Source organism: Candidatus Protochlamydia amoebophila UWE25 (assembly GCF_000011565.2).
GTDB lineage: Bacteria > Chlamydiota > Chlamydiia > Chlamydiales > Parachlamydiaceae > Protochlamydia > Protochlamydia amoebophila.
Genome location: NC_005861.2, coordinates 2,364,531 through 2,422,201, shown reverse-complemented (window position 1 = coordinate 2,422,201; position 57,671 = coordinate 2,364,531). Strand labels below are relative to the sequence as shown.

The 57,671-nt window shown below is 33.7% G+C and carries 48 protein-coding genes, 1 tRNA gene and 1 pseudogene (1 of these 50 only partly in view); 35 read left to right on the top strand and 15 right to left on the bottom strand.

The features are described 5' to 3' along the window. The first annotated feature begins 464 nt into the window (after positions 1 to 464). Positions 465 to 1,682 (top strand): coiled-coil domain-containing protein, encoded by a 1,218-nt coding sequence (locus PC_RS09680; RefSeq protein WP_011176560.1) that lies wholly within the window; start codon positions 465 to 467, stop codon positions 1,680 to 1,682. A gap of 192 nt (positions 1,683 to 1,874) precedes the next feature. Here PC_RS09680 and PC_RS11890 read toward each other — a convergent pair whose 3' ends face one another. Further along, positions 1,875 to 2,210 carry a Fic family protein gene (locus PC_RS11890; protein WP_269474226.1) on the bottom strand — a complete coding sequence of 112 codons (336 nt, stop codon included), beginning with the start codon at positions 2,208 to 2,210 and terminating at the stop codon, positions 1,875 to 1,877. A gap of 593 nt (positions 2,211 to 2,803) precedes the next feature. Between PC_RS11890 and thrS the strand changes: the two genes are divergently transcribed. The 15 genes from thrS (at position 2,804) to PC_RS09595 (ending at position 14,420) form a co-directional block, all read left to right on the top strand. Then, positions 2,804 to 4,735 (top strand): threonine--tRNA ligase, encoded by a 1,932-nt coding sequence (gene thrS, locus PC_RS09670; RefSeq protein ID WP_044045293.1) that lies wholly within the window; start codon positions 2,804 to 2,806, stop codon positions 4,733 to 4,735. A gap of 3 nt (positions 4,736 to 4,738) precedes the next feature. Further along, on the top strand, positions 4,739 to 5,491 hold the full coding sequence (locus PC_RS09665) for a ParA family protein (protein ID WP_011176557.1): 753 nt from the start codon (positions 4,739 to 4,741) through the stop codon (positions 5,489 to 5,491). A 65-nt stretch (positions 5,492 to 5,556) separates the two neighbouring features. Continuing rightward, complete coding sequence (locus PC_RS09660) at positions 5,557 to 6,294, top strand: CT583 family protein (RefSeq protein WP_011176556.1); 738 nt, start codon at positions 5,557 to 5,559, stop codon at positions 6,292 to 6,294. Further along, positions 6,294 to 7,004: a uracil-DNA glycosylase gene (gene ung / locus PC_RS09655; RefSeq protein ID WP_011176555.1), complete on the top strand. Its 711-nt coding sequence runs from the start codon at positions 6,294 to 6,296 to the stop codon at positions 7,002 to 7,004. The genes PC_RS09660 and ung overlap by 1 nt, the downstream gene beginning before the upstream one ends. A 114-nt stretch (positions 7,005 to 7,118) precedes the next feature. Then, the gene (locus PC_RS09650) at positions 7,119 to 7,439 is read left to right on the top strand and encodes a hypothetical protein (RefSeq protein WP_039360988.1); all 321 of its coding nucleotides are present in this window, start codon (positions 7,119 to 7,121) and stop codon (positions 7,437 to 7,439) included. A 248-nt stretch (positions 7,440 to 7,687) separates the two neighbouring features. After that, positions 7,688 to 8,092 carry a hypothetical protein gene (locus PC_RS09645; protein ID WP_044045292.1) on the top strand — a complete coding sequence of 135 codons (405 nt, stop codon included), beginning with the start codon at positions 7,688 to 7,690 and terminating at the stop codon, positions 8,090 to 8,092. Between the two features lie 1,174 nt (positions 8,093 to 9,266). Next, positions 9,267 to 9,866: a hypothetical protein gene (locus PC_RS09640; protein WP_011176552.1), complete on the top strand. Its 600-nt coding sequence runs from the start codon at positions 9,267 to 9,269 to the stop codon at positions 9,864 to 9,866. A gap of 49 nt (positions 9,867 to 9,915) precedes the next feature. Continuing rightward, entirely contained in the window at positions 9,916 to 10,164 is a 249-nt protein-coding gene (locus tag PC_RS09635; RefSeq protein WP_011176551.1) for a hypothetical protein, read from the top strand. Between the two features lie 8 nt (positions 10,165 to 10,172). Next, positions 10,173 to 10,247 (top strand) — tRNA-Pro (locus tag PC_RS09630). A gap of 156 nt (positions 10,248 to 10,403) precedes the next feature. Next, positions 10,404 to 10,706, top strand: coding sequence for a hypothetical protein (locus PC_RS09625; RefSeq protein WP_011176550.1), 303 nt, complete (start codon positions 10,404 to 10,406; stop codon positions 10,704 to 10,706). Between the two features lie 38 nt (positions 10,707 to 10,744). After that, a complete protein-coding gene (locus PC_RS09620) occupies positions 10,745 to 11,317 on the top strand; it encodes a DUF6829 domain-containing protein (RefSeq protein ID WP_338140396.1) in 573 nt (190 codons plus the stop codon). Positions 11,318 to 11,533: 216 nt separating this feature from the next. Beyond that, a complete protein-coding gene (locus PC_RS09610) occupies positions 11,534 to 12,319 on the top strand; it encodes an HAD family hydrolase (RefSeq protein ID WP_011176547.1) in 786 nt (261 codons plus the stop codon). Between the two features lie 31 nt (positions 12,320 to 12,350). Next, positions 12,351 to 12,914, top strand: coding sequence for a hypothetical protein (locus PC_RS09605; protein WP_011176546.1), 564 nt, complete (start codon positions 12,351 to 12,353; stop codon positions 12,912 to 12,914). A 55-nt stretch (positions 12,915 to 12,969) separates the two neighbouring features. Continuing rightward, positions 12,970 to 13,563, top strand: a complete 594-nt coding sequence (locus PC_RS09600) for a type IV toxin-antitoxin system AbiEi family antitoxin domain-containing protein (protein WP_011176545.1) — start codon at positions 12,970 to 12,972, stop codon at positions 13,561 to 13,563. After that, the gene (locus PC_RS09595) at positions 13,560 to 14,420 is read left to right on the top strand and encodes a nucleotidyl transferase AbiEii/AbiGii toxin family protein (protein WP_052278702.1); all 861 of its coding nucleotides are present in this window, start codon (positions 13,560 to 13,562) and stop codon (positions 14,418 to 14,420) included. Before PC_RS09600 ends, PC_RS09595 begins: the two co-directional genes overlap by 4 nt. Before the next feature lie 294 nt (positions 14,421 to 14,714). Here PC_RS09595 and PC_RS11620 read toward each other — a convergent pair whose 3' ends face one another. From PC_RS11620 to PC_RS09585, 4 genes are all read right to left on the bottom strand, one after another. Continuing rightward, positions 14,715 to 14,858: an AlbA family DNA-binding domain-containing protein gene (locus tag PC_RS11620; RefSeq protein WP_181679122.1), complete on the bottom strand. Its 144-nt coding sequence runs from the start codon at positions 14,856 to 14,858 to the stop codon at positions 14,715 to 14,717. 268 nt (positions 14,859 to 15,126) lie between these two features. Then, the gene (locus PC_RS11885) at positions 15,127 to 15,285 is read right to left on the bottom strand and encodes a hypothetical protein (protein ID WP_181679121.1); all 159 of its coding nucleotides are present in this window, start codon (positions 15,283 to 15,285) and stop codon (positions 15,127 to 15,129) included. 384 nt (positions 15,286 to 15,669) lie between these two features. Further along, complete coding sequence (locus PC_RS09590; protein WP_011176542.1) at positions 15,670 to 16,359, bottom strand: MgtC/SapB family protein; 690 nt, start codon at positions 16,357 to 16,359, stop codon at positions 15,670 to 15,672. A 118-nt stretch (positions 16,360 to 16,477) separates the two neighbouring features. Continuing rightward, a complete protein-coding gene (locus tag PC_RS09585) occupies positions 16,478 to 17,629 on the bottom strand; it encodes a class I SAM-dependent RNA methyltransferase family protein (RefSeq protein ID WP_011176541.1) in 1,152 nt (383 codons plus the stop codon). A gap of 404 nt (positions 17,630 to 18,033) precedes the next feature. On the opposite strand from PC_RS09585, the gene PC_RS09580 reads away from it, so the two are divergent. Next, entirely contained in the window at positions 18,034 to 18,714 is a 681-nt protein-coding gene (locus PC_RS09580; protein WP_011176540.1) for an acyltransferase, read from the top strand. 173 nt (positions 18,715 to 18,887) lie between these two features. After that, positions 18,888 to 19,784 (top strand): polyprenyl synthetase family protein, encoded by an 897-nt coding sequence (locus PC_RS09575; protein ID WP_044045290.1) that lies wholly within the window; start codon positions 18,888 to 18,890, stop codon positions 19,782 to 19,784. Between the two features lie 153 nt (positions 19,785 to 19,937). Here PC_RS09575 and recA read toward each other — a convergent pair whose 3' ends face one another. The 5 genes and pseudogenes from recA to PC_RS09540 form a co-directional block, all read right to left on the bottom strand. Further along, positions 19,938 to 21,023, bottom strand: a complete 1,086-nt coding sequence (gene recA / locus PC_RS09570; protein ID WP_011176538.1) for a recombinase RecA — start codon at positions 21,021 to 21,023, stop codon at positions 19,938 to 19,940. Positions 21,024 to 21,795: 772 nt separating this feature from the next. Then, a pseudogene (locus PC_RS09555) lies at positions 21,796 to 23,804 on the bottom strand (leucine-rich repeat domain-containing protein). Continuing rightward, positions 23,785 to 25,086 carry a toxin-antitoxin system YwqK family antitoxin gene (locus PC_RS09550; RefSeq protein ID WP_181679120.1) on the bottom strand — a complete coding sequence of 434 codons (1,302 nt, stop codon included), beginning with the start codon at positions 25,084 to 25,086 and terminating at the stop codon, positions 23,785 to 23,787. Before PC_RS09550 ends, PC_RS09555 begins: the two are co-directional and overlap by 20 nt. Then, positions 25,083 to 25,706, bottom strand: a complete 624-nt coding sequence (locus PC_RS09545) for a hypothetical protein (protein ID WP_011176533.1) — start codon at positions 25,704 to 25,706, stop codon at positions 25,083 to 25,085. Before PC_RS09545 ends, PC_RS09550 begins: the two co-directional genes overlap by 4 nt. Before the next feature lie 2 nt (positions 25,707 to 25,708). After that, entirely contained in the window at positions 25,709 to 27,286 is a 1,578-nt protein-coding gene (locus PC_RS09540; RefSeq protein WP_011176532.1) for a type IV pilus biogenesis protein PilM, read from the bottom strand. A gap of 219 nt (positions 27,287 to 27,505) precedes the next feature. Here PC_RS09540 and PC_RS09535 point away from each other — a divergent pair, with 219 nt between their 5' ends. The 7 genes from PC_RS09535 (at position 27,506) to PC_RS09505 (ending at position 36,157) form a co-directional block, all read left to right on the top strand. Next, positions 27,506 to 27,772 (top strand): YggT family protein, encoded by a 267-nt coding sequence (locus PC_RS09535; protein WP_181679119.1) that lies wholly within the window; start codon positions 27,506 to 27,508, stop codon positions 27,770 to 27,772. After that, positions 27,772 to 28,806, top strand: coding sequence for a tRNA dihydrouridine synthase DusB (dusB, locus tag PC_RS09530; RefSeq protein WP_039360936.1), 1,035 nt, complete (start codon positions 27,772 to 27,774; stop codon positions 28,804 to 28,806). The genes PC_RS09535 and dusB overlap by 1 nt, the downstream gene beginning before the upstream one ends. A 152-nt stretch (positions 28,807 to 28,958) precedes the next feature. After that, positions 28,959 to 29,687, top strand: a complete 729-nt coding sequence (locus tag PC_RS09525; protein ID WP_044045289.1) for a DUF2071 domain-containing protein — start codon at positions 28,959 to 28,961, stop codon at positions 29,685 to 29,687. A 157-nt stretch (positions 29,688 to 29,844) separates the two neighbouring features. Further along, complete coding sequence (locus PC_RS11610; protein WP_011176528.1) at positions 29,845 to 31,449, top strand: hypothetical protein; 1,605 nt, start codon at positions 29,845 to 29,847, stop codon at positions 31,447 to 31,449. 274 nt (positions 31,450 to 31,723) lie between these two features. Further along, positions 31,724 to 34,078: a glycosyltransferase gene (locus tag PC_RS09515; RefSeq protein WP_011176527.1), complete on the top strand. Its 2,355-nt coding sequence runs from the start codon at positions 31,724 to 31,726 to the stop codon at positions 34,076 to 34,078. 238 nt (positions 34,079 to 34,316) lie between these two features. Continuing rightward, entirely contained in the window at positions 34,317 to 34,976 is a 660-nt protein-coding gene (locus PC_RS09510; protein WP_011176526.1) for a transaldolase family protein, read from the top strand. A gap of 8 nt (positions 34,977 to 34,984) precedes the next feature. Further along, on the top strand, positions 34,985 to 36,157 hold the full coding sequence (locus PC_RS09505) for a class I SAM-dependent methyltransferase (protein ID WP_044045288.1): 1,173 nt from the start codon (positions 34,985 to 34,987) through the stop codon (positions 36,155 to 36,157). Positions 36,158 to 36,229: 72 nt separating this feature from the next. On the opposite strand, the gene PC_RS09500 is transcribed toward PC_RS09505, so the two are convergent. Then, positions 36,230 to 36,835: an HD domain-containing protein gene (locus PC_RS09500; RefSeq protein WP_039360921.1), complete on the bottom strand. Its 606-nt coding sequence runs from the start codon at positions 36,833 to 36,835 to the stop codon at positions 36,230 to 36,232. Between the two features lie 789 nt (positions 36,836 to 37,624). Here PC_RS09500 and PC_RS10745 point away from each other — a divergent pair. From PC_RS10745 to PC_RS09465, 7 genes are all read left to right on the top strand, one after another. Then, complete coding sequence (locus PC_RS10745) at positions 37,625 to 37,768, top strand: cbb3-type cytochrome oxidase assembly protein (RefSeq protein WP_079890451.1); 144 nt, start codon at positions 37,625 to 37,627, stop codon at positions 37,766 to 37,768. Positions 37,769 to 37,904: 136 nt separating this feature from the next. After that, positions 37,905 to 38,123: a hypothetical protein gene (locus PC_RS09495; protein ID WP_039360919.1), complete on the top strand. Its 219-nt coding sequence runs from the start codon at positions 37,905 to 37,907 to the stop codon at positions 38,121 to 38,123. Between the two features lie 205 nt (positions 38,124 to 38,328). Continuing rightward, complete coding sequence (locus PC_RS09490; RefSeq protein WP_011176521.1) at positions 38,329 to 39,744, top strand: cbb3-type cytochrome c oxidase subunit I; 1,416 nt, start codon at positions 38,329 to 38,331, stop codon at positions 39,742 to 39,744. After that, complete coding sequence (locus PC_RS09485; RefSeq protein WP_052278701.1) at positions 39,741 to 41,051, top strand: cbb3-type cytochrome c oxidase subunit II; 1,311 nt, start codon at positions 39,741 to 39,743, stop codon at positions 41,049 to 41,051. The genes PC_RS09490 and PC_RS09485 overlap by 4 nt, the downstream gene beginning before the upstream one ends. Before the next feature lie 192 nt (positions 41,052 to 41,243). Continuing rightward, the gene (locus PC_RS09475; protein ID WP_011176519.1) at positions 41,244 to 41,537 is read left to right on the top strand and encodes a hypothetical protein; all 294 of its coding nucleotides are present in this window, start codon (positions 41,244 to 41,246) and stop codon (positions 41,535 to 41,537) included. Between the two features lie 777 nt (positions 41,538 to 42,314). Beyond that, the gene (gene hemF, locus PC_RS09470; RefSeq protein ID WP_011176518.1) at positions 42,315 to 43,115 is read left to right on the top strand and encodes an oxygen-dependent coproporphyrinogen oxidase; all 801 of its coding nucleotides are present in this window, start codon (positions 42,315 to 42,317) and stop codon (positions 43,113 to 43,115) included. A 39-nt stretch (positions 43,116 to 43,154) separates the two neighbouring features. Continuing rightward, entirely contained in the window at positions 43,155 to 43,841 is a 687-nt protein-coding gene (locus PC_RS09465) for an outer membrane beta-barrel protein (protein WP_011176517.1), read from the top strand. A gap of 335 nt (positions 43,842 to 44,176) precedes the next feature. On the opposite strand, the gene PC_RS09460 is transcribed toward PC_RS09465, so the two are convergent. After that, positions 44,177 to 46,243, bottom strand: coding sequence for an F-box/WD repeat-containing protein (locus PC_RS09460; protein WP_044045287.1), 2,067 nt, complete (start codon positions 46,241 to 46,243; stop codon positions 44,177 to 44,179). Positions 46,244 to 46,348: 105 nt separating this feature from the next. Here PC_RS09460 and PC_RS09455 point away from each other — a divergent pair, with 105 nt between their 5' ends. Beyond that, the gene (locus tag PC_RS09455; RefSeq protein ID WP_011176514.1) at positions 46,349 to 47,020 is read left to right on the top strand and encodes a hypothetical protein; all 672 of its coding nucleotides are present in this window, start codon (positions 46,349 to 46,351) and stop codon (positions 47,018 to 47,020) included. Between the two features lie 648 nt (positions 47,021 to 47,668). On the opposite strand, the gene PC_RS09450 is transcribed toward PC_RS09455, so the two are convergent. Both PC_RS09450 and PC_RS09440 read right to left on the bottom strand, forming a co-directional pair. Continuing rightward, positions 47,669 to 48,970 (bottom strand): alpha/beta hydrolase, encoded by a 1,302-nt coding sequence (locus PC_RS09450; RefSeq protein WP_011176513.1) that lies wholly within the window; start codon positions 48,968 to 48,970, stop codon positions 47,669 to 47,671. Positions 48,971 to 50,058: 1,088 nt separating this feature from the next. Continuing rightward, on the bottom strand, positions 50,059 to 51,306 hold the full coding sequence (locus tag PC_RS09440; protein WP_232086079.1) for an alpha/beta hydrolase: 1,248 nt from the start codon (positions 51,304 to 51,306) through the stop codon (positions 50,059 to 50,061). 501 nt (positions 51,307 to 51,807) lie between these two features. Here PC_RS09440 and PC_RS09435 point away from each other — a divergent pair. Next, positions 51,808 to 55,632, top strand: a complete 3,825-nt coding sequence (locus PC_RS09435; protein WP_044045285.1) for an AAA family ATPase — start codon at positions 51,808 to 51,810, stop codon at positions 55,630 to 55,632. A 449-nt stretch (positions 55,633 to 56,081) separates the two neighbouring features. After that, positions 56,082 to 57,062 (top strand): M4 family metallopeptidase, encoded by a 981-nt coding sequence (locus tag PC_RS09430; RefSeq protein WP_011176508.1) that lies wholly within the window; start codon positions 56,082 to 56,084, stop codon positions 57,060 to 57,062. A gap of 538 nt (positions 57,063 to 57,600) precedes the next feature. Here the strand turns inward: PC_RS09430 and PC_RS11605 are convergent. Beyond that, positions 57,601 to 57,671, bottom strand: a protein-coding gene (locus PC_RS11605) for an IS3-like element ISCpr2 family transposase (protein ID WP_181679061.1) (it continues 1,134 nt past the right edge of the window). Within the gene, positions 57,601 to 57,671 belong to an annotated coding region that runs on past the window's edge; the region does not span the whole gene.

Here is a 57,671-nt window from a genome sequence, read left to right as displayed (position 1 = left end):
ACAGCTGCTAAAAAAGCCAGCTTAGCTACAGCCATTTGCTAGCAAACCTACTTTAAAAGTGACATACGTCTAGTCATTTATTGATTCTTTGCGGAATAAATCTGTTGATCGATAAATGCTTCTTATTTCTCTTTTTATTTAATAAATAAAAAATCTCTTATATCACTTAATAATATAATAACCATTTAAATTTTATCGATATGAAAAGCAATATCCTTATTGATTTAGCCTTATTTCAGTGTCGAAAATATAAAAATAAATTATTGAATTAAAGATTAGAAAATAAGTTACTTAAATATATGAACATAGATAGATGAATAATTTAAAGAACAAAATTAGTTGATTAAAAAGGTTAAAAATATTTTATATGGATTATATCAATACCTTTTAACATAAAAATAGTAAGATATTTATAAAATATAAATTTTTTAATTTGAATTCAAACATTTTCAAGAGGTGATATTATGGAAATCCAATCTTTTGATGTTTTTTCAATAGAAGAAATAAGAAGTTTAGTTAAAGAAGCTGTAGCAGTTAGTACCCATGCAGCAGAAGCAAAAAATAAAGAATTAATAAAAAGAGTCGAAACCGTTTCTAAGGAAATTTTAATAGTTACTGACCAGGTCCGTAGTCTACAGCAAGATAATATTGAACTTAAAAAAAATAATGTTGATCTTACTCAAAGAATCACGGTTCTTAATCAGGATAATGTTAAATTTAAAGAGACAATGCTTAACCAAGAGCAGCAAATAAGTCTGCTTCAAAAAGAATTTCAAACAGTTCAAAGAAATTTGAAAAATACTCAAGAAACGTTAAATGAAAAAGTCAAGCAAATAGCAGAAATTCAAGAAACGCTTGAAAAATATGAAAAAGAAAAACAAGAACTTTCTGAAAAAAATACAAGACTTATCAATGAAAATGCCGAACTTGTTAATGAAAGAAAGAGTTTAAATACGACATTAGAAGATTTACACAAAGAAAAAACTGAACTTGAAAATCAAAAGAAAACACAGCAAGAAGAAATAGAAAAACTCAAAAAAGATTTAAGTGAAGCACAAAGTCGCTATTCTGAGTTGGAAAGAAGTAGTAATTCAGAGATTTCTGAAAAAACAAGAATAATTGCTAATGAAAAGCTTAAATGTGAAAATCTTACTCAGGAAGGTATTTTAATTAGAAAAGATCGCGATCAAGCAAAACAAAGATTGGCTGAAAAAGAAGTAGCATGTGCTCAAATAGCACAAAGATTAGACCAAACTCGACATGAGCTAAATCAATCCCAGCAAACAATAGCAAGACAAAAAACAGCTTACCAAGACCTTGGAAATAAATTAAGAAAAAATGACAGTAAACTTATATTTCGAGAAGAATTACAAAAATTGAGCGACAGGATTCAATTCACAATTAAATCCAAAGAAGAAATTAAAAAGTTTACTACGGAACTTAGCCTAATAAATTTAAATGCTTTAAATGAACTTGAACTTCAAAATTGGGTTAAAGACTATAAAACAGTGCTTGAGTTGAATGAGGACGAACGGCGTAATTTAGAAAGTAATTTACTAGATCTAATGAATCATATTTCTAGATGTCTGGACATGGCAAGATTTGTTTTTGGGAAAGATTCGATCGATTATTTGCCCTCGTTATGCATTGTGTTATATAAGATGCATTGTGATAGAAGCTAATTAAATAGCTTTTTTTGACTAATACACAGGTTAAAAAAAATTTAACCTGTGTATAACATTTATTATATCTTTTTATACCATAGAGCATACTATTTCACCTTCTTAATCTATTGAAAATAAGCAAGTTAACACTTCCCTTCAAACACTTGTTGATCGTATGCAAGAAGAACTAGACCATCCTTTTCGGACGTATTATTCACTAATAGTAAAAAGTTTCTTGAAGTCGTAACCCGATCGATAGAGACATAGCGTAGACAATATCCGAGGTGTTCGGCCATTTCCATCTAAAAACGGGTGTATATGAACGAGTTGAAACTGTGCAATCCCTGCTAAAAGTACTGGAGGGATGGTTTGTTCATTTTGTAGCCAGTCCACCAATTCGGCCATAAACATGAGGACTTCATAAGCTGCCGGTGGTGTGTAAATAATTTCTTTTGTTTTAGAATTAGCAACATAATTTTGAATGACTCTATATTGCCCTGGCTGAGCGCTATTTCTTCTTACGTCTTCGACAAGACGTCTATGAATCTCTCTAATTAGACCTTCTGTTATAAGTCCTTGTGAAAAGACATAATCTGCGACGAAATCGAAGGCTTTTCTATAATTTAGCAGTTCTTTGACATCCTCAAAGTCAACATCTGATATTTTTTCGCCGGTTATAAGTCTTTCGGACTGGTCAAGGCTTAAATGTGTACCCTTGTACCCTTTATATGGGTGGTGTGATGTGCTTCTAAAAATCTTCTTGTTCGTCCAATGGCCGTAAGTGTAGATGCAATAGAAATAGTGAATTTTTGTTTTTACGACACTTTTACGACAAAATTTTGCCAGGGGTATTTAAGAGTCAACTTCTTTTAAGATTTCAATGATTTGTTCTTCTGTAAATCTTTTCTTCATGTTGTTTTCCTTTTTTTAGAAGATAGCCTGATTTTCTACTTTCTGTTGGACATTTTTTGGAGGGGTAATGTCAATGGTTGTTTACAAACTTCATTTTTTTTCCTTCTTCATGTAAACTCCTTTTTATACGAAATACCGAAATAAACTTGTAAATAAGAAGTCATCAGAAAGTTAAAAATTGATTTCTGAAATTTGGTAAAATCAAAGTGATAAGGAATAACAAATCCATGTTTATTAAATTGAAAGATCAATCATCTTATGAAATGCCCTCTGGAAGCACCGCTAAAGATCTAGCAGATAAATTGAATTTGAAAGGGCCACATGAAGCTTTAGGAGCTTCTATCAATGGAAAAACAGTTGATCTTTCTTATCCTTTACAAGAAGGGGATCAGGTTATTTTATGGGGTTTTAACGATCCTGAAGGAAAAGAAATTTTTTGGCACACTTCTGCTCATGTTCTCGCACAAGCTATTTTACGTTTATGGCCAGATGCACAGCCAACTATTGGACCCCCTATTGAAAATGGTTTTTACTACGATTTTGCCAATTTGACCATTTCTGATGCCGATTTTGAAAAAATTGAAAAAGAAATGCAGGCTATTATTTCTGAAAATTTTCAAATCAAACGAGAAGTTATTTCAACAAAATCCGATGCATTAAAACAATTTCAGAATAATCCTTATAAGTGTGAATTGATTAACAGTTTTGAAGACGAAAGCACATTAACAGGTTATCGGCAAGGCGAGTTTTATGATCTTTGTCGAGGCCCCCATCTCTTTAATTTAGGAAAAATAAAAGCTCTAAAATTAATGAAAACAGCTGGAGCTTATTGGAGAGGAGATTCTAATAAAGAAATGCTTACGCGCATTTACGCCATTTCTTTTCCGGATCGAAAACTTTTAAAAGATTATTTACATCAATTAGAAGAAGCTAAAAAACGTGATCACAAATTATTAGGGGCGAAATTAGATTTATTTTCCTTAAAAGAAGAGGCTCCTGGAATGCCTTTTATCCACCCTAAAGGTTTAATTGTTTGGAATCAATTGGTTGCTTACATTAGAGAATGTCTCAGCCGCCACGATTATATTGAGATCAAAACACCAACAATGATGACAAAAGAGTTGTGGGAAATTTCTGGTCATTGGGGTAATTATCGTCAAAATATGTTTATCTCACAAATTGAAGATCGTGATTTTGCCATTAAACCAATGAATTGTCCAGGTTGTATGCTTTATTATAAAAGCCATACGCATAGTTATCGTGAACTACCTTTAAGGATAGCTGAAATCGGAAATGTTCATCGCTATGAACCCTCAGGATCTTTATCAGGATTATTTAGAGTACGTAGCTTTCACCAAGATGATGCTCACATTTTTATGAAACCGTCCGATATCCAACAAGAAATTTTAGGAGTACTGGCTCTTGCAGATGAAATCTATTCTACATTTGGTCTTTCTTATCGCTTAGAATTATCGACTCGTCCTGAAAAAAACACTATTGGTACTGATCATGAATGGGAAGTAGCGACAGCAGGGCTAAAAGGCGCTCTAGATGAAATGGGAAAAGAATATCGCATTAATGAAGGAGATGGGGCCTTTTATGGACCTAAAATTGACTTTCATATTCGTGACGCAATCAATCGTAGTTGGCAATGTGGAACTATTCAGCTAGATATGGCTCTACCTGAAAAATTTGAACTCGAATACACTTTTTCGGATGGAACTCGCCAGCGCCCTGTTATGATTCACCGCGCAATATTTGGCTCAATCGAACGTTTTTTTGGTATTTTAATCGAACATTATGTAGGTAAATTTCCTCTTTGGTTAAGCCCTTCACAAATCCGATTCATTACGGTCGCTGATCGCCACGAACCTTATGCAAGAGAACTTGCTAAACGTTTTAAAAATGCAGGTTTTCATGTTGACGTGGATAGCACCCAAGAATCTGTCAGCAAAAAAGTTCGTAATGCGCAACTGGCTCAATTTAACTATATTTTAACGATCGGGGACCAAGAAGTTGAACACAAAACGGCTAATTTAAGAACTCGGGATAATGTCGTCCATGGTGAAATTCAAATTGATGAATTTATACAAAAGTTAGAAATTGAAAAACAACAACGTCAATCCCATTCTCCTTACGCTTCAGCAGAAAGGAATTAAAAAATGAAGACAATTGCGATTAGCAGTTTTAAAGGAGGAACGGCCAAAACATCGACAGCTTTACACATAGGGGCTGCTTTGGCAAAGTTTCATAAGAAAAAAGTATTACTTATTGACTTTGATGCTCAAGCTAATTTATCGACAGGCTTAGGATTTGATCCTGATGAAAATGATAGTTTAGCTCCAGTTTTACTAGGTAATAAAACAATTTCAGAAGTCATTAGAAAAACTCTTTTCCCAAATTTAGACTTAATTCCTGCTGACACATGGCTAGAAAGAGTTGAAGTAACAGGGCAACTAGCTTCTGATCGTTATTCTCACGAAAAATTGCGAGACCTTATTGCTCCTCTTAAATATGATTACATTATTATTGATACTCCACCTTCACTTTGCTGGTTGACCGAATCTGCTCTCATTGCTGCTCAACACACACTCGTTTGCATTACACCAGAGTTTTATAGTGTCAAAGGCCTTGAACGATTAAGTCAATTTATGGACAGTATTAGTCAACGCCATCCTCTAAACATTTTAGGGGTAATTTTATCATTTTGGAACGCAAGAGGAAAAAGTAATCAGGCCTTTTTAGAAGTAATAGAACGCGCTTTTCCTAAAAAGATACTACAAAATAAAATTAGACGAGATATCTCTGTTTCAGAAGCATCTATTTTTGGTAAACCTGTTTTTGAAACCGACCCTGAAGGTCGAGCTGCTGAAGATTATCTAGCTGTTACGAAAGAAATTTTAAAAAGGCTTTAAATTATTTTCTCATGTAAATCGGCTTTACATAAGAATTTTTATCATTTAATCATAAGGTTGTCATAATGGCCAATGTCAATTCCATTCTCTCTGAACGAGCAAAAAAATCTTCTCATAGTTCGAAAATGGCAGAAATGGCCAAACAATCTGCAACAGGAAATTTAACGAGCTTTTCAGGAATCTTTAGTGTGACTGAATTAAGTGATAAAGAAAAAATAAGTTTGGAGTTGTTATTAAAATCTTATGCCACAGAAAGCGACGATATTAATAATGATTTACAAACATTAATCTCTCTTACTTCAGAAGTCAAAGCTATCAACAATCAAGCTGCTATTTTACATGGAGAGAGAATTAAAAAAGCGCATCAAGTACTCACCCGTTATCGTGATGGAGCATTTACGGCTTGGTTGATAGCTGCTTACGGCAACCGTCAAACACCCTACAACCTCATGCAATATTATGAATTTTATGAGTCTATGCCAAAACCTCTTCGGCCTCAAATTGAATGGATGCCACGCCAAGCTGTTTATGTATTGGCAACCCGCTCTGGAAGCTTAGAGAAAAAACAAATCATTGTAGAAAACTACAAAGGGGAAACAAAAGCCGAAGTTTTAACTTTAATTCGACAAACTTTTCCTTTGGACAATCAAGATAAACGTCAAAAAAAAGTTGGAAAAGGCTTCATTCAAAATCTGGACCGCCTTTATAATCAAATTAAGAAGAATTCTCCTAACTTTACTTCTGCTCAAAAGAAACAAATTCATCACTTACTTGAGCAGATGCAAAATCTTATAGGTTATTAATGTTAGATAAGAACTACACTCCTTTTATTTTAGAACCAAGTTGGCAAAAAGTTCTCAAACAAGAGCTTGAGCAACCTTATATTTTTAATTTAGCAACCTTTATTGAAAATGAATACACCTCCTCTCCAAGCCCAATTTATCCTCCGCATGATTTAATTTTTAATGCATTTTATAATACTCCTTATGAAAAAGTACAGGTAGTTATTATGGGTCAAGATCCTTATCATGGCCCAGGGCAAGCCCATGGACTTAGCTTTAGTGTCCCTAAGGGAATAAGGCCACCCCCTTCTTTGCAAAATATTTTTAAAGAATTACAAACTGACATTCTCTTACCAATTCCTTCCCATGGTTGTTTGTTAAAGTGGGCTAAACAAGGCGTTTTACTTCTCAATGCCACTTTAACCGTTAAAAAAAGTGAGCCCTTGTCTCATCATGGCAGAGGATGGGAGCGATTTACTGATGCAGCTATTCTTCAACTTATCGAACGCCAAGATCCTATTATTTTTGTTCTATGGGGAAAATCCGCTCAAGATAAATGTCGTTTTTTAAAAGAATCTGTCAATATTAAGCGTCATTATATTCTCACTGCTGCACATCCTTCTCCCTATTCAGCTGCCAATGGTTTTTTCGGTTGTCGTCATTTTTCTAAAATTAATGCTTTACTCGAACAGCAAGGCAAATGCCCTATTGATTGGAGTCTTGATAATTAGAATGAAAAATAAATACCTATACTTCCATTCGACAAAATTAAAAAAAGAAAAAATAAGCTTGCCTTGAAACTCTTGAGTACCTAAAAAGAAAAAAAGTGTACTTTGGAGGTTATCATGGCATATTCAGAATTTTGCAGAGAAAAATTCTTTCCATATAAAATTGAAGGGCAAACCCGTCCTTTTATTGATCGCAATCTCCAAATTCAACTTCCTGGTGTCACTTCAAAAGAAGAAAAATCTAAAAATTATAGCCCTATTTATGCTTATTTTTCCTCTACTCTTACTAAACAACCCTCTTTTGCCCAAACTAAGGAAATTGAACTTCAAAAAGTTATGCAAGAAGCGGAATTGTCTTACGCAGCCTGGAAAAAAATGCATGAACAAATACTTCAAGCTGCAAAAAGCTATTTCTCGTCTTCTAGTAAAGATTCCTAAAATTTCTGTTATTATTTTTTAAATTTTTAATTCCAAATTTTGTCATTTTTTTGGCATTGAGTTTACATTTATTTATTTTTCATTAAATTTTCAAAAACTGAAACATTTAATTACTAATTAATAAAATTAAATTTATAATATAGTTATACCGTTTGTTGGCTAACCAGTAAATTTAGTTTATATTTTTAATATATAGGTAGTTTAAAATTGGAGTGACCGAAGGAAAATAAATAACTCTTAGGTGGGAAATGTTAATTGAAAAAGATATTCAAAAAATATTGCATCAATTGGCCGAAGGAAGTGGAATCCAGATCCCAGTCGAAGGATCGGATATTAATATACGTTTTTTAGACAACGATTCTAAATTATCCTTATCTTCCTCTGTTTATCATGGGGGCAATTACATTCCTTCTAGTGTAAGGGATTGTTTATCTCATAAATCCCCATTTTCCCACCTTTCTTCTATATACACATATTTGTTTATTGATGAACAACGCTATCAAATTTATCTCCATTATTTAGGGCATGCAAATATTCTTAATCTGGAAGAACTAAAAAACTTATTAGAAGAATTCAATGCGATTGCTGAAAAATGGCGCTTTTATTTAGATGAGCATGATAAACATGATTTGATTTATATAAGAGTTAAATAATTAAAAATCAGTCTGCAAAATTTATTATTCTATTTTTTAAATTGAGGAACTTAATTTTAAATGTGAATATTTACTACAGTTAAGTTTATAAGTAACGCCGTTTTCTACTAAAAATCGCAAATTCATTTGATCCTATTAAAGGATAACCAATAGCAATTGAGTTAAAATATCAAAATTAATAAAGCGGCAATAATAAAAACTCCTACAATTGCATAGCGACGTTTAGCTTGCAAAAACCTGAAATGGAATGACTTTAAACCTTACTAGGCAAAGCAGAAGATAGGCTATTTGACAAATGATTACCTGACTAAAAAGCAATAATGTGTAGCCAACCTAATAATTTTAAAATCTAGGGATTTTGCCTGATAAAGAAATTAACTCCTTTTAAATAGAGCAATTTGCTACAGAAATTGTCACAAAATGAACTAATAACATCCAAATCCTTGACCTATTAAAAAAAAGAATTAAAAATATCTTTTTCTCTTATTTAGTCTAATTAAAAGGAATTGAAAAATTAATTAATCGGAAAAAAGGGGATGTTAGGTCAAGGCTACAAAAAACTTTAAAAGTTAGCATGAGTGCTTCTAATGGACCAAGTCTAGTAACCATGTGAGACAACAGGTATTTCATAATCCAAAATTTATTTTAAGGATAAAACAACTACATGGGAAGTTTGCCAATGGAATTTTCCAAATTTCTTGCTCTTGCATGAAAAATATTACTGCTTTTTAGCTGACGCGCATGCTACTTTATCAATTTTATAGGATTCGAACGAGTTGGCGAAATTTCTTCTTCATATCAAGCTTTTTTAATACTCTTATCTCTTTACTTAACTTTGAACAAACTGAGAAATTTTTTCCTTTCTAAAAAGAATTACGCCTATCACTAAATTAGCTAAAATTTTACCTGTAACAATCATAAAGTGCTTCTGAACGATCTGTTTTAATAATTAATTATTTTGTGCTAACTAACTCAAAGACAAAACCTTTATTGAATATACTAGCGCCTTTTGTTATACATAAAGTCCTTAAACATCAAAAATAAATATTATAACTTAGCATTCCTTTCTCATTTGATACTCCATTTGTAAATAAATTTAATAATTTTCTTTATTCATATAAAATGTTAATCTCAAAAGTAAAAATCATTATAATTTTTATTTTGTAAAGATAATATGTTAAATAAATGGATTTATCTATTCACTATCTTGATATTAGGCTTATACAAATCTATATATAGTCTAGAAAGCGAATCTTATTATCAAGTTTCCAGAGAAGAGCACACTTTTTCCACAATTTTTGACATGACTTGGCAGAAACAGCCTGTTGGAACTGTTGTAAAAAGTGTTTTTCATTTAACTACTGAATATGACTTATATAATCGTTTTGGATTATATGAAGCAAAGGGGATTTGCCGACTCATTAGTCTAGGAACTTTTTTTAGTTGGGGTACAGCTATCGACTTATTTGATATTGATAATCGCCTCATTGGTTTTATTGAAGGAAAGTTTTTTACTCAAGAAGCAGCCCAATTTAATTTTTATAACGAAGCTAAAAAACTTATAGCAATAGCAATTTTATATCCGAAAGATAAACAATTTAAAATTGTAGATCCTATCTACCATCATTTGATTGCTTCGCTAACTTACCAAAAAACCAATGATAATATGGATTTAATTGCCATCTATAAACCTAAAAAAATTCCAGCCCCTTATCTCAAAATTTTTTCTGCTTTTGCCTGTGATGCAAACGAATATTTGATCAAGATTGACTAGAATGATTATTCCATTTATAGTATTGACCATTTTATAGGTTAAAATCACCATGGATATAGCTGAAAATAATGTTGTTCGATTTATTAGCATTACAAAGAAAAAAGATGGTATGTTCGCTAATTTCCGCGTAAAAGGAATGAAAGGAGGAGTGACATTTAGCTCTTCTATTAGTGTAGATATTAGTCAAGCTAATGTACATGCTGGAGATCCTTTAGAAAAAATTATCGAAGAATGTGGACGTATAGCAGTCAGAATGTTCGAAACTAAACTCCAATTTGAAGGTCTCATCAAAATATAATCTTTTATCTGGGTGTAGCGCAGCTTGGCTAGCGCACTTGCATGGGGTGCAAGGGGTCGGAAGTTCAAATCTTCTCACCCAGATTCTTTTATATCAATCACTTAAAGGCATTCTCATTGAGAATGCCTTTTGTGTATTTAGGCTTAGGTGGTGAATGATGCACGAAAGTTTTTCTCGTAATATGAAAAAAAATAAAGATATTTCTCATAATAGGCTCTCTTTTAGCAACACCATTCGGCATGAATGCTTATGAAGTTCAAGATCCTTCTTTATCTAAGCAATACCAGCCAGTCATCTTTTCTGAAGTAAAAGGTATAGAATGGGTAAAAAAATGCATTCAACAGTATCCCGAAATTCTCTGGCTGGCAGATGGCGAAGTACGCAAAACAGAAGAAGGGCAAGCGACTGAAAATAGTCCTTATTCAGAACAACTCTTTGGTCAAAAATTTATTGAATTTGACAGAACGATTATGACAATTCGCTGTTTGCAATTGATCCTTGATGGTAGCGAAAATGCTTATCAGGAATTCATGGTAGATTAACAAGGTAATGCAAAACTTTCAAGGACAAGCTTCGAAAGATTGCACGCACAAGGAATCGATTTAATAAAATCAAAATATACCGCATGTCTGAATTGGAAATAATACAAGCTATGGAAGCTTCTCTTGTACTGGGAGATATAGGCAAGAGTGGTAAGGCAAGAGAAATTTTTAATCCTTATGGTGCTAATGCCCCTGATCACGATGATTTCCATGGAGAAGCGATGCAGATTCTGGAGCGTTATCCAAACCATTGCCCAACATTTGATGAATTGGCTCCGTCAGCTAAAAAATTACTCCTTCAAACAGCTAATCTAGCTCATTATGGTCATGTGACTCATCTTGAAGGAGGGCCTGGCATGTTTTCTAAGTTAAAACAAAGTTCCCTTCTCTCTTCCTTTCCTATAGCTTTCGCATTTGACTTTTTTGTGCATACCTGTGATGTCGCTGGAGCTCTAGGCCATGTAAATAATCGATCTTCTTTAGTCTATACTGAATCATTTCATCAAGCTATGCAATCTGTTATGGGTGCTTGCAAAGTTCTGGCTGACTCTAAGAAAACAGAAGTGGATGCTTACAATACCTATTTAAAAATTAGAGCTGATTTCCTTTAACCCTCAGTTAGGAATAACTCGAGAAGAAAGAATTTCAAAAGCTGTAATTTTGGGACTCCCGTTCCTTGCAAAAGTTTTGGAAAAACATAAGCAATCCCTTTTCGAAAATAAAGCTAATCCGAAGATCCCTTTGAATTTTAATAAAGCAGCAGGAATCGCAAAAGAGAGACCATATGCTCTTCTTAACGAGTTCAATATCGATCAAGAGGGAAATGTATGCATTTTAAATTGATCGATCAAATCAGACATAGCATAACGTTATTTATAGTTTTTTTCGCTTGTGGAGTTATATCTTTGTCTGCTTCTACAGATTTATACCATAAAGTAAGAGTTGTCATTTTTGATTGTGATGGAGTTTTAGTTGATACAGAATATTTGAAATTTTTAGCATGGCAAGAAGCATTAGCTAGTTACAATGTTGATTTTTCTATTGAAGAGTACATGCCACTTGTCGGACATAGCTCAAAAAATATTCTTGCAATGATAGAACGGTCAAAACGATTAAAGCTGCCTAAACAAATTATTGATTTGAAAAATGACAAATACAAGGCTCTTCAAAAACAAGGAGTTCAAGCAATTCAACCGATGGTGGACTTTGCTAAAGCGTTGTCCGAAAATAAAGAAAGGTTAGCATTAAAACTAGGTCTTGCCTCTTCAGCCCCAAAAGAAGAGATTTTGATTAATCTACAACAAATTGGTTTAGATAATGCCTTTGACTTGGTAATTTCTGGTTCTGATGACCTAGAAGGCTATATTGATGAAGAAGGTAAAAATAAACCGAAGCCCTATATTTATATTGAAGCGGCTAAAAGGTTGAATATACTTCCAGAACTTTGTTTGGTTTTTGAAGATACCGCAGCCGGTGTAGATGCTGCAGCAGGCTCTGGGATGACTGTCATTGCTGTACCCAAACAATTTACCATTAATCAAGTTTTCTCTAAGGCATCAGCAGTGCTTCCCTCTTACGAAGAATTGCCTAGCATTGAGATTTTCCAACAATAATTTAAACATTTAATTACAGGGAAGGGAATCTATGCCCTATACAATTGTCCTAACGCCGCCTGCAGAACAGGCTCTAAAATATATAGAAGTATCACAAGCTCTTTATAGCGACTATCAACCCAACTATTTGCTGGCAAGAGATGGAACATCTTCTCCACACATTACTGTTGTACAGTTTGAATGTGAGTCATCTGATCTCGCATATCAAGTTTGGACCAAAATGTGTGAAAAAATGAGCAAAGAAACCATTATTCCTTTTAGCCCTCCATTTATTGGAGTAGCTTTTGTTGAAGGAGCTGGTCTTTACGCAAATACTACTTGGATAGAATTGTCCGTTAAAAGAGGAGATAAAAATTCTCCTATTATGAAAGTGCATTATGCTGCTTTAGAAGTGCTTGAGCAGTTCGGTTTGAAGCCTCTAAATGCTTGCGATAATGACTATAGGCCACACCTAACACTAGCCCGAATTAGTATGCCTGAGCAAATGAAAATCTGGCCTAAAAATCTATGCGAGAATCCAGGTAATTTTAAACTAGAATTTGGCTTGTCGGATGAGAAGTGGCAGTATGCTCAAACCCTTGGATTTTTTCCTTAAATTCTACAAAACCTTCCCGATTGACAGAATTGGGTAGATTTTGTAGAATTAAGATATGAGAAATTCAAAATACGCTGAACAGTTAAAGTCTTTTCAGTACATTCCCTTCTTCACAGTCGAACAAGCTGCTGATCGGAATGTGCCAAGACATGCTATCGCCTATTTAGTCAAAAAAGGCATTCTTGAAAGGATTTACCCTGGAACGTATCGCTTTACTGAGTATGAACCTAAAGTTGACTTCCAATGGGAAAACTTAGGGTTAATAGCAGCAAGTATTCCCAAAGGGGTAATCTGTTTGATCTCTGCTCTTTGCTATTACGAATTAACAGATCAAGTAATGAGAGAAATTTGGATAGCTATTCCTCATGAATCTTATGCTCCTAAAAGACCGAATACAAAAGTCATTAGAATGCGTAATACTAATCTTGGAAAAACTGAAATTGTTTTAGGGGAATATAAGGTGAAAATTTTTGATCAAGAACGTTGCATCATCGATGCCTTTCGCTATCTTAGCAAAGAAATTGCTATCAAAGCTCTTCAAAGATATCTCAAAAATACTGCCAATAAGGCAGATCTGAAAAAATTAGGCGCTTACGCAAAAAAATTACGGGTGGATATCACTCCTTACATCTTATCTTGTACGACATGACAACAGACTTAGAAAAATCATTTAAAGCTAAACTTAGAACTATTGCAAAAGAAAAAAATCGAGATCCTGCAGATCTTTGGCAATCTCTGACATTAGAACGCTTCCTTGTCCGCTTAGCTAGGTCGAAATATCGCGATCAATTTGTATTGAAAGGCGGCATCCTCCTGTCTAGATACCTAGAGATTGGAAGAGAAACAACCGATTTGGATTTTTTAGCTAAAAAAATCAGCAATCAAGTTTTGTCTTTGCGGGTTGTTTTTGAAGAAATTGCGGAGATTGATATCAATGATGGATTCATCTTTAAAGAAGTTAAGGCTAGCGAATTAACCCATCCTCACATGGGGTATCCAGGCGTTGAAATTTCTATAATGGCTTATTTTGGGCGTACTCGATTTAAGGTCGCAATAGATATTGGCTTTGGAGATATTGTTGAACCTATTGAATATAAAATTAGACTCACAAATTACTCAAAGGGTGATCTTTTTGAAGACAGCGTCGAATTGGCTTGCTATCCGAAAGAATTCATCTTTGCTGAAAAGTTAGAGACTATCATACATCGGGGATCTTTCAATAGTCGTATGAAGGACTTTCACGACATTTACTCCATGATATTGTCATCAGCACTTCTCTCATTTAAGAGTTTAGAGAATGTCATTCGGATTGTATTCAAACATCGAGAAACAGAGTTACTTTTACCAATTTCTTTTCAAGAGGATGAAATTATCCGTATGCAAAGTTTTTGGAGTGAGTATTTAAAGAGTTTACGCGAAGAGAATGTTGAAGGTCTTCCGTCATTGTTTTCGGATCTCGTAACAAAAATTAACCAGTGGCTTAAATTGAACACCAAGTTCATCTAAAAATATCGAACGACATAAGAACCTTTTGGTATCGATTCATCATTGTCTTTAGCCGGTAAAAGTATAAGGCTATCAGCTTCAATAAATGAAAAATCATAAGACCATTTGAAATTCCATAAAAATTATGGCAACATGATAAGACAATAAATCTTATAAATCAGCTTCCAAGATATGATGTGGAAGATGTTTTTATGAGATAGTATGAGACTAAATGAGACGATATGAAACAATAAAAAACTTGCACGGGGTGCAAGGGATAGGAAGTTCAAATCTTCTCACCCAGAATCTTTTATATCAATCACTTAAAGGCATTCTCATTGAGAATGCCTTATTAGCAAAAACAACGATAGTTTTAAGAATAGACGTCAGGGAAGAAAGGTCGCTTTTAAATTCTAATATCTTTGATTCAGGCTGTTTAATAAGAATTTCAATATCCATAAAACCTTCTTTATTTTTCTAAAATTATGCCAAATCCGGCAACGCATTTGCCGGATTTGGCCGGATTTTGTTATTTGATTTAAGAAATGGAGTGAAAAAAGGAAAAGTTTTTGATTAAATTTTGATTCAATTAAACATCTGTACAGTATTTATTATTATTTCAAATCTCTGAGAATGAAAGGAATTTATAGGGCTGAAATTAAAACTGTAGGGAAAATGGAAAAACTGGTTGCGCTGTGTAAGCGAAGTGGTTTTATTTTTTAATCTTCTAAAATTTATGGAGGATTAAGCAATTTTTGGGATTATGGCCCTCTTGGTGTCGAACTAAAACGGAATGTGAAAGATGGTTGGTGGTACAATATTGTGCAGGTTCCTCACTAGGGAATTGATGGCAATCTTCTTGAAATTGTTGGTGCTGATTGTTCAATTATTATGAATCCTAAGAATGGAGAGAAAACCATTATAAATAGTGTCTTCATAGCGCTAGATGATCTTTGTCTGGAAGAATTTAGAAAGACTTATGAGCTAAAAACAATCAACGCATAGATAGTGCGTTTTTTTATTTTAAAATGAACCTAATTATGGAGTAATGTCAAACTGAATAAATCAGATTGTTGAACAACAAATACGAAACAATTTCCTGAATAGTCCTATATAAACTATAGTCTCGACTAAAAACTTACTTAAAGTCTCTTACATTGAAGCATCTTCAACTTTAGATTTTAAATTTGTTTCCAGCTTTATTTTAACAATTGATCACGTTGGAGAAAATAAAATAAATTTACAGAGCATGTCAAAAACAGGATCAAATTTATTCGATCGCTTCAATTGTTTCGATACCTGGAAGTTCTTTTAGAGCTTTTAAAACTGATAAAGTATTAATATTAGAAACAGATTTAAAATATAATCGAACCAACTCCTTTTCACCTTCTGGTTCAATTTGAAAATTAGTTAAATCTAATCGCAACTGCATTTTAATTAAAACATCTTCAATAGATGAAATAGAAACTGTGGGTTTCATTGTAAATCGAATTTCTTTAAAAAACTTTTTTTTAAAGAAATAGTTTTCCAATGGTTTAACACATGCTAAAACAATAAAAATCATCACCGTCATGGAAATGGCGGCTAAATAAAGACCTCCTCCAATAGAAAGGCCAACCGCAGCAACAGCCCATAAGCTAGCTGCAGTCGTTAATCCTTTAATCGTATTTTTCCAAAATAAAATAGTGCCAGTACCCAGAAATCCAATTCCACTGACGACTTGAGCAGCCACACGTGAGGGATCTAAAACGATTAATTGCGACCTTAACACATCATTAAATCCATATTGAGACACAATCATCAATAAACTCGATCCCATACAAACTAACATATGCGTCCGGAGTCCAGCAAACCAGCTTGTGCGTTCTCGTTCTAGGCCAATTAAACCGCCCATTGTTGCAGCTAACATTAAACGTAATAAAATTTCAACATGCGAAAGCATGGGCGCAAAATTTTCCATTTTTTCCATGAATTGATTCGTTTTATCGATTTGTATCAAACTTTGGTTGTCATTTCAATCAACATTTAATAAATTTTTTAAAATTTCACTGAATCCATGTTTGCTTATCTCAAAAAACTCATCTCTCAAAAAGAGTCAATAATTCAATATGTTCGCTACCAGGAAAAAGGCTATACCCCTCTAATTTTTTTAGATTCCATCCTTGCGAAATAAGTGTCTCCTTATTTTTTTTAAAAGAATCCCATCCACAACTTACATAGATCAATTGATCGACAGAAGATTGCGTTAAACCTTCGATAAACTTTCGACTCAATCCTTTTCTTGGAGGGTCTACAATCACAGTATCAGCACCTTGTAGTAGATTTAAATTTTCATCCGCAGATCCTGTATAAAACATAATTTTTTGGCTAATTTCACTAGATAATTGTTGCTTTGCGTAGTAAAAGCACTCTTTGGAGTGAGGATTGATTTCTTCACATTTAATCCAAGAACATTTTGCGGCAACAGACAACCCAATTGTTCCCACTCCTGCAAAAAACTCGACAACTTTAGCCTTCTCCCGAACCCATGATTTTACTTTTTTTAACAGCTTTTCAAAAAGATCAAGGTTAGCTTGAGCGAAATTAGAGGGTTGAAAACAAATTTTGACACCATCAAAACTTTCCCACAAATAAGGCTCACCCCACACTTTCTCCCATTTGTCTGTAAAAATTGTGTTCGTAGCATGGGGATTAAAATTTACCCAAATAGAATGCCAAAACGCATTTGTCGTTTCCTGAGCCAATTCTAGGAGAAGCTTGCGCCATATTTGGGATTCTGGCGAAGAAAAATCTTTAAAATTTAAAACAAACACTATTTGAACTTTTCCACTTGCTCGCTCTACAACAAATTGTAAGTAGCGCAAATCTCCGGCTTGTGAATGCTCTTGATAAGGATTTAATTGATGTCTTTCCATCCAGTTTTGAATCATAGTAACCGCTTGATTAATGCGAGGGTGATGAACTAAACAAAATGGGATATTTAGCGCTTCGTGAGACCCTTTTTTAAATAATCCTATGATAGGATTTTGTTTTGTTCCTCTCACAGCTAATTTCGCCCGACATCTCCAACCTGTTAATGTTCCTTGATGCAAAATAGGATTTAATGTTTCTTTAAAATTTTCAATCACTTCACGCCAAATGGGTGGTTCAACAAAAAGCTGATGAGAGCACCCTGCACACGAATCAAAATGAGGGCAAGAAAGTGCTTGTTTGGAAATGGGAAATAACATGAATTTTTTCTTTAAAATAAATAGTTATACTGATGATTAGAAACACTAAAAACTTTCATTATCATCCGACCTTATCTACGAAAGGAGGAATGAAAAAATACCATCTTTGCACAAATAAAATGCGTTCATAAGTACGCTTTTTATGTTGGCAACATCGTTGATAAAAGGTCGATGATTTTTTTTATGTTAATAAAGCCTAACTTTTCAACTTGTTTTAAACAGATTATTAACAGAGCATTTATCTCGATTATTCACTTACTTATCAACTTTCCCACACCTTCTAAAGAAGAAGAAGAACTTTATATATAATATATTCTTCTTTAGAGAAAGCTGTGGAAATCTTATTTGCTTCATGAGAAGATTTAGAATCTTATTAACTGTGCTTTGGAAACAATCGTCACTCTATGGATATTAAATCTTCTGATTTCTTCAATCTCTCTACCTTCACTCATACCGCTCTTTTTGAAAAAGATCCGGCACCTTGGATTATTTTAACTCGATTAGCTTCTTATTTAAAGAAATTAAAATTAGGCGTGCTCTTAGGTTCTATTTCTCCTCAAGCCTATTTAATTCGTCCAGAAGAAATTACTATTGGAGAAGGATCAATTGTGGAGCCTGGCGCCTATATTCAAGGTCCTTGTTGGATTGGTAATCATTGTGTGATTCGCCATGGCGCTTATATTAGAGGCTATGTCATTACAGGAGATTATTGCGTGATAGGGCATGATACTGAGGTCAAAAATAGCTTATTTCTAAATCGTGCGCATGCAGCTCACTTTGCTTACGTGGGAGATACTATTTTAGGACATGATGTGAATTTAGGCGCAGGGACGAAATGTGCAAACTTTAAATTAGATCAACAAACCGTCTCTGTTGTTTATAAACATCAGCACTTCGATACTCAGCTTCGTAAATTTGGAGCGATTATTGGAGATAGAAGTCAAATCGGTTGTAATACAGTCACAAATCCTGGTTCTTTGATTGGAATGGACGTTAGAGCTTACCCTTGTTTAAATATCGGCGGTTGGATTCCTCATCGTTCTATCGTCAAACCTGGCTCTCAAGTTCGAATTTCTTCTTATTAATTTAAAACCTGTTTTAATCACCTGGAATTTTGGGAAATAAATTCGTTATCAGTACAACTTTTTTTTTCAGAAAACTTGACCGGTAGAGAAAATGTATCGCTATTCAATTAATGCTTTATCGCTTATAATAGCGGCCAGAATTCCTTCAAAATACTTTTTTTATTTGAGCTTTTATGCAAACAACCAAACCGTCTTTTCATTCAATTTTAGAACCTTATAAGTCTCATGTTGAACAAATTATCCAAAATAATATGGATTGTTTGGGTGATAAAACATCATTAAGAGATGCTTGTGAATATGCGTTACTAAATGGTGGAAAACGATTTAGACCTGCTCTCGTTTTGATGATTGCTAAAGCCCTTGGTTTTCAAGTCGATGTTTCACAGGCTGCTTTATGTGTAGAATACTTTCATACTGCGTCTTTGATTGCAGATGATTTGCCTTGTATGGATAACGATGATGAACGGCGAAATGCTCCTACCTTACATAAAATTTTTGGGGAATCGACTTCTCTTTTGGCGACCTATACTTTGATTGCCGCTGGCTACGCTTGCTTAGCTCGGAATACCGCGATTTTGAAAGATAGTGCACACCCCTACGTTAATCAAAAAGAGCGTTTATGTGTATTGGCTTTAGAAAATGCAACGCAAAATACGGGAATTTTAGGGGCAACGGGGGGACAATATTTAGATTTAAATCCTCCTAATCTTTCTTTAAAGACTTTAAAAGAAGTGATTGAAAAGAAAACGGTTACGTTATTTGAAATTTCTTTTGTCTTAGGGTGGATTTTTGGAGGAGGGGTTTTGGAAAAGTTGTCCCTCGTGAAAAAATGTGCAGGACACTTTGGAATGGCTTTCCAAATTGCCGATGACTTGGGAGACATGAAGCAAGACTCCTTTCATGATCACACAATGAATTTTGCAAATGTTTATGGTAAACCAGCTGCGACTCAATTATTTCATGACGAAATTCATCAATTTAATCAAACACTAACTGCGCTTGATTTTCAATCAGAAGATCTTCAAGCTTTAACTTGCCTTCTTATTGAGCAAGTACAACTTCTTTCTTGAGCTTTGTGAGATTGGGAGAATTATAACCTGATTCGCAAGATGACTCTAGCTATAAATGATAGAAAAGGCTGTGTATACATGAGGTACGCAAAGTATAGCCTTTAAATCGATGCTGAATAAAGAATTAGCTTTATCCAACATCGATAGAACGAATTATTCGTTCAATGCCCCTTCAATTTCTTCTATTGCAGCACCGATAGAAGTTTTTTTGGATGCGGGCTTGGAACGATTTTCTTTATACTGTTGTAAAATTAGCGCTTCTATTTCTTCTAAAAGCGTTGGATTATTTTTAAACTCTTCTCTGACCGCTTCTCTTCCTTGACCTAAGCGTTGCCCTTTGTAGCTAAACCAGGCCCCTTTTTTATCAACAATATTATACTCTGTTGCCATATCAATCGCAGAACCTGTACGAGAAATACCTTCATTAAATAAGATATCAAATTCAGCAATTTGAAAAGGAGGAGCCATTTTATTTTTACTAACTTTTACTTTTACCCGATTACCAATTTCAGTATTGTCCGGTCCTTTAATTCCTCCTGTACGACGAATATCTAATCGTACCGAAGAGTAAAATTTTAAGGCACGTCCCCCTGTTGTCGTTTCTGGATTTCCATAAACGATCCCTATTTTATCTCGAATTTGGTTAATAAAAATAGCACATGTATTGCTTTTTGAGAGAGAGGCCGTTAATTTTCTTAATGCTTGTGACATCATGCGAGCTTGAAGACCCATGAATTGATCTCCAATTTCTCCCTCAAGTTCAGATTTAGGAACGAGAGCGGCAACAGAGTCAATGACAATCACGTCTACAGCGTTAGAACGTGCAAGCATCTCTGCAATGTTTAAAGCTTCTTCCCCACTATCAGGTTGTGAAATCATCAAATCATCTATATTAATACCAATTTTACCAGCATAACTAGGGTCAAGGGCATGTTCCGCATCAATATAAGCAGCTAACCCCCCATTTTTTTGAGCATTAGCTACGATATGAAGAGCTAAAGTTGACTTACCAGATGATTCAGGTCCATAAATTTCTACAACGCGTCCACGTGGAACACCGCCAATTCCTAAGGCGATATCCAGAGCAAGAGCACCTGTTTTAATCACACTCATTTCTTTTTCAGAAGAGTGCTTGCCAAAAGACATAATAGCACCTTCACCAAATTGTTTTTTAATTTGAGAAACGGCCAGGCCAAGTGCTTTTTTACGTTCAGAATCTGGAGGGGCTGATTGAGACATAAAGACTCCTTTGAATAAACTTTTTTGAGTTAACTATTAACGAAAGTTGAGATTACTAACATCTTTTGTAAAAGTAACTTCATTATATGACACATCAAAACAGGTTTTAGTATTTAAAAAATTACCTGTGAAGGCTAGCTTAAAAGCATAGTTTGATAATTTATTAATTTTTCACAAGTGATGTAACAAAATCGTAACCTCGGCAAAATATTAAAAAATTGAGATTCGATAGCATGTAGGTTTGAGTTAATACCAGAAGGCAAATTAGCTGTTAAAAAGATCCTTATTATATCTAATTTACAATTAAGACACCAGAGAAGAAGAGCTTTTTTTGAAATGATTTTTTGATTAAATTTCTTTTCTTTCACAAATGAATGAACCAAAATGCAAACACCTATTGATCCAAAAAAGAGATCGGCTGTGAAAAAGGCGAACAATTTAATTCACCTGTTATGAATTCTATGTGTGAGCAAAAACAGCGCGCTATTAGAGTAGATACTTTGGGCCTTCTTTTAACTGAAAATTTGTTTTATAGTATTTTAAATTGAAATTTACATGGCGCTTTTTGTAAATATTTTTATGGCTTACCCACATGACTTAAGAGGCTGAATTCAAAAAGGCTGGATGGAATAGATTATTACAGCTTCAAAAAAAATTGAAACGAGATTTAGCTTTTTAATATAGTTATAGAGAAGGAGTTTGCACTAAAGTGTGCCTTTTTTACTATAGCCTTCGGTATTTATAATCTTTATTACCATACCTCACGCAATATTTAAATTAAATTGGGTGAAGTTGCTAAAGTTTTAAAACGTTCTAACCCAGCATCAGTGAAATTATAGCACCCAGTCAGCTCTAGATGCTGCAAAGCCACTAAAGGTGTCAAATGGGCTAATCCAGCATCCGTTAGCTTTTTACAACCGCTCAGATTTAATTGTTGCAAAGCGACTAAGGATGTCAAATGGGCCAATCCAGCATCCGTGAGCTTTTTACAACCGCTCAGATTTAATTGTTGCAAAGCGACTAAGGGTGTCAAATGGGCTAATCCAGCATCCGTGAGATTATCACACTCACTTAGTCTCAAATGCGTTAAAGTGACTAAGGGTTTCAAATGGGCTAATCCAGCATCCGTGATATTAGTACACCACAGATCTAAATGCTGCAAAGCCCCTATAAGGGGGACAAATGCGCTAATCCTGCATCTGTGAGATTAGTGCATCTACTTAGACCTAAATATTGTAAAGCCCCTAAGGGTTTCAAATGGGCTAATCCAGCATCCGTGATATTAGTACACCACAGATCTAAATGCTGCAAAGCCCCTAAGGGGGACAAATGCGCTAATCCTGCATCTGTGAGCTTTTGACAATGATTCAGATTGAGATACTGTAAAGCGGTTAAGGATTTAAAAAGCCCTAATCCATCGTTAGTGAGTTTTTGACAATAGCTTAGATCGAGATGTTGTAAAGTCACTAAAGGCCTCAAATGCACTAATCCTGCTTCTGTGAGATTTTTACAACGATTCAGACTGAGATGCTGTAAAGCGGTTAAGCGGGCCAAATGCGCCAATCCAGCATCAGTAAGGTTTTGGCAATAGCTTAGATCAAGATGTTGTAAAGTCACTAAGGATCTTAAATGCGCTAATCCAGCATCCGAGAGCTTTTGACAATAGCGCAAATTCAAATGCTGTAAATCGACTAAGGGTGTTAAATGCGCTAATCCTGCATCCGTGAGTTTACCGCAAATGCTTAGATCGAGATAGTGTAAAGCCCCTAAGGGTGTCAAATGGGCTAATCCTGCATCAGTAAGATTTTTACACCAACTTAGGTCTAAATGTTGCAAAGCAATTAAGGGTGTCAAATTCGCTAATCCGGCATCGGTAAGATTCCTGCAAAAACTCAGATCCAAACGTCGCAGGGCTGTTAGGGGTGTCAAGTGCGCTAACCCAGCATCAGTAAGATTTTTGCAAGATTTGAGATTGAGCATTTTTAAATTTTTACAATCTTTTAACGCTAAAAGATAGGCATCAGTCAAATAAACATTGTCTGAAAAATTGAGTTCTTCTATCTCATTTGAGAAATGCTTTAAAATTTTTTCAAACTCCGCTAACTGAGAAGTCTGGTTTAATAAGGCGCTCACAATGGTAAATTCTAAATAGTTTTTCAAATTGTTTAATTGACATTGACGCGCAAAATTTAAAAGCTCTTTTAATCCGACTAAACTCTCTTTAGTGGAACTAAAGAGTTCAAATCTATGTGATTTGTATCCATCAATTAGCTGCTCTTCTAAGCTTTTTACCACTTCTGTTAGCTCATAATAATCAGCTAATTGAATAGAAGAAGTGATTTCTTCCAAGGGAACTTTAAAGTTAGCATCCATGACACAATTAAGCAGAGACGTAAACTCCTTTTGTGTCAAAGCGAGAGGATGTTGAAGGGTTTCTTGAAAATTTCCTGACCAAAAACTCTTAAAATAGGGCGATTTTTTCCTTAGCAAATCTAGTTGAAAATGAGAAATAGTTAGAGAAGTTCCATCTTGAAAACTTAGTTGAAGTTCTTCAGATAAAGATGAAAGATCAGGAGCTTGAATTATTAATGCACCAGTTTCTTCTAGATTAGCCAAAGGATTGACTAAGGAGTTATCTCCATCTCTAGGAGAATCGCTAATTTCTTGAGATTGATAGTCAGAAGGGGGCGTTGTATTGACAAGATAACTATAATTTAAAGTAGGAATATTCAAATGACCATCCAAATAAGTTAAATCAAGTTTAAAAATCGGGTTTTCCATTCACATAATTAATTTTTTGAACAAAGTGACCCTCTGCATCAAAGATTGTAGCAGTTCCCTTACCTGTAATAACTTGGCTAGCTGGTGCCCTTTCTCCTTTTCTAAAGTAATCCCCTTTGATTAATTTATCGTTATCATACTCTTCAATCATCATTAAATTGCCGTCTTGATACCAAGCTGTAGAAACCCCATGTTTAGCATTGTTAGCCATTTCTTTTTGACTTTCTTGGACGCCATTTGAATACCAAGTTCTCACATGTCCTTGAATTTTTCCTTCATACCAATAAAACGCTAGTTTGGGTTGGATTGTTTGTGGGTTGATACTGTCATAATAATCCACTTCTTCTCCATGTTTAATTTGATTTTTAACGTGATAAACACGCTTAAGGTTACCACAAGCCGTAAAAACTTTTACCTCTCCTTCAAGAATTCCCTCTCGATATTCTTGAATTTCTTTAATATAATCTTTCCCAAATACAGCTCTAAAACCTGTTCCTTGCTTGACTTCTGCTACAGAATTTCCTTGCTGATCAAAATATTGACCATTTTCTAGCTTACCTTTGCAATATTCTTCTTGGCTGGCTAAATTTTTGTTGTCCCAGTAGCGAAACGATGGTCCATGTTTTTGTCCTTGAACGTAATTGATTTGTTGGAGGATTTCGCCATTTGTTTTATAAATTTCACAAACACCTTCAATTTGATTTTTTTTATAAGGTATTTGCTTCCATACTTGCCCACAACTATGGTAATGAGTTGAAATTCCTTCTAAAGACCCTTGATTGTAAAAAATCTCACCTATAAGGTTTTCATCTTCATCCCATGCATAGCTTGAACCATCAAAAATCCATGATCTTTCTGCTGAAGGTGTGACATCTGCAACTCCTCCGATGACTTTTGTGGAAAGACTTATAGATCCGTTTTCGTGCCATTCATAGTAACACCCATTAGCTCTTCCATTTAAAATTTGTAAAAATTGCTTGGGGTTTCCATTAGCGTGATAGGTCGTAACAACAGATCGTACATTTCCTTTTGAATCTCTTGCATAAATTCGAAGCACTTTTTGATAAGGTTGAGAGGATAAAAAATCTGTTTGTTGATATTGATTCAGCCGATCTTTATTGCTAATTGTTTCCGCAAATCCATTTCTATCAATGATATGAATGCTAGTTAAAGGTAGAGGGCGTTTGCGATAGGTGTTTCGCTTAGCACTAGAAAAAGTTAAGGCTAAAAATGCTAGAAAAACCCATAGGGTCATTTGTTTAAATGCTTTCGTTTTGATCATAAAAATTCTCTTTTCAGAAGTTTAAGATTAAGAACAAAAACTTCATTTTTTTCATAAACTTTCTTTTTATCTAACTTAAACTCAGTAATAAGTAATTGAGGGCGATTAGGCCCTGGTAAATAAGGTCCCACTTGGATTCCTTCAATGAGAGCTAAGATTTTTTGCAAATCATGCGTATTGACTTCAACGGGGTGAACAAGTGTTTCAATCGTTTCTTGAAAGAGAGGAAATGTTTGAACAATACCTTCAGAAAAAATGAAACTATTTGAGGAGCTAGTTAATAATTCCAATCTTTTTTTTATTCTTTCATCACCTGAAAAATTTTTATCGGCAACAATTCTTTGTAAGGATTCGATTTCTGGTTCTAAAAACACTAAACTTTCTAAGTGTTTATCAATATAAAAATGATCAGCATCACGAAAATGTTGTCTTACAGCAAGATTTAAGGCTTGTTTCTTTTCTTTGACAAAAGCTTGACATTGTAAAGTTTCTAATACATTTCGTAATTCTTCCAAATCTGATTTTTGAGAAAAAAAAGTGAAAATAACAAATAAAAAAGGAAGAACACCGATGACAAGGAGATAACTTATCGCACGATTGAGAGGGATGATATTAAGCATAATTATTGACTAGGATAAATGGTTTTATCTTTTAAAAAAAATGAGGTTTTATAACGACCACGATTTGAACTCCATTTTACTTCTCCTTTTGGATCTACCCAATCGTTTGAAGCTATTAATGCGTCATGAAACTCGCGAGCCCACTTGGGAGTTCCACTACTAAACTCTAATTCTATTTTCACTTGATATTTATCTTGTTTTTTTCCTTGCATCGGTCGTTTAATTAAGGTGTAGTTAAAACTTTCAATTTGCAAGTGGTGCTCTCGTTTTCCCTCTTGCGTAAGGAAAGAGACAGCTGGATGAAGGCTTAGCCACGCTAAAACATCGCTGACTTTGGGTATATTAGCAAATAAAGGAAATGAGTCTGGTGTTGCTTGTAAATCTTTTTGTAAAAAAGTCAAGCGATCTAAAAGATCTTGTCGATTTAACTGCGTAATTTCGACAACTTCTCCCTGGGATTTTTCCCGAGCCGATAGATTTTTTGTTAAATAAGAATTTTCGAATTGTTCGTAAGATTTATTCATCCCAGCTAGTGTATTTACATATTCTTGTTTAAGAAGGCTTTCTTGATGGCTTAAATAGGATTGGCCAAAAAAATAAAAAAGGAAGCTTAGGCAAAACATTAAGCCAAAGTAAAGCGCGATAGGAAGTTTAAGTCTTCTCCAGGGATGAGGATAAGACATTTTTCCTTGTCGAAAGTCAATTGAAGGAGTGGCTTTTGGAAGACTTCCGAACGCTAAGCCAATGGGAACCGCATAACATAATTTTTCTTGAGTTGAAAAAGAATCTTCTGTCGAAACAAGTGGTAAAAGGGGAAGCTGAATAGATTGAGAGAGTTGTTCATAAATAGAAGGCCATTTTGCAATTTCACCCGTAAAAATAACTCCTGAAATAATTTTTTGATTCTCTTTTGCAAAAGAAAGAGTGATTTTAGTGACAAGTTTTTTTAATTGTCCAAAAAATTGATCTAAATCATCTTCATTCTGTAAAATTTTTAATTCTTCCTTTTGGGTAAACGAAGAAAGTATCAAACTTTCGCTGATTAAAACAGCGGTAACAATTTTTTCTTCAAAATGAATGATCAAAAATGTTTGATCGTGTGGTAAGTATTGTTTACTAAATTGCCCAAGCGCAGCTTGAGTACAACTTACTTTTTCAGATTCAATGCCAAATGATAGCCATTGTTCTAAATGCGTTTGTAAAAGATCTTTTTTGGTTGCAAACAAAAGCAATTTGGTTTCATCGTTTTCTTGTTTGATAACCTGGCTTGAAAGTAAGGATTGATCAATAGGATAAGGAAGTAGAGGTTCTGCTTGAAAATGAAGCGTTGCTTCAATATCTTTTGTTTTCGTTAACGGAATTGTTAAAGAACGTAAAAGAACTTGCATCCCATCTAATCCTGTCGTTAGAATAGGATGTTGTATGTAAAGCTGTTTTACATTGCTTAAAGAATTCAAAGGAGTTGTAAAAAGTTCTTTTAAAATTGGGCGGCCAAACCTTTCTATAACTTCTGCACCTTTGATAGAATTAGAATTTAGTTCAAGTCCAATAGATTTTAAAGAGGAAAGAAGCTTTAACATGTCGCCTATTTTTAATGCTTTTTAACACTAAGTGTATTCATTAAGATATTTCTTTGAATATTTGTAAAATTTCGGTCTTTCTTGAATTGTTTTTCTGGTATAAGCTTATTTGGAAATTCATAAATTTAATTGCAAATCGTAATATAAATTTTGTATTATTTCAAGCAAGTATTTTATTTATAGTTACTTATATATCTTAATCTAAAATTAATGATAGTTATGTTTATTTTGATTCAATGTATTCACGGTTTTTTTCAAATTTATACTCTTATGCTATTTGCTCGCATTATTGCCTCATGGTTTCCTCAACTATATGAATACCGAGCTATGCAATTTATTACTTACTATACAGAGCCATATTTAAATTTTTTCCGAAAATTTATTCCTCCTTTCGGAATGATGGATTTTAGTCCTATTGTGGCTTTTATTTGTTTGAGTTTTATACAAAATTTGCTAGTTAACTTTTTACTTGGTTTTATGCGTTAATGAAACAATATTTAGCTCCTATTCAAATTGGCTCTAAAAAGCTTCCTAATCGAATTTTTTATGCACCTTTAGCTGGGTGTTCTGATTTTCCATTTCGTAAAATGTCTGCTCAATATAAACCAGGATTAATGTATTGCGAAATGGTAAAGATGGATGCTTTGATTCGCCACGATCCGCATACATATCATATTTTAGACTACGCAGCAAATATGCATCCGATTGGAGGGCAATTATGTGGAAGTAAGCCCTCAATTGCAGGACAAGCAGCTAAAATTATCGAAGAATTAGGATTTGACATTGTTGATTTGAATTGCGGTTGTCCAGTTGACAAAATTACAAAAGATGGAAGTGGGTCGGGATTATTAAAAACGCCTGAATTAATTGGCGAGATCGTGTGTAATATGGTGTCGGCCGTCAAAATTCCCGTGACTGTAAAAATCAGAGCTGGATGGGACGAGCAACAGATTCAAGTTGAGAATATTGTTCAAATAGTGGAACAAGCGGGAGCCCAAGCAATTTGTATTCATGGGCGGACGCGCCAGCAAGGATATCGTGGACCAGCTAATTGGGAATATATTAAGCGAGGAAAATTAGCCGCTAAATCGATTAAGATTATTGGAAATGGTGATGTTTTAGATGGTCCATCGGCAGCAAAAATGTTTTGTGAAACAGGATGTGATGCCGTTTTAGTGGCAAGGGGAACGTTGGGACAGCCTTGGATTGTTCAAGACATTCTACGTTATTTAGAAGGAAAAACTGCTATTTGTCATTCGTTGGAAGATTGCCGGCAAGCTCTTTACCAACATTTCTTAGAGACATTACATTATCATCCCGATCAACGGGTGTGTATAGATATGCGCCGAGTCGGTTGTTGGTATTTAAAAAAATCATCTGGAACAAGGCTGTTTCGAGAATTGATTAGCAAAGCTTCTGACGTGGAAGTCATTAAAAATTTAATTTTGGATTTCCCCTTAGGTGATTCGACTGAAAGTGAAGACATAGCTCAAACTCAAAAAGTTGATTGTTGTGCTTAATTAAGAAACGTTCATGCATAAGAGATTTAGCAGAGCTTAGGAAAATTGACTCAAATTGCAAAAACTATTTTTTAGCTTGCTGAAGAAGGGACAATTAAATGTTTTTTTAAACAGTCCTACCTAAATTTTTCAAACCTTTCATTTGCCACTTTATGACCAAACCTACCCTTGATGATCGTTTACGAGTCCAAAACTATCCCAATAATCAAGTTTCTTTGATGGATCAAAAATGGAGTGATATCCTTTTTGTGAACTGGGAATGTGATCCAAAAGAGATACAAAAGACGCTGCCTGAAGAGTTATTCGTAGATACTTTTCAAGGAAAGGCTTACATGGGTATTCAAGCTTTTAAAGTGGAAGAAGCGAAATTGAAATCTTTTTTTTTCTCACCTCGGTTTGAAAACTTTTTAGCTTTAAATATTCAAACATATGTTTACGATCAAAATAGAGTTCCGGGTATCTGGTTTTATTCTTTATTAGCTGATCAAAAACTAGTTGTAGAATTAGCCAAGCAGTTTTTGACCTTGCCCTATCACTATACTAAAATGGAAATTCTTCGAAACTCTGAGAAGTCTACTTTGATGGTTCACCAAGAGAAGCATCCTTTACTCTCTTGGCAAAATTCATTAAGGTCCCATGATATATTTGCTGAACCCGATAGCCTTGAATTTTTTTTGCTAGAGCGTTATGTGGTTTATACTTTAAAACAATCTCTTTTAAAAAAAGGATTTGTTTATCACTCTCCCTTTAAGTATTCGCTAATAAAAATTTTAGAATTTTCTCCTTCCAACAGTCTTTATTCAAACTTTCTTCCCTGTAATCATTCCTTCCATGCTTTTTTTTCTCCCCATAGTCAGATAGAAATCTTTAAACCTATCTGATTCTCTAAAAACTTATTGAATTGGCATGAATTTTGCTTAATAAAATTAATAACAGATCTATTAATTAAAATTATTAAAATATTTAATTAATTAAATTAATCTTAATATTTAATTGTTATAATTAATTTATAAATTAAATCTAATTAAGGAGAGATTTATGAATAATTCTATTCCTGATAGGTCTTTTGTTAATCAACAAATCGATGTGATTAGCCAATCTATTGTTAAAGGGCAAACTTTAGGGATGGTGGAGCATGAAGGAAGACAATTTGTTAACCTATCAAAAGAAGATAAATCTACTCCAAATACTGAAACAGAAAGAATTGTTTATTTAGAAGTTGCACATTTTATAAGTAATAATAAACAAATTTTACAGTTTAGCGAAGTTAAAAATTTGAAAAGTTCTATCGATAAGCGGATGAAACATATTGAAGAGCAAACGACAGGTTTAAAAGGGTTGATTAAATCAATTTTTAATAATAAGGAATACGCAAAATTAATAACAGAATCTCAAGATTTAAAAGCGTTGAAAAATATTATTAAAAACGTGGCAAAGGAAATGCAACAATTTGCGGATACAAATTCTTCAGATCAAAAGACTTCACATTTAGCTTCTCCTTATGCAGACGTTAAAGCTAGTCATTTGACTTCAGATATTAAAGCTGGAGATCCTCCTCCTTCAGAAGATCCCACACCTTTACTTAACACAGATATTCCAACGGCGCCTCCTGTCCTAAATACAGATATACCTCCCGCTCCTCCCCCTCCTCCTGGTAACATTCCACCCCCTCCACCCCCTCCGGGAATGGGTGTTCCTCCTCCACCTCCTGGCGGCGGTTTAGCTCAACCGAAAGTAGCTGTGCCAAAGTTATCACCTCAAGAATCGCATAACATAGGTCAAGAACGTAGACTAGACAGACTTTTAAAAGAAAGGGCGAATCCCACTTCTCTTTTTAAATTTACGCCTCCATCGAATGCTAATGAAATTAAAGGTGAACTTAAAGCTCTTGAAAGCATAGCTCGTGAATTAAGAGCAACGATGCCTGAGTACGCTAAGAAGTTAGATTTGGAAATAGAAAAAAAATATAAAGAGCTTGAAGGAACAGCTGCAGCTGTTCCTGCTTTGAATCTTCAAAATCCTGATGTTCCAGCTTATAATCCAGATTTTATTCAACACGCAAAAAAATTGACTAATCATGAAATTAAGTTCGTTTTAGGTCAATATTTTGGAGGTAAAGTACCTCCAGAAGATGACGCTGTATTATATCCTAGATACCAGGCAAATAAAGCTTTATTAGATGATATTTTTGCCAATTGGGCTACAATTTCTAGTGGAAAAATGGCCGAAGAATTCGGAAAACATTCGGATCAATGGAACTCATTTATAAGACTTAAAGGCGTAAATGGTTTTGTCGTGCTACTTAATCATCGATTAAATGGTAAACATGGAAATAAAAAATATATGGGCGACAATGGGGTAGAACCTCAATATAAGCCTGACCCATTTGATCCAAATAAAAAAGCTGCAGCCAAAGAAGCAGCCGCACCTCAACAACCACAGGGAATTGATCTAGAAGGAATTAGAAGAGCTAAATTAAGAAGTACTCCTCCAAAACAAGCCACTGCTCCAGAAAGTAATGAAATTGCCCAACAAATGGGTAGATTAAAAAAAGCTGAAACTAATGACAAGTCACAATTTAAGGCTAATGAGGGAGAGACTTTTAATGTAAATCGGCTAAAACCAAAAGATAGCGATGAATAGGCCTCAAATTTTTGAAATCTAATTTTTTAAGCCCATCAAAGCATTTGATGGGCTTTATTTTAAGCTCAATTTTTTTATCAAAATTTTAATCTTAGATTTTCATTTTTTTTATTTTCCTTATCCGATTCAATTTTCCTTAACTAAGCTTTAATCTCAGAATGAAAAGTAGTGGCCTTTCCTTAAACAATGAAATCGTTGTCAAATTGAGTGCTGCTTATTCAAATAAATGCTATGAGTGAAAATTAGGCCATAATAACTCGATTTTAGGATTAGGATGATTAAAGATTTATTAGATCAATTTATAGATTTGTATGAGCAGGAATCAAAAACAGAAGCTTTACGATTAATTTTACCTTCTCCGATGATTGCTTATGATGATTTATTTTCGAAAGATCGAGTCTTTTTTTATTTTGTTAATTTTGTTGATGCGGCAGTGTTTAAAGGCGCATTAGAATTTAAAGCTACTTTTTTAGTTTTAGAGTCTTTATGCCAAGAATATCCCTCTTTAAAGTTTTTAGGAGAACGTTTTTTAGAATGCATTCGTCTTGAATATGACTTATTTACTTTTTTTTCTAATCCTTCGAGTCTTGATGAGCATTGTCCTCCCCAATTGAAGACATTTTTTCAATGGATTCATAAAGGAATTTTATCTCAGGAATTTCCGCTAGAAGAACTACTTAAAAGCTTTCCATTGCAAATTCAGACTTTATTTAGTAAAAAATTGGTGGTTTTAAAAGGATGGGAAAGATTAAAGCAAGTTAAATCAACTTTTATCCAATCACTGGGTGAAAATTTGACGGTATATAAACAGCCTTGGCATTGTTTTTCTTATTCTTTGAAAATCAACCCCAAACAAAAAAATATTTCAGGCTGGCCTTTAATATTTTTAGAACCTGTTGAAGGATTTGATTATCATTCTTTTCTACAAACGTATTGTTCTAAAAAATGTTTGATCATTTTTCCAACAGTTTCTCATTTATTTCAAATTTTGCAATTTGAAGACATCCATGAAATATTTATGAGAGAGCATGTTTATCTCTATGTTTTAGATATCTATCCTCATCAACAATTTTTAAGCCAACATTTGCTTTGGGAGCAAAACGATTCTTTCGATTTGATTGAGATGGTGCCTAATCCACAAATAGAAAAGTTTTTTCCAGCTCTTGAAATAGCCCTTAAAGCATGTTTAATTCAATCAAAAGAATTACTTAAGCGAGATACGGAGCAAGGCAATGGGTTATATGCTTTAGGTAAAAAATTTGTTTTTGATATGGAATCTCATCGATATGGAACAAATCGTGCCGTTGCCTTGGGTATTGAGCAAGGATTACGACAATGGTATGATCCTCATAAAGGAGCTATTCCGTTAGGGGCTGATTTAGGTCCTTTAACAAGAAACTACTTGCAAGAAGTTATTCAAGAAAGAATGACTCAAAGGAAAGTTAAAAAATTTCAACCCAATCAAAAAATTAAACTTGCTCATATCGTTCCTCAAATAGTAGATGGTGGACATGCCCCTTCAAAGCTTTTAACAACAATCTGTACATTTACAGATCAAAAATGGTTTAACCTTTCAATCTTTAGTACAGAAAGACTAGCCGAGCATTTACTAAGTTATCCAATCAACTCTTACCATTCTGGCTCTTCTGTTATTAGAGGCAATTTAACTTTGAATCATTTCAAACAATTGGGTGTAAAGGTTGCTATTGATCCCGATTCGCCTACGTATGAATTGACCGTGAAAGAGGCTCTGGATTTTTTAGAACAGCAGTCCATTGATGTCGTTATTTTTCATGGACCTGATGAATTAAATAGTTTAATTAGTAGTTCAACTTCTGTCCCCATTCGCGTTTTATTTGATCATGGAACTCTTCCTTTATTCCCATGCTTTGATTTAGTTATTTTGAGTACGGAAGAAGCTTACGTGCAAAATCGCGAAAAATTTCGCTTACAAGGGATGGAAAGTTGTGTTCTCCCTTTTTCTATTAATGTTCGCCAAGGATGGAATGAAAAACCTTTTTCTAAAGAAGAGCTTGGTTTACCTAAGGATAGTTTTGTGTTAACAACCATTTCTCATCATTTGGATACTCGAGTGTCTGAAGAAATGTTGCATGCGATTGCTAAAATATTGAAAAAATGTCCGAAAGCTATCTATGCACCAATTGGAGAGGTTACAAAACAAGAAAAATGGAAAGAAATTTTAGATCAATATGGTGTCAAAGATAAGTTGTTTTTTCTTGGCACACATTCCAATCCAAGTCAATATGCTCGCTCAATGGAACTTTATCTCAATGAATTTCCTTTCGGCAGTGGGTTAGCCCTATTAGATGCGATGGCAGCTGGATGCCCAGTTGTTTCTATGTACGAAGAAAATGGACCTCAACAGGCTCGTTATGCAGCAACTTACTTTGGTATTGATTATGTCGTTAAAACGGGTCGAGTAGACGATTACATTGAATTAGCATGCCGCCTGATTGAAAACCCGGTTCTTTATCGAGAATGGTCTGTACACGCCCTTAATCAATATGAAAAAAGAGTAGACACAGTAGATTATGTCAAAAAATTTCAAATTATCTTAGAACAATTTATTGAATATTCGTTAAACAAAGAGAAACATAAAACGGAGTAAACAGAAAGAGAGCGTGTTTCCCTTTCTTTGCCTAATTACACCTTTATGTTACATTAAATTCTTTATGGCATTCTATTGATTCACAAAAATAGTAGTTTTCCAAGTATAACTATCAAATTCTGAGATATGTGTATATTTTTTCGCCAAAAAAATGTAGCTTGAGCGATTATGTATAAATGTAATTTTCCCAATAATAAATCTATAGTTTTTTATCCTTAATGGATAAATGAGGAATCCAATGGAAATTTGGCTTGATACAACTAATGTTAAAACTATTCAAAAAGCTGTTCGTGTAGGTATTTTATCTGGTATTACCACCAATCCCAGTTTAATTGCTCAAGCTAAAAAAGATATGGAAAGCATTTTAGAAGACTTGCTTCACTATCAAGAAGGACCTGTCACAGTCCAAGTAATTTCTCAAGAGACAAATGACATGTTGCAGCAAGGGCAGATGCTTTATTCTTTTTCTAATCGAATTATTGTTAAAGTTCCTTTGACTAAAAATGGATTAGAAGCTTTACACCTTTTAGCTAGGCAAGGGATTCCTACAATGGCAACAGTAATTTTCCATCCTCGTCAAGCATTGATGGCTGCTCTTGCTGGAGCTAATTATGTGGCTCCTTATATTAGTCGGATAGAAAAATTAGGAGAAAATCCTTGGCCAATGTTAGAGTCGCTGACAAAGACGTTTCAGCAGTATCAACTGCAAACTAAAATTATGGGAGCCTCTTTAAATTCTGTTGACCAAGTCATCAAATGTGCAGAAATCGGAATTTATGGTGTTACCCTTAAAGATGATTTATTTGAAAAAATGATTGAAGATTACTCCCCAACTGTAGAAGGAGTTCATCAATTTGCTGATGAGTGGGAACATGTACCAACTTCTTTTTTTAATTAGGGACTTACATGTCTATTGACTTAGATTCTCTTTTAAAAGAAATTTTAGATCGGCAAGAATTAGTAATGGGAACTTTGAGTTCCCCTTTCGTAAAAGAAAAACAAAAAATGATGTTGCGTCCTTTACTAATTAAAGGGCAAATTGCTTATCAATTGACTACACAATTAGAAGATAAAGCGGCGCACCAAAATTATTTTACACAAGAAGCTCTTAAATATTTAAGAGAAATGATTCCTCATTTTAGACAAACTTTTTTGTACACAGCATCTGCAGATTACCATATCTTGGTTAGTAAAAAAAAGCATTTAACGATACTTAAAAAACCACCGACTAAATCGTCTCTTTCCCTATCTCATAATCGCTCCAAAAACTATCTTTTAGAAGAAGGAGTTCCTATTTCTTTTCTTATTGAATTAGGAATTATGAATCAGCAAGGAAAAATTTATCCACAAAAGCAAGATAAATTTCGGCAAATTAACCGCTTTTTAGAAATGGTCAATGATATAATTTGTCATTTTAATCCCTCTTTACCCATCCATATTGTAGATTTTGGTTGTGGAAAAGCCTATTTAACATTTTCTCTTTTTTACTTTTTAAAAGTATGCAAAGGATACTTCGTTCAAATGCATGGGGTCGACCTTAAAAAAGATGTGATTGAATTTTGTAATCAACTTGCTCACAAATTGGGATATGCCGAGCATTTAAAGTTTAATGTCGGAGATGTCAATCATTTCAATATTCACCAACCAGTGGATTTTGTCATTTCGTTACATGCTTGCGATACTGCCACTGATGCCGCTCTAGAAAAAGCAGTGCGATGGGGTGCTAAAGTCATTTTGAGCGTTCCATGTTGTCAGCATGAGCTGTTTCGACAAGTGAAAAATGAGGCACTTGACCCTCTTCTAAAACATGGAATTTTAAAAGAGCGTTTTGCCGCATTAGCTACAGATGCTGCTCGTGTGCAATTGCTAGAGGCTTTAGGTTATCAAACGCAAATTATAGAGTTTATCGATGTAGAGCATACTCCCAAAAACTTACTCATTCGAGCAATTAAGCAAACTTATTCCACCCAATCCCAACAAGTCCTGGAAAAATACCGAATTTTTAAAGAGATGTTAAATATTATCCCTTCTTTAGAACAGCGTTTCCAAAAAGAGTTATTTGGCGAAACTAGTGGGTAAACAAACAAATAATTAATTCGTTAATCAAATGAATGAACTCTGAAGTTTATCAGTTTAACTTCAAAACAGTACTTAAGAGTGTATGTGTGGTTTTTTCCCTCCATCTATCCAATGTGGGTCATCCGGGTTTTTTATCCACCACTGATCGGTAGATGTTTCTAAAATAGTTTCAACCAATTTTATACCAACCTTTGTTTTAATACGTTGCCTGACTCTTTGAAACCATTCTAAAGCTTTTTGATGACCTAGTTCTTGTTCTCTTTTTAAGACTAGAAGAAACTCAATTTGATCGGCATCATGAGCGATTTGAGCTTCTAAGGATTCCCCTTTTTCATACTCTTCAATCCAATTGACTATTTCTGGTCCTAAAACAGATTCATTGGATAAATCGTGAAGAGCTTTAGAAATATTGGGGGTGACATATTTTTTTTGAACGTAGTTAAGATCGCCAATGCGTGATTCTGGTAAATCATGTAATAAACACATCATGACTAGTTTATATCTATCGATGGGGCCGCCCATAAGATGGGCAAGGGCATGAGCAACTAAAGAGACTCGATAGCTATGTTCAGCAATAGATTGTTTCCCCGTCCCTAAAAAAGCGAAACCAGATCGAGGAATTTGTGCAAGCATTCCAATTTCATTGAGTAAATTGACAATTTGACGAAATTGATTCATAAGCCCTCAAAATAAATTTATTGTTCTCTTCATTGTTTAATTAAATCCAAGAAATACGATTAATATTAAAAAAAGGCATCTTTATGATTTTTTTCTTTAGTAAATTTTACTCAATTCTTCTCATGATCATAAAGCGTGTTTTTCTTAAAATCTACTCTTTGAAAAAGTTTTTAGAAAAAAGAGTTTCTCTGGTAATTTCACCCCTTACTTAAATTTTTTTATAGGTTGATTCACTTAAGTCTAATTTTTTTGGAAATTCGTAAGAATTAAATGAAAAATGCAGCCTTGCGAACTTTATCCCTATTTATTCGTTCCCATATTGATCTTTTTAATTTTAAAATTTATCTATGAAATAAACTTTTTAAAAACCAAGAAGTTTGTTAGATTGCTATTCTTATCATGCATGAAAATTTATTAAAGAATAATTATACCGTTTAAGTGGTCTGTGAACAAGCAAATCGATGTCTACAATGCTATATTTTGCCTGTTTTTGAGGGAACTCCTTGTCTAACAGGTAATGGCTTTGTTGATGTTTTGGTCTTAATAATTGTTTAAAACATATTCCTGTTAATAAACTCAATTTAGAGGCAAGAGAAGAGAGTTTGCGTTTAGCAGTCAATTATTATAGACCAGCTTTGATAAATGAAGGAAATTTAACCTAGATGGATTACAGCGAGTTAAAAGAGGATGACCTTTGAATTCGTTGTGGTTTTGTTGCTAAAAAATGCCTAATGCACGCTGTGACGATTGAGCGTCATGAATTATTCATTTCTTGGATAGGGTAAAAAAATGCTTTTTTGGACAATTATGAGCTCAATTGCAGCTTCTTTAACAGGATTAGCTGTTTACATTTACTATTCGAGAAAAGGACAATTTGATGACTCTGAGTCGATCAAATATCAGATATTTCATGAGGAGGACCCTGATCATTAATAGGTTAGAAAATTATAACTAAACATTGCAATTCATTAAATATCAACTTCAATAATAAGAGACTTTTAATTTTATGCCGCTTTTTAGCTTTAATGGAAGAAAGTCGGAGCTTACTTATTAATTGGGGGCTAGGCAAATGCTTGGAGCTTCTCAGTTAGGTTTCTTATACCCTAATGCATTGAAAGTTCTGCAGAGTTTTTTTCAATTGGCCGGCCTGAAAAAATTCTTTCCAAAGATAAAAATTGCTTGGCTGGAAAAAGAAATGCACATTGTACAAGAAAGGGTAACGTTGGCTGTTGTTTATGAAAATATTACAAATAGTCTAAAGCAGCTTTTGAAGCACTTTAAAATTTGAAGTTTAAATTAATAACCGATACACGGAAAGAAGCATTAACCTTGTTAAATAAACAAAAATTCATTTTGGATAAACTTCCCTTAATTTCAATTAATTCTACAAATCCCTCTGAACAAAATTGATAGAGAAATTTAGACAAAAAAGCGTTTTCAAGAATAAATTTTTACGATATTAAACTTTTAATTCAAATTGCAAAGAGTGTGACATGGTTACATATGACGATAGACCAGCTAAATTGTTCTTATATCCCTCCATCATATTTATGATTATTGGAATGATCATTGGTGTTTTTATTGCTTTCAACGGTTTTATTTTTCCTGATTATTTTGCTGGTGAGTATATTCATTTTGGTCGTGTCAGACCTGTACACGTAGGGACTGTCACATTGTTGTGGTTACTATCCGTGGATATAGGGTTAATGTATTATTTTATTCCTCGTCTTTGTGGCATTTCTATATGGAGCTCTAAACTTGCTTTTTGGGGAGCTGCTCTGTGGTGGCTTTCATTGACATTAGGAGTCAATTCATTTCCTTGGGGAACAAATTTTGGTTGGGAATATGCTGAACTGCCCGATTGGGTCTCTTGGATTCCCGTTAAATATTTATTTGTGTTAGGGTGGATTTTTATCGTCATTAATTTTTTTATGACAATAGCAAATAGACGTTTTGAAAAATTATATGTTTCTCTTTGGTACAGCATGGGGACATTGATTTGGACAACATTTGTTGTATTTGTGGGAAGTATTGCTATTAATTGGCTACCTGAAGGTATGTCAAGAGTTAATGCTAGTTGGTTTTATGTTCATAACCTTGTTGGATTAATTTATACTCCAATGGGATTAGCCACAGCTTATTATTTTCTTCCTAAAATAGCGGGTACACCCATATATAGCCACCGCCTATCAATGATAGGATTTTGGTCTATTGCTTTTATTTATGCTTGGATTGGCACGCATCATATTATTCACGGGCCCGTTTCTCAATGGCTTCAAACAACTTCCATCATATTTTCAATTTGGATGTTTATTCCAGTATGGACAGTGGTATTTAACTTATTTGCCACCTTGCAAAAAGATTGGCTAAAGTATTTAGAAAGCGCCCCCATTAGATTTTTAATGATGGGTAATATTTTTTATTTCATTACGTGTGCTCAAGGCTCTTTGCAAGCTTTGCGAAATGTCAATGAAATTACCTCAAAAACAGATTGGGTTATTGGACATTCTCATATTTCACTGTATGGTACTTTTACATTTTTTGCGATAGCCGGAATTTATCAAGCTATTCCAACAATAGTGAAAAAACCATTATGGTCTACAAAGCTTGCTGATTGGCATTTTGCCTTAAATTTATGGGGAAGTTTATTATTTTTATTTTCTCTATGGCTAGGTGGTTTTTTGCAGGGATTGATGTGGGCTAACTGGGCAGAGGGATCTTCTTATGCAGAATTTCATGATAATTTGACTCGCATTCCCTTTATTCAAACTATGGCTGATATGCGCGACTGGTGGATTTTAAGGGGATTAGGGGGAATCATTATTTTAATCGGCAACATCTTATTTGCGATTAATATCTTTAATACAATTGTTTTAGAAAAACCTCGAGAAGTGAGATTGGCGGCATGACGCAGGAAAATCAAAAAAAAGATAAGGCTTCTCAGCAAAATTCCTCTCCTTATGATTTTTTGCATCGTCTTGATAAATCAGCCCTGTGGGTGATTATAGGTGTTATTCTCTTATTTTCTACCTCTATTATTGTTGTCTTAATTGCTCCAACCTATGTCGATTCAACTTGGACAAGCCCAACAAGTCCTTACCAAGTTCAAATGTATGAAGTAGAAGATCCTAACCTTTATATTAGTAATGCCTCTGTCGAAGGGAGTGATTTACAATATGTACGCCATTTAAAGCAGAATTATAGCCTGTTAGCTTTCAAAGAATCTAATAACCTGCGTTTAGTCACTTCTCAAGGATTAGAGAAATATATCACGAAAGTAAATGATTCAACGCTTAAGCTCACCTCACGTCTTTTATTGTTGAGAGAACCACAAGGTGAAGCTAAAAAACAGGCCGAGCAGCTATTAGCCTCTCAACAATCAACAACGAAAATAGCTCAAAAAGAAGAGGATTCATCGGCAAATTTGGGAAAATTGAAATTTCAAGTTTTGGAGTTATATGACCCCGAAATGCAAGAAGTGTTTTCTTTCGAACCTTCAGGGGGAATTTTGCAAAATTGGGTCGATGAAAATTTCACAATTTTAGATGATAGTGTCAAACAGCCTTATCATCGAGATTATGGGGTCATTTATTCACTTAATCCTCAAGAATTTCGCATTATTGAAGAAGGCCATGGCAATGCAAAAAGATGGCGATATGATCCGTTGGGTAGGCCTATTCAACAGATGGATGAATTAAAAAGCCCTGCGATGGGTTTTCACTCAAGGCAAGATCTCATTCTTTTTGGTGAACATTTGTATGCAATTGAAGGCTGCTGGTATTGCCATACCGACCAAACGCGCACACTAATTCAGGATACCGTTTTAAATGGATCAGACTCCTATCCAGCTCCTCCCTCTTCTGCAAATGAGTATATTTATCAAAAAATTACTTTTGCTGGAACAAGACGGATTGGACCTGATATTTCTCGCGTAGGAGTAAAAAAACCTAGTCGTGATTGGCATAAAGCTCATTTTTGGGCACCTAAAACGGCAAGTGCGGGATCTCTGATGCCTTCTTTTCGACATTTTTTTGATGCTAATCCAAAGGAAACCGGAAAAAGTGCAATTGGTATTCCTAATTATCAATTTGAAGCAATTTATCAATATATGATGACCAAAGGAACTCGCATTACGGCTCCTAATCAGGCTTGGTGGTTGGGAAAAGATCCTATTAAAACAAAAGAAATTATTGAAGGCCAGCGTAAACTCCAATGAATCAATACGCAGTCATAGATGGATTCGGAATATATGGAAATTTATTACATTATGCATTGGTGATTAGTTTGGTTGGAGGTGCTTTTATCATTTTTCTTTACTTATGGAAAACTGATCGGTTGAGTATGGATGAGGAAGCAAAATATCAAATGATGGATGAAGAGCAAGAATTAAATTCAAAGGAGAAAAAAAATGGAGTCAGGTCAAAATCATTGGGAAGAAAGCGAAACCTCTCATGAAATGGAAATTTATGGAGATCCAGCAATTGCTTCTTTTGATGCAAAAATACCTAGATTTCTGGTTTGGACTTATTGGATTTTACCTTTTTGGGGCATTATCAGTTTATATTATTTTTGGAATGGAAGTATAGGTTGGTTCGACCGAGGATCTTGGAAACAATTACAAATTGCTGCTAATACCACTTTTCCGATAGAGAATCAAAATGATTCTATCAATAAAAAAATAGATGAAGTGGAGGATAAATAACAAGTTGAGATAACAACAGGGTTATCAAATTCTGCTATTACATCAACTCGCTTGAATATTTTTACTTGTCGAGCAAGCCTAAAACACCTTGATGGCTTAATCAACCCCCTCATTCTATAATAACAACAGCTTCAAAGTTTTTTTGAATCGCTGCCGTATCATTTTCGCTATAAACAGAAGAAACATTTAACTTTCCTTAGCAGATTAAAAACAGATTCTATTTTCCCTTCAGCCTAGCTTTTAACAAAAATTTTCCTTTGTCTAAGTAAAATAATTTTTAAAGCTCCTACGGGTATATAAAATAAACAGTTGTAACAAGTTCTAACATAAGAAAACAGTCTTCATAACCCTTTTTGTGATGCTATTTCCCTATTTAACTCTTAATTGAGAATAGTTTGGGGTGCTTTACACGGACTTTTTATTTTTATAAACTCATCTATTTAGTTCTCATCACCTAAAGGTAGAAAATAATAAAAACATTTGCGCAAGGTTAGATGCTCATTTTCGAATCGATCTTATTGAATATCAAAGAGAAGGCATTATTTAAGATCTTTAACGTATTGTCGTTTCAAACAATGTTAAAAGTTTTTTGACTAAGAAAGACTATTTTTTTACTGGCTCTTAATCGATGAGGGTTTTAAGATTGCATACCTAAACCTGGAAACAGCCTATTGATTTGAAAAGTTTTATCCTTGTTTTTCAAAGGAATAACTATTTAAACGCAAACAAATGTAAATATAAAGTTAGGCATTAACCTTCGTTCAAAAAAGATAAGTTATGGTTTTTCCCCACCCTTCCCGTTTAGAACTCATTGATTTTTTAAAATCTTTGCGTGAAAAAATAATCACTTCTTTTGAACAGATAGAAAAAACCCATCACTTTGAACGTAAAAGTTGGGCACATCATGAAGAAGGTGGAGGAGAAATTGCCGTTTTAAGAGGAAATATTTTTGAGAAAGCGGCTGTTAATTGGTCTGGAGTTGGAGGTACTCGTTTTCCTTTAGGCGAAGCAGAGGGACCTTTTTTTGCGACAGGAGTAAGCTTAATTACCCATATGAGCAATCCTCATGTACCTACCTCGCATTTTAATATTCGATTTATTGAGACAAAAGATCGTTATTGGTTTGGAGGGGGTTACGATTTGACTCCTATGGGATTTCCTTATTTAGAAGATACAACTCATTTTCACACTATTGCAGAGCAAGCCTTACTTCCTTTTGGTTCTCACTTATATCCTCAATTTTCTCAGCAAGCTAAAGAGTATTTTTATATTCCTCATCGCCAAAAAGAACGTGGGGTGGGAGGAATTTTTTTTGATCATTACAACACCGGAGATTTTGAAAAAGACAAACAATTATGGGAATCGGTTGGCCATTCATTTATTCAAGCGATTATGCCTATTTATCAGCGTCGAATCTCACAACCGTTCAATCAAGAAGAACGAGAGATTCAATTGAAGCATAGAGCTCACTATGCAGAATTTAACTTAGTTTATGATCGAGGAACGAGATTTGGATTTCAGTCAGGAGGAAATACTGAAGCAATTCTTTGTTCAATGCCCCCATTAGCAAAATGGTAAACGATTAGTCTTTTGTAAATTTGTAATCATAGGACAGTTATGAAGATTCTTTCTTATTTTCGCTTTTTAAGCTTTTGCCTCTTGAGTTTTTTTAGTTCTTATCTCGCAGCAGAAATTCATGGAAAGATAGATATCGGGCCAACTTTTGTTTCAGTTGATATTCTCGAATCTGGGAAAACAGAAGACACGATTCGATTTGGAGCTGTCAAAGGGGATCTTACGCTATTAGTTTGGAAAGGTTTAGCGTTTAAAAGCGGCTTTATGATTGGGGAAGGTAAAAAGCATGCACAATTTACGTCTGGATACATTGGATTGGGTCAATACATTCCTGTGACTGATAAATTTATGATTCTCCCTTCTATTGGAGTTACTTTTAGTTATTTAAAAACACATGTAGATTTTGAACATTTTCAGCTATTTGATTTAAAAGAAAGATTTCGCTCTTCCAGTCCCTATGTGGGAATAGATTTTTCTTATAAATTGACCGATAAGCTGACTGTGGTAGGGATTTGCCAATATGCTTGGTGTCATACGCACACCAAAATCAAACCTATTGTTTCTAGTAAAAGTCATTCCAATGGTCCCAATTACTCCTTAGGTCTAGATTATAGCTTTAACGCTAATTGGACTTTAACAGCTGGGGTGGGATATAATATTACCCTTTCTCGGGAAAAACACGGTTTGCGTGGAAAAGGAGCTAAAATTGGCATGGCTTATTACTTCTAAGGCCATTCTATTTAAGACATAAAGCTTTCTTGCTTTTTGATAAATGCAAGTGAGGTAATCCCAAAGATAAAGATTGCTCTGTTCACAGTTATTGAGAGCCATTGTTCGTGATAAGCGATAGAACAAACTTTACATTTATGGATGAAATCAAAATGCTTCACCTGCGCGACTGTAGCTTTAGCTATAGCTGAATGTTTTATGCGCTTGCCGAGATTTAGCCTCGGCAAGTCTTAGTACATGGCTAACTTAACGCGGCAACTAGTTATTGGCGTTAAAAACTAGCTTTTAACTCGTCCCTCTTTAAAAAGACTTTTAAAATTTAAATGAATTTTTTATTAATCCTCTTTTTTTCTTTTTTTCTTTGAAAAAGCCGGATTACGCTGTAATTCGCACGAGAACTTGCTGCTATCTTCTTTACCTTTAACACTTCTGACTTTTCTCTTTTTTGATTCTCGTCCTGTCGATTCTTGTGTTAAAGAGGTGTTTTCCTCAGACTCAAAATCTTCTTTTTTAGAAGGGAAATAATCGAAAATTTTCATATCTATCAATAGTTGCCCTCCGTTGGGAGAAATTGATATCTTTTTATTAGAGGAAAAAGTTACTCCTTGAGATTCTAGACGATTTTCCAAGACGTGTAAGCATTTTCCTGTTGTAGCATCCCAAAGGCGAACGAATTTGCCGTTATCGGTAATTATCCATTTGCTATTTGGAAAAAAATCTATTTGATGCGCTTCTTCTTCTTCCCAAGTTTTTAAGCAAACCCCTGTTTGGGCATCCCAAAGGCAAATCGATTGGCCGTGATAAGTAATTAAGCGCTGGCTATCAGGAGAAAAGACCGCTTTTACGCTAAATTGGCCTTTTTCCAGCGTCTGCTGTAAGCATTTTCCTGTTTGGGCATCAAAAAGACGAAAAAATTGGCAGCTAGCAGTAACTATTCGCTGGCTATTTGGAGAAAAATTCACTTTTATGCCCCATTTGTTTTTTTCCAACGTCTCCAGATATTCGCCTGCTTGAGTATCCCAAAGGCAAATAGATCTGCAGGTACTAGTAATTATTCGCTGGCTATTCGGAGAAAAGAAGGTTGTCGTGTACTCTGGACCTTCTTTAAGAGTTTTTAAACATTTTCTCGTTTGGGCATCCCAAAGACGAACGAATTTGCCATTATTAGTAATGAACCGTTGACTATTTGAAGAAAAAGATACGTTTGAATTGAGAAGGCAGCCATTTTCTAAAGTCTGTAAAAATTTTCCTGTTCTGGCATCAAAAAGACGAATGGATAACGTGTCACAAATAGCCAGCTGCTGACTGTTCGGAGAAAAGGATGTTGTAAGCAATGTAATATTTTCCAAAGACTGTAAACATTTTCCTGTTTGGGCATCCCAAAGGCAAACAGATGTGCCGTCATTGCTAATTATTCGCTGGCTATCCGAAGAAAAAGATATAGATTCATTAAGAGATGGGTTGTATCCCAAAAACTGTAAGCATTTTCCTGTTTGAGCATCCCAAAGGCGAATCGATGTAAGGCTAATAGTAGCCAATTGTTCGCTATTTGGAGAAAAATATACGTTACAACACTTTTCTTCCAAAGTCTGTAAAAATTCTCCTGTTTGAGCATTCCAAAGATCACAACTTCCTTCTTGCCAAAGAGAGTTCATTACTTGCCAAGGAGAGCTAATTATCCGCTCCCCATTAGGGGAAAAGGATATATTTGGACGGTCTTCCCATCCTTTTCCCCAATTTTTTAGAAATTTTCCTGTTTGGGTATCCCAAAGACTAATACTTTCATTACTAGTAACAACCACTCTCCGACCATTTGGAGAAAAGTATGCGTAGGGGTTCCATTCATGCCCTTTTTCCAACGCAGCAGCTGTTAAATCGATAATTTTTTGCACCCGGTTTGTTTTTATATTGGCTTGAGCCATTAATTGATCTTTAGGATGAATTCCCATTTTCTTTGATGCATAAGAAAAAAGAGGAAAAATTTTCTCGAGAAAAATCTTCCAAATTAAGTCATCGGAGGTTTTTGAATACCACTGTTTGCTCACTCTACGGACAGTGGCTAAGTCTTGAAAAGATAAGAAGGAAAAAATATAAAGATGAATCTCATCAGATAAATTTTCTATCGACTGCTGTTCATCCAAATGTTCTATGCAAATTTTCGCTAACTTTTTTTCTAAAAAGAACTGTTTTAATTTTGTTTTCCATACATTTTTTTCTGAAATGAGCTGCTTCCATTCCCTGCAAACTTGCTTCGCGAAACTTAAATCTTTTATACTCAACTTTGAGAATATTTTTACTCCAATTTCTACATATACATTTGTATTAGAAAATATTTGCTTTTTTTCTAATTCTTTAAATGCTGGAAATATATGAGGATAAATATTGGAAGTTTCAAAACTCATGTACTTGTCCATGTTTATGTTATTTGAGAATTAATTATAACTATTTAATTTTTATATGAGAATTTTTGATCGTGAAGAAATAAGAAAAATAATAAAGGAAAAATTATGATTAACCTTAATGGATTGCAATTTCAGGCGAATTTGTTAATGAGCCTGAGTAAAACGCTGAAAAAAGAAGATCTCAATCTAGATCATTTGGACATTATTGATAGTTACATTGGTAGAACAAAATTAAAAACTACCTTTATTTACGAATGGTTAAAGGAACATAGAAATTTAGCCATGCAAGAAAGCACTCATCCTAAATTTTATATTATTAAACAGGATTTTGCTAATCATTTGGACAAACGAATTGCTACATTAAAATTTTATCTTAGTGTTCAGGATAAAAAATTCCAAGAATGCATTCAGAAAGGCATATCAAGTAATGAACTATGGCAAGAGAATAGTAAAAAAGAAAATACAAACGAAGTAGATTTACTAAATATAAGTATGCAAATACAAGATCTTTTATTTACTTGTGAAGAAGTGATCACATACCTTACCCCTCAAGCTAAAGATTTAACCAAAAAAGAAATCAACCCTTTTATTGAAAAATCCCTTCCCGTTTATTTAAATTTACTGCCTACAACCTTTTCTTCAGATTTGAAAGAAGACATACAAAAAAATTTCAAAAAACTGGAAGAATTAATTGTTGAAGAAGATTTTGAGAAAGCTAAAGACCAATTAGCAAAAACGAAAGAGCAGATAAAAGCTAATTGTGTATATGTAAGATAGTAGTTCAAACTTCGTCATACAAGAGAAGAGACTTGTTCATATAGACTATAGAATGGGTTTTCTATATCATAGATTTGATTGATTTTTTTTAATATGTTGATTTGCTTGTTCGCGGGATTTTAGGCGGTGAAGATTTGAGGAAAAAATTTAAGTTTGATTATCTTATAAAAATTTTTATTACTTAAAAAATAATAAGCTTTATAAAATTATTAAAAATTTCTTATTTTTTTGAATAACTTGTTTGGAAGTTTAGGTCCAACAATCGATGATCAAATAAGATCGTTTTTTGCCTACTTCAAAAAAACTAAATATATGCAAACGATTATTCTTGATAACATTATCAAAGGATAATCGTATTTCGCTTAAAAACCCCAGTTTTTTAGGAGAGTCTCCTTTTTGAAAGTTTTTGCTTAATAGCCAAAACTTCACTAAAATACGCTTAATTTGATCTTTAAAATACAGAACTTTTGATCATACTAACTATTTATTTTAGTAAGGATTGTTTTGCTCGAATAATTTAAGCTCAAAATTTTTCGTTTTTTATTCCTCATTCTGTGTATAGGATAAGTTAATTGGCTCTAAAATGAAGGTTAAAAATTACCCATTTGGCTGGAATTTGGCCTTGATTTTAGAGCTTACTTTTGTGTCTTAATCTTTGGAGCTTGCTTTTTTTCTCCCGAATTTAAAGGCAACAAATTTTTTAGAAAATCCTCCCGTAATAGCATTATTTATCCCTTTAGAACAGACTATGGGTTCAGAAGAGGTTACTTCTTTCAAAGTAAGGGAAAAAGAAGTGCCTACCATGCTGGTACTGTGTGCATCATGGTATATAATCAGCTTAAAAAATTTAAAGACCTCTTGACATTGAAAATAAGCACTATGGTCTTTTACAACGGAAGAGGTATTAATTAGGCAAACATTTTTTGCGATAGGTTTTTGTTGTATAACTTTATCTGGACGTCCAAGAGTTTGTGTAGAATTGAAAATATGAAGCCATGGCAGGACCGCATCATTACAGGAATAAAGCACATAAATTTTTTTAGCATTAGATAGCGCTCGTTTTAAAGTGGTACATCCTTGACCATCACATTCAAAAATACTTTTTTCTTCAACTGCTCCTCCAAGAAGGAAAAGATTATCAATTTTTGGGCTGGCGCTTTGATTCAATGCATGCATGGCAACTATTGTTCCCATGCTATGAGCCACAATATCTACTTGTTCCGCTACTGATTGTATTGAATGTAATATCTCCGGTAGTCGCTCTTCAGCTACGTACAATCCATTCTCTTTTGCTTGACGATATTGGTAAAATTTTGCGCAAGCAGGATATAAATAACCAATAACAGCGTCATATCTATCCCCAACTTTATCAGAAACGCTTCGTAATGTTTTTAACGCATCCTCATATTTTACTGTGAATCCATGGATAAGAATTAAAATTTTACGATTAGAAAAATTTTTAAGTTTAAAAACTTTGTATGTCTGTATGTTTTCTTCCAAGTAAATTTGAGCAGTAGAAGAAATAAGACCAGCCTTCATTATTTGGGTCTCAGGCGAAAATTTATGGCGATCGGTAAAGTTCATACGATCGCTAATCAAATAAATTTCTTGTTCAGAGTCAGAATCAGAATCTAAGTAAGGATAATTGTATTTATGAGTAAGAAGATTTGATTGTGAATTTTCATCATTTTTTGAGGATTTTTGACTTAACAAATAAACTTTTTTTCCACTCTTTAAACAAATCGGACTTGTATGTAGGTCCATTGTGACTGAGGCTGCCATCATTTTGATATGAAGATCTTTTTCGGTATCTGAATTTGAATAATCAGATGTACAAAAAAATGGGTTAGTACTTTCACAGTTCACTGGAGGAAAAAGTGGATTAACAACCGAAACTTCATTTACGTGAAAAAGTGGATTAGAATCCGATCCAGTGATACTAGAATTCATTAAGGCCTCCTAACTTGTTATTATAAGCATTTGTATATAAACTAATAAACTGAAAGTAATAAGTTGATAATTTAAAATATATTATTAATTTAATAATATATTATTTAATAGATTTATTATAATAAAATATTTAAGATAAGTCCATCAAAAAAATGGATAATTAAATTATTAATTTTTAGCAAATTTGAAAAGCAATTGTTACGTATTGGCTTATGCATAGTTTTCCCAGCCGTACAATAAGATTTAAGTTTGGGCTATAAGCTGAATAATCCAGCTTAATAAATTCTAAACTTGCAAAATTTCTCAGCAGATTAAGTAAGAAGCTATTAGAAAGCTTAATTTATCTTCAAAATTAGTCCTATTAATCCCATGCTGTTTCAAAGATTTGATCACATCCTCCAATATTGTCAAATAATTTTTATTACATAAATATTTCATTTTATGGCATCCATGCTCTAATAAATGAAAATGCAAGATTGTGCGGCAAAACATTAATTTTAATTCCTCTGAATCACCTATGGAGTTAATCAAGAGTGTGCGGATGATTTTTTTTCAAGAAATGATTATTTCACTGAATTTGAAAGAACGTATAATAAATAAAGTTGCTTAATTTATTTGAGGCTCAACATGAATTTAACAGATAGCTTTCTAGGGAAAAGAAAATTCTTTATGAAATGAACTTTATCGAAAAGTTTTTAGTAGTAAACTAGAAAATAAAGAATTGTATTTTAAAGCAGATTACAAAACGCGACAGCAAAGAAAGAGTTGCTTGAAAATAAATTCTCAAAAAATAACTGTATTTCGCTTAAAACTTAAGTTTTTAGGAAAGCCTCCTTTTTGAAAATTTTTACTTGATAGACAAAACTCTACGGAACTTACGCTTGTTCTGATCATTAAAATACACAACTTTTGATCCTACTAATTGTTTATTTTAGTAAGAATTGTTTTGCTTGAATAATTTAAGCTCATAATTTTTCGTTTTTATTCCTCATTTTGTGCATAGGATAAGTTAATTGGCTCTAAAATGAAGGTCAAAAATACCCATTTGGCTGGAATTTGGCCTTGATTTTAGAGCTTACTTTTATGTGTTAATCTTTGGAAAGTGCTTTTTTTCCTCGGAATTTAAAGGCAACAAATTTTTTAGAAAATCCTCTCGAAATGGCATTACTTTTCCCTTTAGGACAGACTATAGGATGCTCCGAAGAGGATAATCCATCGAAAGTAAGAGAGAAAGAAGTACCCTCTAGGCTGTTGTTACCTTGTGCATCATCGTATATAAATTTAAAGATCTCTTGACTTTGAAAATAAGCACTATGGCCTTTCACAACGGAAGAAGTATTAATTAGGCAAACATTTCTTGCGATAGGTTTTTGCTGTATATTTTTACTGAGACGTCCAAGAGGTTGCGTAGAATCGATAACATGCAGCCATGGCAGGACTTTATCATTACAGGAATAAAGCACATAGATGTTTTTAGCATTAGATAATGCCCGCTTCAAAGTAGTACATCCTTGACCATCACATTCAAAAATACTTTTTTCTTCAAGTACTCCTCCAAGAAGGAAGAGTTTATCAATTTTTGGACTGGCGCTTTGATTTAATGCGTGCATGGCAACTATTGTTCCCATGCTATGAGCTACAATGTCTACACGTTCCGCTACTGATTGTATTGAATGCAATATCTCCGGTAGCCGCTTTTCAGCTACGTACAATCCATTCTCTTTTGCTTGATTATATTGGTAAAATTTTGCGCAAGCAGGATATAAATAACCAATAACAGCGTCATATCTATCCCCAACTTTATCGGCAAGGTGTCGTAGTGTTTTCGATGCATTCTCATATTTCACTGTGAATCCATGAATAAGAATTAAAATTTTACGATTAGAAAAATTTTTAAGTTTAAAATCTTTGTATGTCTGTATGTTTTCTTCCAAGTAAATTTGAACAGTAGAAGAAATAAGTTCGACATTCACTATTTTAGTCTCTAGCGAAAATTTATGCCGATCGGTAAAGTTCATACGATCGCTAATCAAATAAAGTTCTTTCTCAGAATCAAAGCTGGAGCCAGAACTTTCATCATCAGAGCTAGGAATAGAACTTTCGTCATTCGTTGAGACTTTTTGACTTATCAAATCAATTTTTTTCTTACTATTTAAACCAGGCGGATTTGTCTGCGATGTCTGCAATGTCTGCAGACCCATATCCAGTATGGCAAAAAAATTTTTTATACAAAGCTCTCGTTCTTCAGCATCTGAATTTGGATAATGTGAGTTAATATCCGAACTTTCATATCTAGGTCTAGTATCAAGCGTGGTATTTGATTTTCCACCAAACATTAAGCCTCCCCTAATTTGTTTTATAAGCATTTATATAAAACCTAATAAATTTTAAATATTAACTTAATATTTTAAATCTATTTTAATGAATTGTATAATTAAAATTTAATAAAATTATTATATTAAATAATTTATGATAAATCTATCAAAAAATTGTGCAATTAAATCTATTAAGTTTTTAGCAGAATAAGTAAGGGTCTATTAGAAAACTTGATCTGTCTCTAAAATTTAATTTTATTAATCCCATTCTGTTTCAAACATTTGATTACATCCTCCAATATTGTCAAATAAATTTTATTACATAAATATTCTATTTTATGGCATACATGCTCTAATAAATGAAAAGGCGGGATTGTGCGGAAAAACATTAATTTTAATTTCTCTAATCCATCTGCGTGGTTAATCACAGGTGTATTGGTGACTTCTTTTCAAAAATGACCATTTCGCTGAATTTGAAAGAACGTATAATAAATAAATTTGCTTAATTATTTGAGGCTCAACATGAATTCAACGGAAGATTTTTTATTTGGCCACGATCAAATTTCAACTAACATATGGAAATTTTTAGAATCCAAAGATTTGTGTCGATGCGAGCAGGTGAGTAAATTATGGGAAGGACACATTTTGTCCCCTCCTTCCGGAACAAATATTTCTCTATGGGATCAAATTTATCGAAAAGTCTTTGCTAGTAAACCTAAACCGGAAAATCAAAGGTTGTATTCTAAAGCAGACTACAAAGAATTGGTATGGGGTGAGAAGAAAATAGCTTGCGAACTATGGCTAGATTCAAAAACTATTATATCTTCTGAAAAGGTAAAAGCCGTAAATACAGCTGCTCTTTATTTATATCGTGAAGGATTTGAATTAGATGGAGCTAAAGCCGATGGCGACTGTTTTTTTCATGCTTTTTTAAACAGCTATAACACATTACCTGAACAAAATATCACCTTGCTAAATGAACAATCAGATAAAATTTCTTATTTAAGAGAAACGCTTGCTAGTCAATACGAGAGATCCCCGTTAGGACCAAAAAATAAAAATAGGGTGGAAGAGATCAAGCAAAGCGGAAATTGGATAGAGGTCATGGATGAGGGCGACTTATTAGCAAGAGCTCTTGATATTTCAATAAGAATTTTAACAGTTAATCAAGATCAATCTGCTTGCGGGCTCAACGATATGCTTACGTTTAAACAAAGAGACGAAACAATTCGGCAAGTTTGGCAAAAAATCCCTGAGGAAAAAAAAACTAAACCATACATTTTTATTGTAGATTTAGGGAGGCATTTTGTCTCCGCTAAAAAAGCATTAAATAGCAGTTTACCACAAGCGTCTACCTTAAATAGCAGGTTACCACAAGCATCTACCTTATCTTTCCAAAAAAAAATGCCAGCAACACCTACTCTATCTAGTGGACATTCTCCTACCAATGAATATAAACTTTCAAAGCCAGGTTACTTGAGCGAATTAAAAGTCAAAGAAAATACAACTTACCAAAATTTACCGGGTGGTTTTAAGTGGAAAGCCATTCCTATGTTTTCTGTGATCGCAGGTAAAAATGGGGTAGGAAAATCAAATCTTTTGCAAGCGATCTTATTTGGATGTTTTAGCAAACAAAATGAGATTAAACTCTCGAACAATAATTTTCAAATCTGCTCTTTACAAAATACGGATGGGCTCAAACCATTAAGACAGGACATAGAAGATAAATCTAAAGATAAATTGGACAAAGAGTTAAGAAACTCAATTCGAGACTTGAGCAAATATGCAGCAAATAAATTGTTGCAAAGTAGATCAAATACTCCTTCTGCTCAACCATTGTTTGATGAGGTCATCGAGTCCACTCTTCAAGTAATAAATAAAAAAGACTTCGATTCTTTTTCTTTTGCTATCTTTGATCGTGAATTAAAAAATCAATTTAATAAAAGAAATACACCACATATTGCAGACTATAATTCAATTCAGCAAGTGGCAAAGCTGGCATTTGATAAATTATTGGATAAGATGCTGAACGAAACAAAAGATAAACAAGAGGCTGTTAAAAGGACTTTTGCGGAAATAAACAATTACTTAGTTAAATGCAATTTTAAATATATTTTGTCTGAAACAAGCTTTGCCTGGAACGTTAATAATGGTGAATTCAAGGACGTTAATTTAACTTTTGCCAGCACAGCTCCCTGGATGAAATATTCTTTGACGGTTCCTTTAAGTAATATATCTTCAGGGGAAAGAATTGTACTTCTTATACTTCTCTGGCGATTCGATCAGCGTAATATTCAAAAAGAGAGTGTTATCTTATTAGACGAACCAGATGCGCATTTACATCCGAGCATGGTAAAAGAGGTCATCGATGTAATTAAAACAAAATTAGTTACAGAACTTGGAATCCAAGTGATTATGACAACCCATAATCCGACAACGGTTAGTTTTGTTCCCAAAAAATCTTTATTTATCCTAGAAAATGAACCACCTGATTTTAATCCCACCATCAAGCCTGTTGCAAATAAGAGACAAGCAATGAATATTTTGAGTGGCAATTTGGTTTATGTGAATGAGCCATTTGCAGTGGTGTTTGTTGAAGGAGATAAAGATAAACAGTTTTATTCAATTCTAGCGAAACGATTAAACGATACGCGTATGGTAGAATCTCAAATAATTTTCAAGGTGCATGGTGCAGGAAAGCAGGATCATCTCTCTAGTTGTGGTGTCATCAAATCACTTATTGAAAAAGTAGCGGGGCAAACTAGCGAACCTTTATCCCCATTTGTTTTCGGTCTAATTGATGGTGATAATCATAATCATGTAGATGCTCCTAGAAATTTAAAAGCTTTAAAGCGCTACAGTATAGAAAACTATATTTTGGATCCTATCCACTTATTTTTGTGCCTCAATTATATTCGTGAAAACTTTAGCATTGATTCTGATCTGCAGCCCTATGTAAAAGATTGTATGGAAAAATTTGAAGCTCTATTTCCATCTTTACCGTTGGCGGATGAAACAATTGAAAACCGGATGAGGGATTCTAATTTTTGCCAACAAATCATTGATACTTTTTATATTCATTTGCGCAAAGAATGTGAAAAAGCTCTTGCGTGTAGAGAGCAAAATTTTGCAGATTTAGCTAAGCTTATCCAAGATCAAATAGACGTATGTGAAGCAATTTTAATTGGTAAAATGCCCTCTGGAAAATTAGCTAATACGATAGAACAAATGATAAAAAAGCCTGGAAAAGCCGTTCGTTTTTTTAAAGAATTTTTAGGGGGTTTACAAAAGGAATTCGAACAATCAATTGCAAAAACGAACTGCGATGTATTTAACATCTCAGGAACTTTATATTTTGATGAAACAAATAAAGACTTATTTGGAAGAAAACAAGACAAAGAAGCTGTCGTCAAAACATTGAAAAGTTTTTTTGAAAAATCAAAAGAAAATTCTAACAATAAAGATAAAGCAGATTCAGCTAATTTTATCCAAAATCAAATAAACATATGTCAAGCAATTTTAGAAAATAAAACGACATTCGGAAAATTATTTGATACGATAGAACAAATTATAAAAGAACCTGAAAAAGCCGTTCACTTTTTTAAAGAATTTTTAGGGGAATTACAAAAGGAATTCGAACAAACAATTGAAACAAACCGTGATGAATCTAACGTCTCAAGAACTTTACATTTCGATAAAATAAATAAAGATTTATTTAGAGGGACGCGAGACAAAAAGAATATCGTGGAAACATTGAAAAACTTTTTTGAAAAATTAAAAGAAAATTCTAACAAAAAATATAAAGAAGATTGGGTTAAATTAGTAAGTTGTTTAGAGCAACGTGATATAAAAATCATGAATGAATCAAATGAAATCGATTGGGATAGTAAAGAGAGGGAAAATGTGCAACTCATTTTAAAAAATCAAAGAATTGCCGAACCTGAACTACAATATCCTAAATTTTTGCTTTATTTTAGAGGGCACAATTTGCAAACATGCTATGAAAAAATATTAAAAATTCCCCATGAACTTATCAATAATTTTGCTGGCATTTTGGACATGATGCAAAGCATTTTAATTCCGAATGATTTATTAAAAATTTATTCTTCAATGAAAACTATCGTTGAAGAAAAAGAGATAGAATCCAAAGAAGAAGAAAATTCAGGGATTGTTCCTTTTTTCGCCAAAATAAAAGATGATATTGCTAAGAATGAACAACGCAAGAAAGAAGAGTTAAAGCATAAACAAGCGGCAAAAGATAAAGAAGAACAAGGGGGAATAAATGATGCTAACTTAGAGGGTGCTCAATTTATGTTTTACCAGGCAGATGATTTTGAAAACTCATAGGTTTCAATGAGAACATAGGAATCTTTAAGACTAGCAAGCTCTTCGGCAAATAAACTAAGCTTCAACTTGATACAAGGAATCAAATTTGTTTAATTCAATTTTTGCCGAAAGTCATGAAATTAGTTTATTTTGGGCCTATCAAGAAGCTGACAAGATTATATTTGCTATTTATGAAAGTTTGGATAAATCATAAATAAAAATTTATTTTATTAAGTAACTATTAAAATAATAAAAGGGGGTAATAAAAAACATTATATAAAATGTAGGGAATAAATATTTTTTAATCTTATTTATATAAAAAAATTTTTACCAAATTTTAAAATAAAAATTATACCATTTTGTTTATAACTAATAATTGATGTTAATAACATAAAAAGAATAAGACATAATATTTAATTAAAAAATTAATTTACAAAATTTGTTTATAAATATAATAGAGAGTAACAAATATGGAGCCTTCAAGATTTTTCTCAAGACAAGATTATTATTCTTTTAGTCAAACTTATGCTCAATTGAATCCTGCAACTAAGCAAATAGAATCTGACTATGCGATAGAATGGAGTTATCCTGATCCAGATATTAAAATTTTCTCTGTAATCAATGGCCAGAAAATTTGTACAAATAATCAATGTGAAGCTTCATCAAATCCTATCGCCGCAGAGCTTTACAAAACTGTAGTTGAAGTTTACGCGTTTTTTGAGAGAGTTTTTAAGTTAAGGGGAATTGATGATCAGGGAACTGTTACTAATCTTCACATTAATTGGCAAGAACGAAATGCAGAATGGAGTTGCTCTAGCTTAAACATCAATGAAGTATGTTGGTTTACTTTTAACGATGCCTATGCAGTAACTAAAGAGATTGTTGCTCATGCATACTTTCATGCAATTTTGCACAATAAGCTTAATTATCGGGGAGAATCGGGCGCATTGGAGGAATCGTTGGCGGATGTCTTTGGAATCGCTTTTAAACACTGGCTGATTGACGAACAAATTTTAGAGGGCCCTAAAAATTGGTGGGTGGGGAGCTTTCGCAATTTGTCTATTCCATCGTCTATGCAGCAATACCAAGAAGATCTTAATAAACAAGGTTTACCTATATATAAAGAAGAAAATGATTATGGCTATGTGCATAGGAATAGTTGCATTCCAAACCATGCTTTTTATTTAGCGTGTCAATCAGAAGGTGGTAAAACGTGGGGAATCATTGCTCAAATCTGGTTCAAAGCTTCTCAAGATAGAACACTAGAAAGCAATGAAACTTTTGAAACATTTGCTAATAGAACGATAGAAAAAGCTACAGAATTTGGAATGGATCGTATAGTTTTTCAAGCCTGGTTAGATGTAGGTGTTTTATCTACTGCCTCTGAAAACAATGAATATGACGAAGAAATTGAAGGAAATCAATCTCAGTCTCCCGAACACAGGCGATAGGCGTGTTGGCTCTTAAAAAAACATTGGGCTTTAATTTTCTTGTCTTAAGAAAAGAAAAATTAAAGCCCAAAACTGCTAATATTCAGACAATAAAAATCTTGCAAAATGGCTTGTAAAATCGGAAATTCATCTGATTGCTTTTTTCAATTAAAAGTGTATTATTCAGCGTATTTAAATGCCTTTATATGAATAGTATTGCTTATAATATATATAAGAAGCATTTAGTGATTCTAAATAACTTTTTATCGATGCCAATTAAACGTATTTAGTCTGTTAATTCGTGCGACAGCTTTCTCTCTTATTTATCGCTTAAATCAAATTTGCGTTGCGATTATCTAAATATTAAATTAATAAATAAAGAACAGCACATTAATTTAATTCCATTAATCCTTGATAAAAGAGAATATATGAATGCACTTACTAGCAGAACTTCAGTTCTATCTATTGCCCCATATCCCATGCCATATCCCATGCTTAGTTCATTAGAAAAAGAATGCGACGATATTCTAAATGGAGTTGCCCCTATAAAACCGGACCGCTAGCCTGCCATTTTTAATTTCCTTAAATACTCTCTTGGAGAGAGCATATTTAAAGCCTTGTGAGGGGCTT

Coding starts and splice junctions, on each gene's coding strand:
- PC_RS09680 (WP_011176560.1), top strand. CDS start 465: ATGGAAATCCAATCTTTTGATGTTTTTTCAATAGAAGAAATAAGAAGT.
- thrS (WP_044045293.1), top strand. CDS start 2,804: ATGTTTATTAAATTGAAAGATCAATCATCTTATGAAATGCCCTCTGGA.
- PC_RS09665 (WP_011176557.1), top strand. CDS start 4,739: ATGAAGACAATTGCGATTAGCAGTTTTAAAGGAGGAACGGCCAAAACA.
- PC_RS09660 (WP_011176556.1), top strand. CDS start 5,557: ATGGCCAATGTCAATTCCATTCTCTCTGAACGAGCAAAAAAATCTTCT.
- ung (WP_011176555.1), top strand. CDS start 6,294: ATGTTAGATAAGAACTACACTCCTTTTATTTTAGAACCAAGTTGGCAA.
- PC_RS09650 (WP_039360988.1), top strand. CDS start 7,119: ATGGCATATTCAGAATTTTGCAGAGAAAAATTCTTTCCATATAAAATT.
- PC_RS09645 (WP_044045292.1), top strand. CDS start 7,688: ATGTTAATTGAAAAAGATATTCAAAAAATATTGCATCAATTGGCCGAA.
- PC_RS09640 (WP_011176552.1), top strand. CDS start 9,267: ATGTTAAATAAATGGATTTATCTATTCACTATCTTGATATTAGGCTTA.
- PC_RS09635 (WP_011176551.1), top strand. CDS start 9,916: ATGGATATAGCTGAAAATAATGTTGTTCGATTTATTAGCATTACAAAG.
- PC_RS09625 (WP_011176550.1), top strand. CDS start 10,404: ATGAATGCTTATGAAGTTCAAGATCCTTCTTTATCTAAGCAATACCAG.
- PC_RS09610 (WP_011176547.1), top strand. CDS start 11,534: ATGCATTTTAAATTGATCGATCAAATCAGACATAGCATAACGTTATTT.
- PC_RS09605 (WP_011176546.1), top strand. CDS start 12,351: ATGCCCTATACAATTGTCCTAACGCCGCCTGCAGAACAGGCTCTAAAA.
- PC_RS09600 (WP_011176545.1), top strand. CDS start 12,970: ATGAGAAATTCAAAATACGCTGAACAGTTAAAGTCTTTTCAGTACATT.
- PC_RS09595 (WP_052278702.1), top strand. CDS start 13,560: ATGACAACAGACTTAGAAAAATCATTTAAAGCTAAACTTAGAACTATT.
- PC_RS11620 (WP_181679122.1), bottom strand. CDS start 14,858: ATGGATATTGAAATTCTTATTAAACAGCCTGAATCAAAGATATTAGAA.
- PC_RS09590 (WP_011176542.1), bottom strand. CDS start 16,359: ATGGAAAATTTTGCGCCCATGCTTTCGCATGTTGAAATTTTATTACGT.
- PC_RS09585 (WP_011176541.1), bottom strand. CDS start 17,629: ATGTTATTTCCCATTTCCAAACAAGCACTTTCTTGCCCTCATTTTGAT.
- PC_RS09580 (WP_011176540.1), top strand. CDS start 18,034: ATGGATATTAAATCTTCTGATTTCTTCAATCTCTCTACCTTCACTCAT.
- PC_RS09575 (WP_044045290.1), top strand. CDS start 18,888: ATGCAAACAACCAAACCGTCTTTTCATTCAATTTTAGAACCTTATAAG.
- recA (WP_011176538.1), bottom strand. CDS start 21,023: ATGTCTCAATCAGCCCCTCCAGATTCTGAACGTAAAAAAGCACTTGGC.
- PC_RS09550 (WP_181679120.1), bottom strand. CDS start 25,086: ATGATCAAAACGAAAGCATTTAAACAAATGACCCTATGGGTTTTTCTA.
- PC_RS09545 (WP_011176533.1), bottom strand. CDS start 25,706: ATGCTTAATATCATCCCTCTCAATCGTGCGATAAGTTATCTCCTTGTC.
- PC_RS09540 (WP_011176532.1), bottom strand. CDS start 27,286: ATGTTAAAGCTTCTTTCCTCTTTAAAATCTATTGGACTTGAACTAAAT.
- PC_RS09535 (WP_181679119.1), top strand. CDS start 27,506: ATGTTTATTTTGATTCAATGTATTCACGGTTTTTTTCAAATTTATACT.
- dusB (WP_039360936.1), top strand. CDS start 27,772: ATGAAACAATATTTAGCTCCTATTCAAATTGGCTCTAAAAAGCTTCCT.
- PC_RS09525 (WP_044045289.1), top strand. CDS start 28,959: ATGACCAAACCTACCCTTGATGATCGTTTACGAGTCCAAAACTATCCC.
- PC_RS11610 (WP_011176528.1), top strand. CDS start 29,845: ATGAATAATTCTATTCCTGATAGGTCTTTTGTTAATCAACAAATCGAT.
- PC_RS09515 (WP_011176527.1), top strand. CDS start 31,724: ATGATTAAAGATTTATTAGATCAATTTATAGATTTGTATGAGCAGGAA.
- PC_RS09510 (WP_011176526.1), top strand. CDS start 34,317: ATGGAAATTTGGCTTGATACAACTAATGTTAAAACTATTCAAAAAGCT.
- PC_RS09505 (WP_044045288.1), top strand. CDS start 34,985: ATGTCTATTGACTTAGATTCTCTTTTAAAAGAAATTTTAGATCGGCAA.
- PC_RS09500 (WP_039360921.1), bottom strand. CDS start 36,835: ATGAATCAATTTCGTCAAATTGTCAATTTACTCAATGAAATTGGAATG.
- PC_RS10745 (WP_079890451.1), top strand. CDS start 37,625: ATGCTTTTTTGGACAATTATGAGCTCAATTGCAGCTTCTTTAACAGGA.
- PC_RS09495 (WP_039360919.1), top strand. CDS start 37,905: ATGCTTGGAGCTTCTCAGTTAGGTTTCTTATACCCTAATGCATTGAAA.
- PC_RS09490 (WP_011176521.1), top strand. CDS start 38,329: ATGGTTACATATGACGATAGACCAGCTAAATTGTTCTTATATCCCTCC.
- PC_RS09485 (WP_052278701.1), top strand. CDS start 39,741: ATGACGCAGGAAAATCAAAAAAAAGATAAGGCTTCTCAGCAAAATTCC.
- PC_RS09475 (WP_011176519.1), top strand. CDS start 41,244: ATGGAGTCAGGTCAAAATCATTGGGAAGAAAGCGAAACCTCTCATGAA.
- hemF (WP_011176518.1), top strand. CDS start 42,315: ATGGTTTTTCCCCACCCTTCCCGTTTAGAACTCATTGATTTTTTAAAA.
- PC_RS09465 (WP_011176517.1), top strand. CDS start 43,155: ATGAAGATTCTTTCTTATTTTCGCTTTTTAAGCTTTTGCCTCTTGAGT.
- PC_RS09460 (WP_044045287.1), bottom strand. CDS start 46,243: ATGAGTTTTGAAACTTCCAATATTTATCCTCATATATTTCCAGCATTT.
- PC_RS09455 (WP_011176514.1), top strand. CDS start 46,349: ATGATTAACCTTAATGGATTGCAATTTCAGGCGAATTTGTTAATGAGC.
- PC_RS09450 (WP_011176513.1), bottom strand. CDS start 48,970: ATGAATTCTAGTATCACTGGATCGGATTCTAATCCACTTTTTCACGTA.
- PC_RS09440 (WP_232086079.1), bottom strand. CDS start 51,306: ATGTTTGGTGGAAAATCAAATACCACGCTTGATACTAGACCTAGATAT.
- PC_RS09435 (WP_044045285.1), top strand. CDS start 51,808: ATGAATTCAACGGAAGATTTTTTATTTGGCCACGATCAAATTTCAACT.
- PC_RS09430 (WP_011176508.1), top strand. CDS start 56,082: ATGGAGCCTTCAAGATTTTTCTCAAGACAAGATTATTATTCTTTTAGT.